Origin of the sequence: Hamadaea sp., from assembly GCF_013362815.1 — a bacterium.
In the GTDB taxonomy this organism is placed as follows: domain Bacteria; phylum Actinomycetota; class Actinomycetes; order Mycobacteriales; family Micromonosporaceae; genus Hamadaea.
On the sequence record NZ_JABFVK010000104.1, the window covers coordinates 1 to 57,309 of the forward strand.

Consider the following 57,309-nt stretch of genomic DNA (forward strand, 5'->3'; position numbering starts at 1 on the left):
TGGCGGGAGCGCCGTGGGTCGAGGCCGAGCCGGCGGTGGTCACTGACTAGGCTTGCTTGTCGTGACGGATCTTTCGGCGATCATCAAGGCCTATGACGTCCGGGGCACCGTCCCCGATCAGCTGAACGAGGATGTGGCGCGCGCTGTCGGCGTCGCGTTCGCCCGGGTGCTGACCGAGCAGGGCACGGGGGCGACTGCCGTCGTGCTCGCCCATGACATGCGCGAATCCGGGCCCGGCCTGGTCTCGGCGTACGCCGAAGGCATCCGGTCGGAGGGCCTCGACGTCGTCAACGTCGGCCTGTGCTCGACCGACGAGCTCTACTACGCCTCGGGCGTGCTCGACCTGCCCGGTGCGATGTTCACGGCGAGCCACAATCCGGCTCAGTACAACGGGATCAAGCACTGCTACGCCGGGGCGAAGCCGGTCGGGCAGGAGTCGGGTCTCGCCCGGATCAGGGAGATCGCGCAGGATCTGCTGGACGACGGCGGGCCGGCGGTGTCCACCCTGATCGGCGGCTACGAGGAGCGGGATCTGCTTTCGGCGTACGCCGAACATCTGCGCGGCCTGGTCGACCTGTCCGGCATCCGCCCGCTGAAGGTCGTCGTCGACGCAGGCAACGGCATGGGCGGGTTCACCGTCCCGGCGGTGCTCGGGGACACGGTGCTGCCGGCGCTGCCGCTCGACATCATCCCGATGTACTTCGAGCTGGACGGCTCCTTCCCGAATCACGAGGCCAACCCGCTGGAGCCGAAGAACATCGTCGACCTGCAGGCGGCGGTCGTGAAGCACGGCGCCGACCTCGGGCTGGCCTTCGACGGCGACGCCGACCGCTGCTTCGTCGTGGACGCCGACGGCGATCCGGTGTCGCCGAGCGCGATCACCGCTCTCGTCGCGACGCGGGAACTCGCCAAGCACCCGGGCGGCACGATCATCCACAACCTCATCACCTCCCGGGCGGTGCCCGAGATCGTGACCGAGAACGGCGGGGTCCCGGTGCGTACGCGGGTGGGGCATTCGTTCATCAAGGCGGAGATGGCCAAGACGAACGCCATCTTCGGTGGCGAGCACTCGGCGCACTACTACTTCCAGGACTTCTGGGGGGCCGACACCGGCATGCTGGCCGCGATGCATGTGCTGGCTGCGCTGGGGGAGCAGGACAAGCCGCTGAAGGAGCTGGCCGCCCGATACGAGCGGTACGCCGCCTCCGGCGAGATCAACTCCACCGTCACCGATCAGCGGGCGAAGCTCGACGAGGTCAGGCAGGCGTACGCCGACCAGGAGCAGGACGAGTTGGACGGGCTGACGGTGAGCTTCGCCGACGGCAGCTGGATCAACCTGCGCCCGTCCAACACCGAGCCGCTGCTCCGGCTGAACGTCGAAGCGCCCACCGCCGAGCGCGTCGCGGAGCTCCGTGACGACGTCCTGACGATCGTGCGCGGGTAGGCTCTGCCCATGTCCAACGACTCGGCACTCGACCCCCAGCTGCTCGAGGTGCTGGCCTGCCCGGCGCCCGATCACGCCCCGCTCGACTACGACGCGGCGGCCCAGACGTTGACCTGCACGTCGTGCGGCCGGGTCTTCCCGGTTCGCGACGGTCTCCCGGTATTGCTGCTCGACGAGGTGATCTGAGGGATGGGCGCTCCGATAGACGGCTCCGCCGGCGTACGCGGGCATCGGCACCTCGACGAGGCGCTGCTGGACGACGTCGCCGCGGTCGAGGCCAACGACCCGGGCGGCATGATGCGGGCGACGGCCGGAGCCGGTGCGCAGGTACGCGAGGCGACCGCGCTGACGGCCGAGGTCAACCTGGCTCAGCTGGCCGACGAGGGTCGCCCGCGCGCGATCGTCATCGCCGGGGCCGGGACCGCCGCCCGCAGTGGTGACGTGCTCGCCACCGTCGCCGGACCCCGGTGTCCGGTGCCGGTGCTGGCGCATCGCAGCTCCGGCGTACCGGGCTGGGTCGGCGCGGCCGACGTCGTGATCGCGGTGTCCGCCAGCGGCCGGTCCCCGGAAGCGCTCGCGGCGGCGGAAGCGGCCACCCGACGGGGCGCGCGTCTCGTCGCGATCGGTGCGCCCGACTCGCCGCTGCAATCGGTCGCCGAACGGGGCCGATCGCCGTTCGTCCCGGTGCCACGGCGCGCGCCCGCGCGGGCCAGCCTCTGGGCGTTGACCGTTCCGGTGCTGCTCGCGGCGCGGGCGCTCGGCCTGGTGAAGATCACCGAAGCGGATCTCGCCGAGACCGCCTCCCGGTTGGACGCCGACGCCGACCGGTGCCGCCCGGCGGCGGAGAGCTTCGTGAACCCGGCCAAGGCGATGGCGTTGTCGCTGGCCGGCTCGGTGCCGATCGTCTGGGGCTCGTCTCCGCTGGCCACGATGGCGGCCCGCCGCTTCGGCGACACCTTGTCGGCGAACGCGCGCTATCCCGTGGTCACCGGCGAACTCGGCGAAGCCGGCCGAGGCCGGGTCGGTCTGCTGGACGGCTACTTCGGCGCGCTCGCGGAATCGCAGCGCGACATCTTCGCCGATCCGGACGACGAAGAGGAGGCGAGCAGCCGCCTCTCGGTCACCCTGTTGCAGGACGGCGGGCTGGCCGACGACGAGATCAGCGCGCCGGCCGGGGTCGAGGAGCGCCGCATCGAGGCGGTCCAGGAGATCTGCGAGCGCCGGGGCATCCGCTGGACGCTGCTCACCGCGGAGGGCGGCTCGGTGCTGGAGCGGTTCGCCTCGCTGGTGGCGGTGCCCGACTTCGCCTCGATCTACCTGAGCCTGGCGCACGGGCTCGACCCGATGGCGGTGCCGGCCGTCACCGAACTGAAGGAAAAGCTGCGCGGCTGAGCACCCCGCCGCGCGGCCCGCACCCACGGCACTGGATCATGGTTCCCGGCCGAATCTTGCATGAAGATTCGACACTGAACCCTGATCTGCCGCGAACGGCGCTGCCGCGAACGGCAGCGCCAAGTGGGGGACGGCGCGCGGGCGAGGCCGAGGCAAGAGAGGGAATGAAGCAAGCGTGAGCGCTGGTGGAGGCACCAAAGCGGTCGTGGCGGCGCTGGCCGCGAATCTGGGCATCGCGACCACGAAGTTCATCGCGGCGGCACTGAGCGGGTCGTCGTCGATGCTGGCGGAGGCGATCCACTCGGTCGCCGACTCAGGCAACCAGGTGCTGCTGTTGTTCGGCGGGAAGCGCGCTCAGCGCGCCGCCACGCCCCAGCACCCGTTCGGCTACGGGCGCGAACGCTACATCTACAGCTTCATCGTCTCGATCGTGCTGTTCAGCGTCGGCGGCCTGTTCGCGCTGTACGAGGCGTACCACAAGTGGCACGATCCGCACCCGATCACGTCGTGGGCGTGGCTGCCGGTCACCGTCCTGATCGTCTCGATCATCCTCGAGAGCATGTCCTTCCGGACGGCGATCAAGGAGTCGAACCTCATCCGGGGCAAGGTCGGCTGGGTCCAGTTCATCCGCCGCGCGAAGGCCCCCGAGCTGCCGGTGATCCTGCTGGAGGACCTGGGCGCGCTGATCGGTCTGATCTTCGCCCTCTTCGGCGTCTCGATGACGCTGCTGACCGACAACGGCAAGTGGGACGCCGTCGGCACCGCGATGATCGGCGTGCTGCTGGTGGCGATCGCGGTGGTGCTCGCGGTGGAGACCAAGAGCCTGCTGCTCGGCGAGTCCGCGACCGACACCGACGTCGCCGCCATCGAGCGCGCCATCCTGGCCGGCGACGAGGCCGAGCGGATCATCCACATGCGTACGCTGCACTTGGGTCCCGAGGAGTTGCTGGTCGCGGCGAAGATCGCGATCCGGCACGAGGACTCGGCGGACCACATCGCGGAGGGCATCGACGCCATCGAGAAGCGCGTCCGCGAGGCGGTCCCGATCGCCCGGGTCATCTACCTCGAGCCCGACATCTACCACGCCGAACGCGCCGAGTAGCCGCATGCGCCCCCTCACCAGCCCCATCCAGCCCTACGCCTGGGGTTCGCGTACCGCCCTCGCCGAGTTGCAGGGCCGGTCCGCACCCAGCGCCGGTCCGGAAGCCGAGCTGTGGGTGGGGGCGCACCCCAGCGCCCCGGCCCGGCTGCCTGACGGTCGCGGTCTCGACGAGGCCATCGCGGCCGAGCCGGACGCCACGCTGGGCCTGGCCCTGGACAAGTTCGGTCCGCGCCTGCCCTACCTGCTCAAGGTGCTCGCCGCGGAACGGCCGCTGTCCCTCCAGGCCCATCCGGATCTCGCCACGGCGCAGGCGGCGTTCGCGGCCGGGCATCCGAGCTATGTGGACGCCAATCACAAACCGGAACTGCTGGTCGCGGCCACGGACTTCGACGCCCTGTGCGGCTTCCAGCCGACTGCCGTCGGCGCCGCCCGGCTCGCTGGGCTTCAGGTCGCCAAGCTGGATCAAGTTGTACGCACACTGGCGGCCGGCGATCTCCGCTCGGCGGTCGAGCAGTTGCTGACGTGGCCGGAGCCGGACCGGGCCGGACTCGTGGCCGACGTCCTCGCCGCCGCCGGCGAGCGCCCTGAGTACGTCGTCGCCCGCCGGTTGGCCGCGTATTACCCCGGTGACGTCGGTGTGGTGGTCGCGTTGCTGCTGAACTTCGTCACGCTCCGGTCCGGTGAAGGCATCTGGATGCCCGCCGGGAATCTCCACGCCTACCTGCGGGGGACCGGCGTCGAGATCATGGCGGCCAGTGACAACGTGCTGCGTGGCGGTCTGACGCCCAAGCACGTCGACGTCCCCGAACTGTTGCGGGTGCTCGTCTTCGAGCCGCTGACCGATCCGGTGCTGCGTCCCGTCCGGCTGGACGAGGGCGAGGGGTGGTCCGTCGACACCTGGCCGGTGCCGATCGAGGACTTCGCGCTGCGCCGGGTCAGCCTGAGCGGGGGAGTGGTGAGACTCGATCCGGTCGGTCCGCGTACCCTCTTGTGCTTGCGCGGAGAGATCGTCGCCGCGGACCGGGACGGCAGCGTGGACCTGAAGCCCGGGTACGCGGCCTTCGGAAACGCCGACGCCGGCCAGCTGGAGCTGACCGGCGTCGGAGAGGTTTATCTGGCTACTGTGGATTAGTACCGGTAGTGGTCGGCCTTGTACGGGCCTTCCACCGGTACGCCCAGGTAGTCGGCCTGGTCCTTGGTGAGCTGGGTGAGCCTGACGCCCAGCGCGTCCAGGTGCAGGCGGGCGACCTTCTCGTCCAGGTGCTTGGGCAGCACGTAGACGCCGATCGGGTACTGGTCGGTCTTGGTGAAGAGCTCGATCTGCGCGATGGTCTGGTTCGTGAAGCTGTTGCTCATCACGAAGCTCGGGTGACCGGTCGCGTTGCCCAGGTTCAGCAGGCGGCCCTCGGACAGCACGATGATCGAGTGCCCGTCGGCGAAGACCCACTCGTCGACCTGCGGCTTGATGTTGATCTTCTTGATGCCCGGGAGCTTCGCGAGGCCGGCCATGTCGATCTCGTTGTCGAAGTGACCGATGTTGCCGACGATCGCGTTGTGCTTCATCTGCGCCATGTGATCGGCGGTGATGACGTCCTTGCACCCGGTCGAGGTGACGAAGATGTCCGCAGTGGACACGACGTCCTCGAGCGTGGCGACCTGGTAGCCGTCCATCGCGGCCTGCAGGGCGCAGATCGGGTCGACCTCGGTGACGATGACCCGGGCGCCCTGGCCGCGCAGCGACTCGGCGCAGCCCTTGCCGACGTCGCCGTAGCCCGCGATGACCGCGACCTTGCCGCCGATCAAGACGTCGGTGGCGCGGTTGATGCCGTCGATCAGCGAGTGGCGGCAGCCGTACTTGTTGTCGAACTTGCTCTTGGTGACCGAGTCGTTGACGTTGATCGCCGGGAAGAGCAGCGTGCCGGCGGCCTGCATCTCGTAGAGGCGGTGCACACCGGTGGTGGTCTCCTCGGTGACGCCCTTGATCTGCCCGGCGACCGTCGTCCAGCGCTTGGCATCCTCGGTGAGCGACCGCTGCAGCACCTTGAGGATGATCGCGTACTCCTCGGAGTCCGCGGTGTCGGGCGACGGGACCGCGCCGGCCGCCTCGAACTGCGCTCCCTTGTGGACGAGCAGGGTGGCGTCGCCACCGTCGTCCAGGATCATGTTCGGGCCCTCACCGCCCGGCCAGAGCAGAATCTGCTCGGTGCACCACCAGTACTCCTCCAGCGTCTCGCCCTTCCAGGCGTAGACCGGCACACCAGAGGGCTGCTCGACGGTGCCCTCCGGGCCGACGACGACCGCGGCCGCCGCGTGGTCCTGTGTGGAGAAGATGTTGCAGCTGGCCCAGCGCACCTCGGCGCCGAGCGCGACGAGCGTCTCGATGAGGACGGCCGTCTGGATCGTCATGTGCAGCGAGCCGGTGATCCGTGCGCCGCGCAGCGGCTTCGTCTCGCCGAACTCACGGCGCATGGCCATCAGGCCGGGCATCTCATGCTCGGCGAGCTGGATTTCCTTGCGCCCGAAGGCGGCCAGGGAGAGGTCGGCGACCTTGTAGTCACCGGTGGTCAGGATGCGGGTCATGTACAGAACTCCTGTCGGTCGGCTGACCAGTTGCCGGGCTTGCCGGCGGTGCTTCGAGACAGAGCGTACCGGCCGGTCTCCGGGCACTTCGCCGCGGCAGGTGCCCTCGTCAGCTGTTCGACAGATCTTCTGCGGACATGCGTACGCCGGTGGCCGAGCCGCTCGTGGACCTTCCACGATCGGACGACCACCGGCGTACATCCCCCCGGTTTGGTTCCCCCGCGCGTGCCCCCGGATATCGCTTCCAAGTTAACGCTGCGTGGTTACAGACTCACACCACGTAAGGGACATGTCAAGCAAAACGGAGAAAACGCCGGGGTGTCCGGTGTGGTGCAGTTCATGTGCCGTTCCTCGATGCCCGCTTGACGCGGCCCTGGTCCTTGGCCTTAAGGTATGGCTGCCCTAAGTTAGGCTCAGCTAACGTCCCTCGATCTTCCGGAGTGCGCCAATGTCCGGCAACGTCTTCCTCCCGGCGTACCTCACGGGTCTGCGTGAGGGGCTGGAGGCCGCGCTGGTCGTCACGATCCTCGTCGGCTTCCTCGTCAAGTCCGACCGCCGCCGCCAGCTGCCGCTGGTCTGGGCCGGTGTCGGCGTGGCCGCTGCGCTCTCCGTCGGCGTCGTGCTCGCCCTCGGGTACGCCTCCGAGGTGCTGACCGGGCCGGGCCGGGAGTTGTTCGAGGCCATCACCTCCGTCGTCGCCGTCGTCTTCGTGACGTGGATGATCTTCTGGATGCGCAAGGCCGCCCGGTCGATCGCCGGTACGCTGCGAGCCCAGCTCACCGACGCGATCAAGCTCGGCCCGATCGCGGTGGTCGTCGTCGCCTTCCTCGCGGTCGCCCGGGAGGGCGTCGAGACGGCCGTCATCTTCATGGGCATCGTTCAGCAGTCGCCGACCGCTTGGCCGGTCGTCGGCATTACGGGCGGACTGCTCACCGCAGCGGCGCTCGGCTTCGGCCTGTACGCCAGCATCCTGCGGATCAACCTCACGAAGTTCTTCACCTGGACCGGTCTGCTGCTGATCCTCGTCGCCGCCGGGATCTTCAAGTACGGCGTACACGACTTCCAGGAGGCCGGCGTCCTGCCGGGGCTGTCGACGAAGGCGTTCGACATCAGCGGCGTGCTCGACCCCACGACCTGGTACGCCTCGTTGCTCTCGGGGATGTTCAACATCACCCCGGAGCCGACCGTGCTGGAGGTCGTGGCCTGGGTCGCCTACGTCGTCCCGGTCCTGATCCTCTTCCTGCTGCCCACCTGGGTGAAGCGGCCCGCCGCCGACCGGCAGCCGACTCAGCCTGCTCCCACGTCCGCCCGTTGATCCTGGAGAGACCGAATCATGCGCAAGCACCTTCTCGTACCGGCCGCCCTGCTGGGACTGACCGCGTTCGGCCTGACCGGGTGCGGCAAGGACGAGCCCGCGTCGACCGGCGCCGACGGCCCGATCGCCGTCACGGCCAGCGACTCCGCCTGTGAGATCGCCCGGGCCGAGAGCGCGGCGGGGACGGTCAGCTTCAAGATCAGCAACACCGGCTCGAAGGTCAACGAGTTCTACATCTACGCCTCCGGCGACCGGGTGATGGGCGAGAAGGAGAACATCCTGCCGGGCGTACCGGTCGAGCTGCACGTGGAGCTGCCGGCCGGCACCTATGAGGCGGCCTGCAAGCCGGGCATGGTCGGCGACGGCATCCGCAGCAAGTTCACCGTGACCGGATCGGCCGCGCCGCTGACCGCGGACCAGAAGCTCGCCGACGCCACCACGAGTTACCAGCGGTACGTGAAGAGCCAGACGGACACGCTGCTGGTCAAGACCGAGGAGTTCGTCAACGCCGTCAAGGCGGGCGACGTGGCCAAGGCCAAGGCGCTGTTCCCCGTGGCGCGCACCTACTGGGAGCGCATCGAACCGGTCGCGGAGATCTTCGGCGACCTCGACCCGAAGATCGACGGCCGGGAGGACGTCGTCGCCGAGGGCATGGCGTTCACCGGTTTCCACCGGATCGAGAAGGACCTGTGGACCACCGGCGACATCAGCAAGGACGGTCCCATCGCCGACCAGCTGCTGACCGACGTCAAGGAGATCGTCGCCAAGGCCAACGCCGAGAAGCTGTCCCCGCTTCAGCTCGCCAACGGCGCGAAGGAGCTGCTGGACGAGGTCGCCACCGGGAAGATCACCGGCGAGGAGGACCGCTACTCGCACACCGATCTGTGGGACTTCGCCGCGAACGTCGAGGGCTCCAAGGCGGCCATCGCCGCCCTGCGCCCGGCGCTGGAGGAGCGCAGCCCCGACCTGGTCACCAAGCTCGACGCCGCGTTCAAGGCAGTGGAGACCACCCTGGGCAAGCACCGCGCGGGCGACGGCTGGAAGCTGCACAACCAGCTCAGCCAGGCCGAGTTGAAGGAACTGTCGGACGTGATCAACGCGCTGGCCGAGCCGATCAGCCAGGTCGCGGGCGCGATCAAGTGACGGGGGCGGGTATGGTTTCGCGACGTAAGGCCCTGACCCTCGCTGGAGTCGGCGTGGCGGGCGCGGCCGGGGTGGCTGCGACGGCGGCCGTGCTCAGCGGCGGCGGCGAATCGGCGACCGCGGCCGACACCGCGGCGGACGGGATCGCGTTCTATGGCGAGCACCAGGCCGGGATCGTCACCCCCGCCCAGGACCGTCTGCATTTCGTGGCGTTCGACGTGATCACCAAGGACCGCGCCGACCTCATCGAACTGCTGCAGAAGTGGACCGCGGCCGCAGCCCGCATGACCGCCGGACACGACGCGGGCGTCATCGGCGCCGTCAGCGGCATCGCCGAGGCGCCACCGGACGACACCGGCGAGGCGCTCGGCCTGCCGCCCAGCGGGCTCACCCTCACCATCGGCTTCGGCCCGAGCCTTTTCCGGACGGCCGACGGGGTCGACCGCTTCGGCCTCGCGGCCCGCCGCCCGGCGGCACTCGACGACCTGCCCGCCTTCCGGGGCGACGCGCTCAAGCCGGAGCTCTCCGGCGGCGACCTGTGCATTCAGGCCTGCGCCAACGATCCCCAGGTCGCCGTGCACGCCATCCGCAACCTGGCCCGGATCGGCTTCGGCAAGGTCACCGTGCGCTACTCGCAACTCGGCTTCGGGCGTACCTCGTCGACGTCGCGTACGCAGGCCACCGCACGCAACCTGATGGGCTTCAAGGACGGCACGAACAACCTCAAGGCCGAAGACGGCGAGCTGCTCACCGAGCACCTGTGGGCGACCGGCCCGGACGGTGCGGAGTGGATGGCCGGCGGCAGTTACCTGGTGACCCGCAAGATCCGGATGGTCATCGAGACCTGGGACCGCACCTCGCTCGGCGAGCAGGAGGCGATCATCGGCCGGAACAAGGGCGAAGGCGCTCCGCTCGGCCACGCCAAGGAGTTCGACAAGATCGACTTCTCCCGTCCGGGCGCGGACGGCCGACCGGCGATTCCGATGGACTCGCACGTCCGGCTCGCGCACCCCGAACAGAACGGCGGCGTACGCCTGCTCCGGCGCGGCTATAACTTCGTGGACGGTTCGGACGGACTGGGACGGCTGGACGCCGGGCTGTTCTTCATGGCGTACCAACGGGACCCGCGTAAGCAGTTCGTCCCGGTGCAGCGGTCGCTGGCCAAGTCGGACACGCTCAACGAGTACATCCGGCACGAGTCAAGCGCCGTGTGGGCGTGCCCGCCCGGCGTCTCCGGACCGCAGGACTTCTGGGGCCGGGCCCTGTTCACCTGACGTTCTTTGGGCTGCAGATCACGGAAATGCAGGCTAAACCGGTCCATGATCACATGCGTAACCGTGATCTGCAGCCGAAGAAGCAGCCGAAGGCCGGGCCAGAAGCGGGCTAGCGGGGAGCGGGCGGCCGCACCGCAGGCGCACCCGTCGGGTACGCCGTAGGCCACGGAGCCGCTGCCGTCCACGGTTGCTGCACAACTGGCGTGAGCTGGGGGAACAGTTCGGGCCAAAGGGTCGCGTGCGCGGCCCGGGCGGCCGACAGCCGCGCAGCGGTCCGGCGATGCCGCTCGCCCAGCACGGCAGCCAGGTACGCCCAACCCGGAGTGTTCGGCGGAGGCGGCGGGTTCGTCTTGGCGAGCACTTCGCCCGCCAGGCGCATGCCGAGCCTGGTACGGAACGGTTCCCGCAGTTCCCGGCTCCGCGCCAGGAAATGACGTACGGACAGGGCCAGCTCGTCGTCCAGGCCGGTCAGGTCCAGCGTCGACGCCCAGGCCATCAGCGGTGGCGGGGTGACGGGAATCCAGCCCCAGGTCGCCGGGGAACGGTCGTGGATGACGAGCGTTCCGGCGGCCAAGTCGCCGAGCCGCTTGCTCTGCGGGTTCGTAGCCATCGTGATGAGGCTCGCGCCCCAGGTGACCAGCGGCATCAGCAGGCCGGGCCATTCGACCGCCGCGCCGATCAGCGCCCGTACGACCGCGTGCCGGAACCGGATCGGGCCGCCGTCGTCGCGGACGACGCGAAGTCCCATGACGAGCTTGCCAGGTGTGCGACCCTGCGTCAGCGTCTCCCAGACCGCTTGATGGCCGACGAAGACGGTCACGATGATGAGCACCCATGCGGTGCCGCCCAGCGCGCCGTCGCCCAGGCCCGAGAAGGACAGCCCGATCAGTGCGACGAAGCCCAGCACGACGAAGGTCGCGAACTGCGACACCATGTCGATGAGCAGGGCCAGCACGCGCGATCCGGCGCGCGCCACCCGGATGTCCAGGTGCACCGCCTCGCCGCTGACCAAGCCGTCCGTGAGCGGCTCGGCGATCGCCGTGGTCATGCTTCTCCCCATCTGGTACGCCCAGCGCAGAACACGTGTCCCGCCAAGTGAGCAGCCGCAGTCTACGCTGTGGACTCCAACGGTGGGAGGAACTAGTGGATCTTGACGCGTTCGTCGCCGAGCACACCGCCGAATGGCGGCGGCTCGAGGTGCTCAGCCGGCGGCGACGGTTGTCCGCCCGCGAAGCCGACGAACTCGTGGTGCTCTACCAGCGCGCGGCCACCCACCTCTCGGTCGTCCGCAGCCGGTTGCCCGATCCCTCGCTGGTGGCCCGGTTGTCCCGGCTGGTGCTCGCCGCCCGGGCGGCGGTGACCGGTGGCTCGGCGTTCTCCTGGCGATCGGTCGGCCGTTTCTTCACCCATGGATTTCCCCTGGTCGTCTACCGGGCCCGGCGCTGGTGGATCAGCGTCGCGCTGATCTTCGTCGCGACGGCGTTCTTCTTCGGCGTATGGTTCGGCACTCATCCCGAGTCGCTCGCGATGCTCATGTCGGACGACACCGCCCAAGCCGTCGTGGACGACGAGTTCGAGCGCTACTACAGCACGTACGCCGCCCCCAACTTCGCGGCGCAGGTCTGGACCAACAACGCCTGGGTCGGGGCGCAGTCGTTCGCCGGAGGCATCCTCTTGCTGCCGGCGGCGTACGTGCTCTTCGAGAACGCGCTCAACCTCGGGTTGATGGGCGGCCTCATGGTCAGCCGGGGCCGGGCCGACCTCTTCTTCGGGCTCATCGCCCCGCACGGCCTGCTGGAGATGACCGCCATCTTCGTGGCGGCCGGGCTCGGCCTGCGCATCGGCTGGTCCGCCATCGCGCCCGGCCCGCACCTCAGCCGGGCGGCCGCGATCGCCCGCGCCGCCCGCACCGGCATGGTCGGCGTACTCGGACTGGTGGCGGTCTTCGCGGTTGCGGCGTCGCTGGAAGCGTTCGTCACCCCGTCACCGCTGCCCATGCCGGTCAAGGATGCGATCGGGGTGTTGGTGCTGATCGGCTTCTTCGCGTACGTCACGATCCGGGGGCGTGCCGCCGAAGCGGAGTCCTTCGACGCCGACGTCCCCGACTGACCCCGTTGATCATGAACCCAGGGTCCGCTTCGACGGCGTGTCGACGCCCCTGGGTTCATGATCAACGCATCAGAGGCGGCCGGTTGCTTTGAGCTCCAGGTAGACGTCGGTGACGCGGGAGGGGAACACATCCGCCGGCGCGTCGAGGACCCGTACGCCGTGCCGGGTGAGCGAGCGGACGACGCGGTCGCGGTCCTCTTTCGCCCGGAGCCCGGCGACCCGGCGGTAGACGGAGGTGGCGTCGGCCGGCGCCGTCGCGACGAGTTCGCCGATGACCGGATCGTGCAGCGCCGCGACCAGGACGGTATGCCGGGCCGCCAACCGGGGCAGCACCGGCAGCAGGCCTTCGCCGAGCGCACCGGGTTCCAGCGCGGTGAACAACACGATGAGACTGCGTTTGCGCTCGGTACGCAGAACCTCGCTGATCACGAGTTCGAAGTCGGTCTCGGCGGTCGCCGGATGCAGGGGAGCGAGTGCGTCGACGAGCCGGGGCAGCAGCGTACGCCCGGTCGACCGGGTCACCTGGGCGCGTACCCGTTCGTCGGCGGCGATGAGATCCACCTGGTCGCCGGCATGCTGGGCGACCGCGGCGAGCAGCAGCGCCGCCTCGATGGCGTGTTCGATGCGGGGTTCGTCGCCGATGCGCACCGCGCTGGTGCGGCCCGTGTCGAGGACGCAGACGACCCGGCGGGAGCGCTCCGGCCGCCAAGTACGCACGACGACGTCATTGCGGCGGGCGGTGGCGCGCCAGTCGATCGATCGGACGTCGTCGCCGACGACGTATTCGCGCAACGCGTCGAACTCCGTGCCTTGGCCGCGCCCGCGAATCGCGGTCGCCCCGTCGAGCGTACGCAGCTTGGAAAGCTTCTCCGGCAAGTGTTTGCGCGATTCGAACCGCGGCAGTACGCGTACCGTCCAAGGTGGAGTCATCGCGTCGGCCTGCGCGTGGCGTACCTGTCGGAAGGCGAAACCCATCGGACCGTAAGACCGGAGTGTGACGCGGACCGCTGGGCGGTCACCGCGGCGAGTGGGCGCGATCGCGGTCGTGACCACCGCGGTGGCCTGCTCCGGCAGCTCGACGCGGTGCGAGTAGGGCGTGGCGCCCGTCGACGGCGCCCACGCGTCGCGGACGTCGAGCCGGTACGCGTCGCCGGTGGGATTGTGCAGCGTGAGCTGGACCTCGCCGGTCTCGCCCAGCCGCAGTACCTTGGTGCCGGACCGGCCGAGCCGGACCGCGCTCGGATCGGGCGTGAGCAGCACATCCAGCACACAGACGGCGGCGACCACTCCGGCGATGCCGAGCAGGGCCAGCCAGGGCCAGGGCCAGATCCACACAGTGGACAGACCCAGCCCGAACAACAGCGCCGGCCGCCAGGTGATCATCGCGGCGTCGGCACTCCGGCGAGGACGGTGTCGAGCACCGCGTCCGGGGTGACGCCTTCCAGCTCGGCCTCCGGCCGCAACCGCAGCCGGTGCCGGAGGGTCGGCCGGGCCATGATCTTGACGTCGTCGGGGGTGACGAAGTCGCGGCCGGACAGCCAGGCCCAGGCCTTGGCCGTGTTCAGCAGGCTGGTCGCACCACGCGGCGACGCGCCCAGCTCGACGCTGGCCGTCACCCGCGTGGCGCGGCACAGGTCCACGAGATACGCGAGTACGCCGTCCGCAACCGTCACCTTGCGCACGGCGTCGCGAGCGCCGGCCAGATCGCCCGCACCTGCCACCGGGCTGAGCCCGGCCGCGCCGAGATCCCGCGGGTCGAAGCCGAGGTGGTGGTTGCGCACGACACCCAGCTCTTCATCGCGGGTGGGCAGCGGGACGGTCAGCTTGAGCAGGAACCGGTCCAGCTGAGCCTCGGGCAGCGGATAGGTGCCCTCGTGCTCGATCGGATTCTGCGTCGCCGCGACGAGGAAGGGATCGGGCAGCTTCCGGGCGAGGCCGTCGACCGAGACTTGCCGTTCCTCCATCACCTCCATCATCGCGGCCTGCGTCTTGGGCGGCGTGCGGTTGATCTCGTCCGCCAGCAGGAGGTTGGTGAAGACCGGCCCCTCGCGGAACTGGAAGTTCGCGCCGCGCGGGTCGTAGATCAGCGAGCCGGTGACGTCGCCGGGCATCAAGTCGGGGGTGAACTGAACCCGCTTGAAGTCCAGCGACAACGCCGCGGCGAACGACCGGACCAGCAGCGTCTTGGCCACGCCGGGCGGACCCTCCAGCAGCACGTGCCCGCCGCAGAGCAGCGCGATCGCGAGCCCGGCGACGGTGCCGTCCTGCCCGACGACGGCCTTGCCGACCTCACCGCGCAACCGCGCGAAGGCGGCGCGGGCGGTGTCGACCGGCGCGGCGGGCTCGGCGGCCGGCGCGGTGCTGTTCAGCTCAACCACGGTTCTCTCCTCGGGGTGGTGCGGTCACCAAGGCCAGCAGGGCGTCGAGCCGGGCGGCCAACGCCACCAGGTCGGCGTCCTTCTTGGGCAAGTCGTCGGCCAGAACGGCCAGGTAGTCGGCCGGATCGCCGCCGTGCTGAGCGGCGATCGCGGCGGCGAGCTCGTCCGCCTCGGCGGTCGGCGGCAATCCGACGGCGACCGCGATCTGCGGGCCGACCGTACGCCGGAGGGTCTGCGCGCCACTCAGCATGGCCCCGGCCCGCTGGTAGAGGCGGGCGCGCCCGAGCACCGTCTCGGCTCCGCGTACGCGGAACGGCAGTGGCTCGGGGACGGGCGGGCCGAGTCGCCGGGCGGCAGCGACCGCGAGCAGCACTACGAGAACGGCCAGGCCGGCCAGGGTCGCCCAGAACCAGGGCGGAAGCGCGTCGAACAGGCTCGGCGGATCAGGCTGGGCCGCGCCGCCCTGGGGCTGGCCGGACGGCTCGCCGGAACCCTGCTGGGTCTGCCCCGAACCTTCACCGCTGCCCTCACCCGTGCCCGAGCCGCTACCCGAGCCGGTGCCATCGCCATAGCCGGAGCCTCCGGGGGCCAGTGAAGGCGGTACGCCGTCCGTGCCGGGCGACGCGTTCGGGTCGACCTTCGGGCCGGGTTCGGTCTCGTGCACGTCCAGCCAGACGAGTTTCGGCTGCTGAGCGAGGAGACCGAGGGCGAAGCCGAAGTTGTCGTACTCGTCGATCCGGTCGTTGCGGAACGGATCGGCCGAGCCGACGGTGAGGAACTCGGTGCTGTTCCAGCGGACTTCGACTACGCCCTGCTCATAACAGAAGCGTCCGGCGTCCACGGGGGCGTACGCCGAATGCAGCGCCGCCGCCAAGCCGCTGTTCGCCAGTCCGGTGATCGCGCAACCGCCGCCGGCCGCCACGACAGCGGTGGCCCAGCGACGGCCGACCTGTTCGACGGGGGCACCGGCCCGGGTGAGCACGCCGGTGTCCGGCTCGATCAGGACCACCCGGGTCGACGACGGCATCGAACGCAGCATTCGCAGGTAGTCGCGGTGCATCAGCTCGGGCAGCGGAATCAGCAAGGTCGCGTTCCCCTGGTACGCCGACAGCAGCGCGTCGGAGGTGCGCGTCTGCCGCTCTATGCGTACGCCCTTGGCGGTGAGCCGGTCGGCGAGGGTGGCCGAGCCGAGCGCGGCCGAGCTGACCGGGGAGAGGAAGGCGGGATCGTCGGTGTCCGGCTCGTTCAGCAGGTGGAAGACCAACGTGGCCACGACGAGCGCCAGCACGACGCCGAACGGAATCGCGATCCGGTGCCACCGGCGCTTCTTCTTCACCGGCGAAGTGACCGCCGGTGCGGGCTCGGTGAGAACGGCCGTCATCGGGGTGCCACCAAGCTCGGCGGGGCGGTCGGCGTCACCTGGGTCGGCGGGGCGGTCAAAGCCTGGTGGACGTCGTCGGCGAGCGTACGCATCTGGTCGTCGTGCGCTGCGGTGGCCGGGCGTTCGGCGTACCAGACCTCGCTGAACAGGGAAGTCGCCGTCCGCAGCGAACCGTCGACCCGGGGCCGGGCCGATCCGGCCGCCCGGGCCAGTTCGGTCACCGTCCACCCGGGACGGTTGTCGATCACGCCGTGCTGGACGAGGTCACGAACGGCCGACCGGTACCGCTCGCGCAGGGCCTCGGCGTACCGGCCTTCGGCGGCGAGCCGGTCGGCCAGCGTCTGATAGACGGCGGGCGGCACTTCAGGCAGCTCCTCCTCGGACGCGATCAGCTCCTCGATCTGCTGCTCGACCGTCTCCGTGACGGTCTTGCGCTTGCGCCGCCAGGGCCAGCGCAGCTTCGGCCGCCGCCAGCCAAGACGCCACTTGGGCCGGCGCAACCGCCACCGCCGCCGTTCGCCTCGGCGACGCCGGGGCAGCCAGGCCGGATAGAAGTACCAGAGCAACGCGACCACGGTGGCCAACGCGAACAGGATCAACAGGATCAGCGGCAACGACAGGATGTCGCCCAGCGCGGCGACGAACTCCGTCCAGCTCCGGCTCATCGCGTCACCACCAGATGCTGCGGCGTCAGCGGCCCCGGCACGCGGGCCAGCGCAATGTCGAGCCCCTCGGTGCGAATCCGCGTCTCCAGCTGCAACACCGCGTCCAGACTCGCGAGGTTCGCGTACGCGACGGTGTTGACCAGGGCGAAACAGGCTGCAGCCGCCCACGGTCCGCCGATGCCGACCAGGTCGAGCGCGCTCACGGCGCCGAACCCGAACCCCAGCCGCAATAACAGCCAGGCGGCGTACCCCAGAAGGCGGATCACGGCCGCGCGGCCGCCCACTCTCAGCACCAGCTTGACGCCGCGACCCAAGGCCCGCAGTGGTCCGACTCCGTCGATCACCAACGTCGCCACGGCCAATCCCATCAACGGGTACGCCGGAAGCCAACCCAGGGGCAGCAGAGTGAGGACGAAGGTCACGACGAAGGTCAGGAGCACGAGGAGCGCCGCCGAGCCGACGCCCCGCCGCCGAAGCAGGTCACGCGCCCGCAGCGGTACGCCGACCGCCGTCGCCGCGACCGCCCGGGCGGCCGGTACGCCCAGCAGGGCGATGATGGCCGACTCCACCCCGGTGCCGAGAGCCACCCCGAGCCAGGCCGGCCCGACGATGTCGCCGATCCAGGGGAAGATCGAACCGCCGAAGAACGTCTCGCGTACCCACACCATCACCAGCTGCTCCACGACGGCCAGCCCGAAGGCGAGCGGCAGCAGCACCCGGCCGGCGCCACGGGTCACCTCCATGGCGGCGTCCAGGAGTTCACCCGTCGTCAACGGGCGAAGCGGGAGGGAGGGGGAGCGCACGGCGGACATCGTGGCACGATGGCGCCAATCGTGGGGACCGGCACAGGTCTTCTGGGCGAAATGCCGGAAAATCCGGGGTATTCCGTTCGGCCGACACGGAAGATCCGCTCGGCGGCTGCGGGATTTCCGGCGCGTGGTGCAATATTGGACGCCATGAGACCCCGGGTCCTGGTAGTCGACGACGATCCCGCACTGGCCGAGATGCTCGGCATCGTGTTGCGCAGTGAGGGATTCCTGCCCGCCTTCGTAGCCGACGGCGAGCGGGCGCTCGCTGCGTTCCGCGAGGCCCGGCCCGACATCGTGCTGCTGGACCTGATGCTGCCCGGGATGAGCGGCATCGACGTCTGCCGGGCGATCCGGGCCGAGTCGGGGATCCCGATCGTGATGCTGACCGCCAAGAGCGACACCGTCGACGTGGTCCTCGGCCTGGAGTCCGGCGCCGACGACTACGTCGTCAAGCCGTTCAAGCCGAAGGAGCTGGTCGCCCGCGTCCGGGCGCGGCTGCGCCGCGGTGAGGACTCCGCCCCCGAGCTGCTCACCATCGGCCCGCCCGGCAACCAGATCACCATCGACGTCCCGGCGCACACGGTCACCCGGGACGGCGAAGAGGTCAAGCTGACCCCGCTGGAGTTCGACCTCCTGGTGGCGCTGGCCCGCAAGCCCCGGCAGGTCTTCACCCGCGAGGTGCTGCTGGAGCAGGTCTGGGGCTATCGGCACGCCGCCGACACCCGCCTGGTCAACGTGCACGTGCAGCGGTTGCGTGCCAAGATCGAGCCGGACCCGGAGCGGCCGGAGATCATCCTCACCGTCCGGGGTGTGGGATACAAGGCCGGAACTAGCTGATCGTCCCTTTCGCGGTCTTCCCCTCGCGCGCTACGCGAAGATTCACCCAAATGTCCAGGTGGCTCGGCGCGTAAACGGAACTAGGCTGGGTGCCCCATGGACAACCCCTCCACTCCACCCGAGTCCAGCCCGGCCCAGCAGGTGCGCCGGGCCGTCGTCGTGGGCGTCAAACGGGCGCTGCGGGCGGCCGGTCCGGCCGGGCGGCGTACGGCGCGGGCGCTGACCGCGGCTCACCGGGCTTGGCGGCGGTCGCTTCAGCTGCGGATGGGGTTGATCACGCTCGTCCTGTCGGGGTCGTTGGTCGCCGGATTCGGGCTGCTCGTGGCGGACCGGAACACCACCGCGCAGATCGACGGCGTACGCCAGGCGACCCGGGAGCAGCTGCGCCTGGGCGCGGAGTACGCCCGCGACCAGCTCGCCAACTACCAGTCCCCGGGCTCGGCGGCGGCGAACCAGCAGATCAAGGAGATCGTCAACCAGCTCAAGATCACCCCGGAGCAGGGCGGTGGCGTGGTCGTCGCGATGCTCGACGAGAGCGGCCAGGCGACCGACGCGGTCTACCCGGACAAAGCCCCGGTCGACAATGCGATCAGCTCGGGTTTGCACCGCGAGGTGGCGGTCAACCACAAGGTGGCCAGCCAGATCGTGTCGGCCGACATCGGCCAGAACGGCACCCGCACCTACCTGGTGTACGGCACTCCGGTGCCGACCCGCTGGGGCTATCTGGAGCTCTACTACTTCCAGCCCATGGACAACGCCGAGAGCATCACCAGCGACTTTCGCACCTCGATGGCCCTGCTCGGCTTCTTCCTGGTGGCGTTGCTGGTCCTCGTCGTGATGCTGGTGACCCGGCTGGTCGTCAACCCGATCCGGATCGCCGCCCGCACCGCGCAACGCCTCTCGGCCGGTCTGCTCGACCAGCGGATGGACGTCCGGGGTGAAGACGATCTGGCGATGCTCGCCTCCTCGTTCAACCAGATGGCGGCCAGCCTTCAGCGTCAGATCGTGCGCCTGGAGGAGATGTCCCGCCTGCAACGCCGCTTCACCTCCGACGTCTCCCACGAGCTGCGTACGCCGCTGACCACCGTCCGGATGGCCGCCGACCTGCTGCACAGCGAACGCGACACGTTCGACCCGGCGGTCGCCCGGAGCGCCGAACTGCTGCAGCACGAGCTGGACCGGTTCGAGAACCTGCTGAGCGACCTGCTGGAGATCAGCCGGTTCGACGCGGGGTTCGCCATGCTCGACGCCGAGCCCACCGACCTCGGCCCGATCGTCTTGCGCGTGGTCGACCGGCTGGAGTCGGTTGCTGAGCGCGCCGGTGTCGAGGTCGAGATCGCCGTACCGGAGACACCGGTCATCGCCGAGGTCGACCCGCGCCGGATCGAGCGCGTCCTGCGTAACCTGATCGGCAACGCCGTCGAGCACGCGGAGGGCCGCCCAGTCGTGGTCACCCTCGGCGTGGACGAGCATGCCGCCGCGGTCACCGTGCGCGACCACGGCATCGGGCTGAAACCCGGTGAGGAGAAGCTGGTCTTCAACCGGTTCTGGCGAGCGGACCCGTCCCGGGCCCGGCAGACCGGCGGCACCGGCCTCGGCTTGTCGATCGCGCTGGAAGACGCGCGCCTGCACGGCGGCTGGCTGGAGGCCTGGGGCGAGCCCGGCCAGGGCGCGCAGTTCCGGATCACCCTCCCCGTGCGCGCCGGCGATCGGCTGACCTCGTCGCCGTTGCCGTTGATGCCGTCCGGCACGGTCACCACCGAACTGCTCGACTCCGTTCCGCCGCAGGTTGCGGGACCGTCCGCCCCCGCACACCCCGCCGGAGTCGCCTGATGGATCGCCGTACGCTTCTGCGCCTGGCCGGGCTGGGCGCAGCCGCCGGTGGGCTGAGCGCCTGTGGCATCGCTTCGCACGACGGGATCGTCGTCGACGGCACCGGCCCGGCTCCGATCGGCGGCGCGAGTGACACCCCGGCTCGCCGTCCCACCTGGGGTCCGGGGCTGGACGTGAAGGCGCTCATCCGGGACTTCTTCCACCAGCCCGCCGGCGACGACGGCCCCGATCAGGCCCGCGCCCGGTGCCGGGCGTATCTGGGCGGGGAGATCGCGCCGACCTGGCGGCCGGGAAACGAGATCACCGTCATCTGGCTCGATCAGGACCAGTTGGACGCCGTGATCCCGACGGTCAACCTCGACTCCCTGGTGGTCCCGATCGAGTTCTACGGGCTCGGCCGGCTGACCGCGAAGGGGCTCACACCGCTGCCGGCCACCCGGCCGATCACGGCGGACGTCTGGGTGACACCGCGTACGCCGAACGGCAACGACTTCGTGATCACGAAGATCCAATACAAGGGCAACAACAACAACGCCGCCGACGTCGAGGGGACGATGCTGCTGTCCTCGTTCGCGTTGTCGCAGCTCTACGACTATCGGGAGCTCTACTTCTTCTCGGCGACGGCTACGAAGGAACTCGTCCCCGACGCCCGCTACGTGTACAAGTCGCCGGACACCTTGTCGCCCCGGAAGGCGATCGAACTCCTCGCGGCCGGCCCGTCGGACTGGCTCGCGAACATCGTCAACCAGCCGATCGACATGAAGCTCAAGGACACGCCGACCACGGACGGCGGCAAGATCGTGGTGAATCTGAACCAGTTCGACGGCAAGGAGCCTGAGGTCTTCGATCCGCTGGTCGCCCAGCTGAGCTGGACGCTCCTGCCCGAGGTCAAGACGATCACGACGCGGGACAGCTCGCCGATCCAGATCAAGGTCGAGAGCGTCGTCAAGGCGGAGGCGGGCAAGCCCTACAAGGCGTACAACGTCGCTGCGGCAAGGCATCCAGCCGAGCGCATGTTCGCCGTCGCCGACGGCAGGGTACGCCGGATCCGGCTAGGCGAACCGGTCGAGCCGGCGGTCACCTTCCTCGACGGGACCACGCCGAATCAGAACCAGGGCATCGAGTGGGCCGCCTGCCTGGCCGACACCAAGGATCCGAAGGAGATCAGCACGATCGCCGTCGTCCGCCGAGAGGGCAGCCGGCCGAAGCTCATCGTCTATCCCCGGACAGATGCGTCGTCCGAGGGCCGGCAGATCAAGTTCGCCACCACGCCCGAGACCGTGCTGCGGCCCATCTTCATCGATCGCGAGACGCTGCTCGCGGTCGCGGACGGCTCGCTCTACCAGGTCCGGACGACGGTCGACGCCGATCCGCGGCGGATCACGATTCCGTCGGTATCCAGTCCGATCACGGCCTTCGCGTTGTCGCCGGAGCGCCGACGGCTGGCCGTGGTCACCGCCAAGGGGTTGTTCATGGTCGCGCTGAGCCGCGAGCTCGAAGGCGACAAGATCACTGCGGCGGGCGTACGCCGAGTGCCCACCGTGCCGAGCAACCTGACCGGCGTCGGGTTCACCGCCGAGTCCTGGCTGGCCGTCTCGGGTTTCTACCGCGGCAACGCCGGGATCATGGAGATCTCGCTGGACGGCGGCATCATCGGCCGGTCCGGCGGACAGCCCTGGCTGAAGTATCAGGGCTTCCCGTCGATCACCTCGCTCATGGCGTACGCGGACAACCCGGACCCCGAGCGCGAGACGAAGCTCGGCCGGGTCGTCTACACCGCGAACAGCAGCGCCTATGAGGTCCCGACGACCTCGTTGTCGGCCGACGTCGTCGGGACGAAGCCCGAGGGCAAAGTGATCAACCCGTTCTTCCTGGAGTGACGCATGCGGGCGTACGAGGCACTGGCGGACCTGATCCTGCCGACCTCGTGCGCCGGTTGCGCCGTTTCCGGGGTCTCCCTGCGAAGCGGGGTATGCGCTGATTGCGTCGCCGCCGTGGCGGCCATGCGACCGCGGGAAACCCGGCCGACCCCCGCACCGGACGGGTTGCCGCTGTGCGTCAGTCTCGGTTCGTACGCCGACCCGTTGCGCTCGATGATCGTGAACTACAAGGACCGGAATCGCCATCGGCTGGCCAAGCCGCTCGGCGCGCTGCTCGGGGCGGTCGTGGCCGAGGTGGCCGCCCGGCGCCCGGTGCTGCTGATCCCGGTGCCCGACACGCCGGGCGCGGCCCGTGAACGGCACGGCGACCACATGGCCCGGCTGACCCGGATCGCCGCCCGGCGGCTGCGCGCTGCGGGAACGGCCGCCCTGATCGCGTACCCCTTGAAGGCGATGCCCCGCGCGGACTCGACGCATCTGTCCGCCGCGGACCGCGCGAGGACGGCGCGGGACGCGTTCGCGGTACGCCCGGCGCGAGTGACCGGTCTGCGCGCGGTGGCCCGCGGCCGATTGATCTTCGTGGTCGACGACGTACTGACCACCGGATCGACGCTCGCCGTGATCTCCGAACGCCTTGCCGAGACAGGTGTCGAGGTGGCGGCGGGGGTGACATTGGCGGCCACCGAACTCCGGCGCGACGTTCCCATTCACGGCGTATGAGAGGTGCCGACCCGAACGGGCGAATCCGAGTAAAACGGTCTTGAGACAAAGGATGACGATCGGGCGACGAACGGCTAGCGTCAGAGTCCAGAGCAGTTCCACCCGAGAGGGTGAGGGACCAGCGGGAGGGGTTTAGAGCACATCGCCCCGAGCGCGTGGACGCCGGGGCGCCACCACAGGTAGACCGTGGGAGGTCAGGCGTGGACATCGTCGTCAAGGGACGCAACGTCGAGGTGCCCGATCACTACCGGGTGCATGTCGCCGACAAGCTGAGCAAGGTCGAGCGGTATGACCAGAAGATCCAGCGAATCGATGTCGAACTATTCCACGAGCGCAATCCCCGTCAGGTGGAGCGCTGCCAGCATGTCGAGATCACGTGTGTGAGCCGGGGGCCGGTCGTGCGGGCCGAGGCGATCTCGGGAGACTTCTACAGCGCGCTGGACCTCGCGAGCACCAAGCTGGAGCAGCGCCTGCGCCGGGCGGCCGACCGCCGCCGCGTGCATCGCGGACGACGCGCGCCGGTCTCGGTCGCCGCCGCGACCGCCGGGCTCGCCTTCGCCGAGCCGCCGCCGATGGAGTCAGCCGTTCTCGAGGAATCCATCGACAAGAACGACGACGAACCGTGGACCATCGTGCGCGAGAAGGAGTTCTCCTCCGAGCCGATGACGATCGACGACGCCCTGTACCAGATGGAGCTGGTCGGGCACGACTTCTTCCTCTTCAACGACAAGGAGACGGGTCGCCCGAGCGTCGTGTACCGCCGTAAGGCCTACGACTACGGCGTGATCACGCTCGCGCCCTGACTTCTTCGCTCCGCCCGCTACGCGTCGCCCCGCGCCATGGCGCGAGGCGACGCTGTTCGCGTTAGCGTTGCCCTTTCGCGTTGCCGAATTGTCCGAATTTCATGATCAGCGGAAAATTCGCGGTGCCATGACCCCACATTTTCTCCGTTGATCTCCGCCAAGGACGGCGGGTTGGCGCGGGCGTCAGGGCAGGCGTACCCACTGAATGTCGTCGATCCGGGTCCCGTCCGGGCCGGGCAGCCGGTGTCGCATGAGCGCTTCCCGTTCGAAGCCGGCCCGTTGCAGCACCTTCTGCGAAGCTTCGTTGCGGGTGTCGGTTCCGGCGATCACCCGGGCGACTCCGGCGTACTCGAAGGCCCAGCGCGCGACCAGATCGGCGGCCCGGGTGGCGAACCCCCGGCCGCGGAACTCCCGGCGCAGGCTGTAACCGATCATGCCCTCCTGGAGTGAACGCATGAAGTAGTAGAAGCCGATGTCTCCGGCGAACTCCCCGGTCTCGGCGTCGAGGATGGTCATGTCGGCACGGTCGCCGGCCAGCCAGAGCGCCCCGACCCGGGCGGCCCGAGCGGTCAGGTTCTCCAAGGTGAGCGTGGTGTCGCCGAAGTTCGTCTCGGCCACCTCCGGCAGCGAGAACAGCTCGAACAGGTCGGCGGCGTCCTGCGTACGCTGCGGGCGGAGGGTCACCACTCCGTCGGAGAGCTGCCCGCCTGGCAACGGTGGCAAGCCGGGCGCGATCGGGTCGCCGCTGTCGGCCGCGAGGCGTACGAACGTGATCAGGTCGTGGCGTCCGCCGTCGCGGCCGGGGGCGGCCGATCGGCGTACGCCTTCGCGGCGGAAACCGGAAGCCAGCGCCACCTTCTGCGAACCGACGTTCTCCCACTCGGTGCACAACTCGATGCGGGCCAGCCCGGCCTCGAACACAGCGGCCGCCAATGCGCGTACGGCGGTGGTTGCAACGCCGCGGCCGCGTGCCTGGGGAGCCACCCAATAGCCGGTCTCGGCCTGCGCCCGGTCGGCCTGGCAGCGCTGCAGACTCACCGCGCCGAGCAGATCCCCGGTACGCCGGTCGGTGACGACGTACCGCACGCCGCCCGCCGCGATCAGCTGGGCGTTGCTCTCCGGCGCGGCCCAGTCCGCGGCGAACTCCGTCGTCATGGGGACGGGCACGTTCGGGAGGAAGCGCACGGCCTCGGGGTTGTCGAGCGCCCGCCCGACCGCCGGGGCGTCGTCGAGCCGGGGGTGACGCAGAACCAGGTCGTCGGCCTCGATGACGTCAGGGTACGCAAAAGTCACGCGATTACCTCCACCGTGGCGTCGACGGGCAGGTCGGCCGGGAGGAGAGAGGCGATCCACTCGTCGACCCGGCGACCGTCCTTGCTCCCGTACGCCCGCAGCGTCCCCTCGAAGGTGAAGCCGGCCTTCTCGGCGACCCGGCGGCTGGCGACGTTGCCGACGTGGGCCTTCCACTCGACCCGTTCCAGTCCCAGGTGCAGCAGTCCGTAGGCGGCGGCCGTCCGCAACGCGGCCGTCATGTAGCCCTTGCCGCGAGCGTCCGGGCCGGTCAGGAAGCCGACGTCGGCGATCTTCGGATCGGCCGCCAGCACCCGAAGGTCGATCTGGGCGGCGTACGCCCCGGCGGCGTCGGTGACGACCCAGGTGGCGCCCTGCTCCCGGGCCCACCAGCCCGGGGCGTAGTCGGTGACGAAGCCGACGGCGCGGTCGCGGTCGTAGGCGGCGGACAAGGTGGTCCAGCGCTGACTCTCGGGGTCGGTGCAGGCGGCGAAGATCGCGTCTACGTCGCGCATCTCGGCCGGCCGCAGCAGGATCTTCTCGCCACGGTCGGTGACCGCGCCGAGAACGGGTTGTGGCTGGTCGTAGGGGCTGCTCATGGGTCGAGTCTGCCAGCTCGGGCAAGCCGATAAGTCTGTGCCCAGACGCGAGGTTTATGCCGCTTTAGGGGCACCCGGCCGGGCGGGGGTGGGTGAACGGCGAAACTCCGCCTAGGATGGGTCGGCAGACCATATAGGGGAGCGCTGACCCGTGTCGATTTTTGAGAAGATCCTCCGCGCCGGCGAGGGTCGCATGGTTCGCCGCCTTCAGGCGATCGCGACGGCCGTCAACTCGATTGAGGAGAACTACACCGACCTCACCGATGACGAGCTGCGCGACCTGACGGTCCAGTACCGAGAGCGGCTGGCGGACGGCGAAACCCTCGACGACCTGCTGCCGGAGGCGTTCGCCACGGTACGGGAGGCCGCTCGCCGGGTTCTGCACAAGCGTCACTACGACGTGCAGATCATGGGTGGGGCGGCCCTGCACTTCGGCAACATCGCCGAGATGAAGACCGGTGAGGGCAAGACGCAGACCGCGCTGCTCCCGGCGTACCTGAACGCTCTGTCGGGCAAGGGCGTGCACATCATCACGGTGAACGACTACCTCGCCCAGCGTGACGCCGAGTGGATGGGCCGCGTGCACCGCTTCCTCGGCCTGACCGTCGGCGTGATCCTGCCGAACCGGCCCGCTGCCGAGCACCGCGCCGCGTACGAGTGCGACATCACCTACGGCACCAACAACGAGTTCGGCTTCGACTACCTGCGCGACAACATGTCGTGGTCGCAGGACGAACTCGTGCAGCGAGGCCACAACTTCGCGATCGTGGACGAGGTCGACTCGATCCTCATCGACGAGGCGCGGACGCCGCTGATCATCTCCGGCCCGGCCGAGCAGTCCGCCCGGTGGTACCAGGAGTTCTCGAAGGTCGTCGCCCGGCTGGAGCGCGGCGTCGACGGCGAGGGCGACTACGAGGTCGACGAGTCCAAGCGGACGGTCGCGATCACCGAGCGCGGCATCGGCCGCGTCGAGGACCGCCTCGGCATCGACAACCTCTACGAGTCGGTGAACACCCCGCTGGTCGGTTACCTCAACAACGCGATCAAGGCCAAGGAGCTCTACAAGCGGGACAAGGACTACATCGTCAACGACGGCGAGGTCCTGATCGTCGACGAGTTCACCGGCCGTATCCTGCACGGCCGCCGGTACAACGAGGGCATGCACCAGGCGATCGAGGCGAAGGAAAACGTCGAGATCAAGCAGGAGAACCAGACCCTCGCGACGATCACCCTCCAGAACTACTTCCGCCTTTACGAGAAGCTCTCCGGCATGACCGGTACGGCGCAGACCGAGGCGGCCGAGTTCAACAAGGTCTACAACGTCGGCGTGGTCTCGATCCCGACCCACCGCCCGATGGTCCGCAAGGACCAGCCCGACGTCATCTACAAGTCGGAGAAGGCGAAGTTCGAGGCGGTCGTCGAGGACATCGCGGAGCGGCACGACAAGGGCCAGCCGGTCCTGGTCGGCACGGTCTCCGTGGAGAACTCCGAGATCCTCTCCCAGATGCTGCGCCGCCGCGGCGTACCGCACTCGGTCCTGAACGCGAAGTACCACGCGAAGGAAGCCGAGATCGTGGCGCAGGCCGGTCGGCGGGGCGCCGTCACCGTCGCGACCAACATGGCGGGTCGAGGCACCGACGTCCTGCTCGGCGGTAACCCCGAGTTCCTCGCCGCAGCCGAACTTCGTCAGCGTGGTCTGACGGAGGAGGAGAGCGGCGACGAGTACTACAAGGCTCTCGAGGAGATCCTCCCGGTGTGGGAGGAGACCTGCGCGCGGGAGGCCGAGGAAGTCGCCGACGCCGGTGGCCTCTACGTCCTGGGCACCGAGCGACACGAGTCCCGCCGTATCGACAACCAGCTGCGCGGCCGGTCCGGCCGGCAGGGCGACCCGGGCGAGTCCCGGTTCTACCTGTCGTTGCAGGACGAGCTGATGCGCCGGTTCCGGTCGGGCGCGGTCGAGGCGGTCATGGACCGGCTGGGCCTGCCGGACGACGTGCCGATCGAGTCCAAGATGGTCAGTCGGCAGATCAAGGGCGCGCAGACGCAGATCGAGGCGCAGAACGCCGAGATCCGGAAGAACGTCCTCAAGTACGACGAGGTCATGAACAAGCAGCGCCAGGTGGTCTACGCCGAGCGCAAGCGGGTCCTCGACGGCGAGGATCTGCACGAGCAGATCCAGAACATGCTCGACGACACCGTCACGGCTTACGTCCAAGGCGCGACCGCCGAGGGATACGCCGACGACTGGGACCTCGAGCAGCTCTGGGCCAGCCTCAAGCAGCTCTACCCGGTCGGGATCACCATCGACGAGCTGGTGGAGGAGTCGGGCGGCGAGCGGTCCAACCTCGACTCGGACTTCATGCTGGAGCAGCTGAAGGAAGACATCCACGAGGCGTACGCCAGCCGCGAGGAGCAGCTCGGCACCGAGGCGCTGCGGGAGCTGGAGCGTCAGGTGCTGCTGGCGGTCATCGACCGTAAGTGGCGCGAGCACCTCTACGAGATGGACTACCTCCAGGAAGGCGTCGGTCTGCGGGCGTACGCCCAGCGCGACCCGCTCGTGGAGTACCAGCGTGAAGGCTTCGACATGTTCGCCCAGATGATGGAGGGCATCAAGGAGGAGGCGGTCGGCTTCCTCTTCAACCTCGAAGTCCAGGTGCAGGAAGAGGAGCCGGCGACTCCGGCCGAGCCGGTGCAGCCCGGTCTCGCGGTGCCGCACTTCGAGTCGAACGTCGAGATCAAGGCCAAGGGCCTCGGTGGCAGCTCGCAGCCGCGCAACCTCAGCTACACCTCCCCGACGGAGGGTGGCGGGACCAAGGTGGAGCAGGCTCCGGCGCTGGGTCTCGGCACCGCCGCCGCCCAGGGGCGCAAGCCGTCGCCGCGCGGCGGGGCGAAGACCAAGGCCGCCGTCTCGAACGAATCCGTCGTCGCCACTTCGCGCAACGCGCCCTGCCCGTGCGGCAGCGGCAAGAAGTACAAGCGCTGCCACGGCGCGGCTTCCTGATCGAACACCGGATCGGCCCCTCTCCACTACGGAGGGGGGCCGATCGGCGTCACAGGTCCAGCACGTCGGCCAGTTCGCTGGGGGCGTACCAGAGGAGCTCGTGATCCTCCGCGCCATCCACAGTGAACTGTGCGTCGGGATCGCCCGCGGCTGCCTGGTCGACGACCTCCGCCGCCGCCGCGACCGCCGTCTCGGCGTCCGCGTCGTCGACGTGGATCGCGGCCACGTCGGCCAGCCGCACCGGGCCGGCGAGGTGGATCTCGCTGGAACCGAGATCGCCGTTGACGGGCTGGATCGACCGGCCCGGCACGTCGGCGGAGAGCACCACCCGGCGGCGCACTGCTCCGGCGTCCGCGTGCAGCAGGCGGAGCGCGTCCTGCGCCGCCCGGGTGAATGCGACGTACTCCAGCTCCTCCTCGTCGCCTTCGACGTACCACTCCCGCAGCGCGGGTGTGACCGCGTGCGCCGTCACCGTCGCGACCTCGCCGGCCGTGCGCGCCTGGGCGAGCATCGGCAGCGTCGCCGCCAGGTAGACCCGGACCTTGTCCTCGGCCACCCCTGCCTCCTCCACGTCGTCGGTTACCCCGCTCTTCATACACCCCGGCGCCGCGAGTCGGTGGTGTGACCGGCTTGCATCCTCGCCGTCACGTGGCAAACTTAGGCAAACGCAGGCTGGTGAGGTCATCCGGATGGAACAACGCCGTTTCCTCGAACTCAACGACGTGGCCGAGGAGCTCAACATCTCCTTCGCCCAGGTCTACGCGCTCGTCCGGCGTGGCGATCTGCCCGCGATCAAGATCGGTGGGCGCGGTCAGTGGCGCGTCGAGCGCGGCAAGCTCGAGGATTTCATCACCCGCATGTACGCCGAGACGGCCGATTTCATCCGCGACAATCCATTTGTGGGCGGCGATCTACCGGAGCTTGACAAACCGCGCTAGTCTGTTCACACCACAGGCAAACAGAGGCAACTGAAGCGAACCGGAGGGTCTGCGATGACTTCCGTGCACCGGCTGCTCCCGGCACCGGCCCACGAGCCGCCTTGCGCAGACGAGGTCGCACCCACGACGGGGGCCGTGGCCGTCGCTGCGCCCGAGGAGGCCTTGCCCCTGGCGGCGCTCGTCGGTGCCTCTGGAGTGTGCCAGACCGCCGCGCGCCGCTTCCTCATGCTCTGCCTCGAGGTGTGCCAAGGCTTCCGGCCGAGTGCCCAGCTGGCCCGGATCTGCCGTCCGGCCGAAGCCGTCCAGATCACCGAGGAGATCTCCCGGCTGGCCAAGCGGGTCGGCGAGCTGCGGCCGCGCAACGCCGCCCGGGGGGCCGCCGTCAAGCCGCGCCGCCTGCGGGTGTGCGAGCCGCGCCCGGGCATCGGGGAGGCGGCGGTCGTGCTGAACGCGCACGGCACGGTGATCGCGTTCGCCTTCCGCATCGAGCGGCAGGACGACGGGGCCTGGCTGGCCACCGCCGCCGTGCTGCTCTGAGCGGTTCCGCTCGCGCGTACCGCCGTCACATCGGTCAGGCGGCGGGCTTCTTGATGGTCCGGCCGTAGAGGATCAGGGACACCAGCGCGCCGATGAAGAAGACGACCAGCGCCTGGTTGGTCCGGTTGCCGTTGCCCCAGCCGAAGAGAATCTTGTCGTAGTCGCTGAACTCGGTCGCCATGTCGATCAGCCAGGCCGCCCCGACTCGGGTGAAGATCTCGCTCAGGCCGATGATCAGTCCGGGCAGCGCTCCGGCGAAGGCGTACGCCGCGAAGACGAGCCGGTTGTCCTTCACCTTGATGGGGCCGCTTCGGCGCAGCAGCACGAACGCGACGATCCCGGCGACCAGCCCTTGGACCAGCGCCTCCGTCATGCCGATGTATCCCGAGGCGCTGTACCGGGAGGCGACCGTTCCGTTGTCGCCGAAGAGCTTCAGCAACGGCTCCGAGAAGTGCCCCACGAGATAGCCGAGGACGATCACGGGCAACGTGGCGGTCAGCCCCGTCTGGAGCATCCGGGCCGGCCGTAGCGTGCCGATCCCGCCGCCGAGCAGGGCCGCGACGCCGATCGACGCGGCGACCGCCGTCTCCAGCCCCTGCTGCAACCCATAGCCGAGGAGAACCGTGCCGAACGCGAGCGCTCCGACGCCCAGCCCGGTCCCGAAGCCCGCGATGATCCGCGTACGCCTCCGGACGATTCCGATCGTCACCGCGAACCCGGCGGCGATCCCGGCGAACAACGCCGCCTGGATCAGGGCCGGGAGCGAGAGGGCGGCCGTGCTCAGGGCCACGTCGCCGGTGCTGCCGTGCAGCGTGCCGCGGGCCACGGCCAGGGTGACCGCGAGCCAGACCAGGCCGACGGCCGCGATCGCCGTGGGTACGCCGGTCTTGATCGCGGACGTGTCCTGGGCGCTCGGCGCGGGGGCGCGATCGGCGATGCCGGTCTTGCTCATGGAATCTCCTTGATGAGGGGCGGCCCAAGCGTATCGAGCCGGGCTGAGGGAGACGGATGGTGGTTGTCACAGGGGCCTGCGGGACCCCGTGTCAGGAACGAACGGGCATGCAAGGATGTATGCGAGACCTTGCCACCGCAGCCAACGTCTGGGAGCACACCATGGATGCCCTGTTCGTCACGCCGGAACCCCGCAACGAACCGGTACGCGATTACGCGCCCGGCAGCCCGGAGCGGGCCGACCTCGAACGGCGGTTGACCGAGCTGGCGGCCGATCAGGTCGAGCTGACGATGACGGTCGACGGGCAGCAGCGGATGGCGGGCGGAGAGGCGATCGACGTCGTCCAGCCGCACAAGCATGCGCACGTGCTGGGAGTCACCCACAATGCGACTAACGCCGATGCGGTGGCGGCGGTGACGGCGGCCAGGAAAGCCGCGCCGATGTGGCGCGAACTTTCCTTCGAAGACCGCGCCGGGATCTTCCTGAAGGCGGCGGAGCTGCTGGCCGGACCCTGGCGCAGCACGCTCAACGCCGCCACGATGCTCGGCCAGTCGAAGACGGCGTACCAGGCCGAGATCGACTCCGCCTGCGAGCTGATCGACTTCCTTCGGTTCAACGTCCACTTCGGTCACAAGCTCCTCGGTGAGCAGCCGAACTCGTCGGCCGGGATCTGGAACCGCTTCGACCACCGCCCGCTCGAGGGCTTCGTATACGCCGTGACGCCCTTCAACTTCACCGCGATCGCGGGCAACCTGCCGATGTCGCCGGCGCTCATGGGCAACACCGTCGTCTGGAAGCCGGCCCACACCCAGCAGTTCGCGGCCCACTTCATCATGCGCCTGTTCGAGGCGGCCGGCCTGCCGCCCGGCGTGATCAACATGGTGACCGGCGACGGCATCGCCGTCTCGGACGTGACGCTGAGCGATCCGGACCTGGCGGGCATCCACTTCACCGGGTCGACGCGGGTGTTTCAGCACCTGTGGCGGACGGTCGGCGAGAACATCGAGCGCTACCGGTCCTACCCGCGGATCGTCGGGGAGACCGGCGGCAAGGACTTCGTCGTCGCCCACCCCAGCGCCGACCCGAAGGCGCTGACGACGGCGCTCGTCCGGGGTGCGTTCGAGTACCAGGGGCAGAAGTGCTCGGCGGCGTCGCGGGCCTACGTGCCGCGCTCGCTCTGGGAGTCCGGCGTACGCGACGAGCTGGCCGCCACGGCCGAGGCGATCACCTATGGCGATGTCAGCGACCTGGGCAACTTCGGTGGCGCGGTGATCGACGCCCGGGCCTTCGCCAAGCACAAGAACGTGCTGGAGATGGTGGCCAAGGACGATTCCTGCACCGTCATCGCCGGCGGCACCTGCGACGACAGCGTCGGTTACTTCGTGCGGCCGACCGTCGTGGAATCCACCGACCCGACGCACGAGATCTTCACGACCGAGTACTTCGGCCCGATCCTGGCGGTCTACGTCTACGACGACGCCGACTTCGAGGCGACCGTCCGCCAGGCCGAGAGCGCCGCTCCGTACGCGCTGACCGGGTCGATCTTCGCGACCGACCGCCGCGTCATCGAATGGGCGTCCACCGAACTGCGCTTCGCGGCGGGCAACTTCTACATCAACGACAAGCCGACCGGCGCGGTCGTCGGCCAGCAGCCGTTCGGCGGAGCCCGCGCGTCGGGCACCAACGACAAGGCGGGGTCGTGGCAGAACCTCGTCCGGTGGATGTCGCCGCGCACGATCAAGGAGACGTTCGTCCCGCCGACGGACTACCGCTATCCCCACATGGGGTGATCTCGAGCGTCACCTCGGTGGGGCTACGCTACGCGATCGCGCAGGTCCGCCGGGGTGACGTCACCCCCGATGTTGTCCACAGCCCTCGCCGGGCGATTGACCGGCGGGGGCTGTGCCGTGAAAGTGGGCGGCGTGACCGATGACGTTCTGCTGCACTGGCTGACGGAGATGGACCGCGACCGGCTGGCCGGACTGCTCCGTGGGCGGCCCGGCCTGCTCGGGCTCGACCCGTCCGGCGCCGTCGCCTCGCTGACGGAGCTGGCCGGCCGGCTGGCCGAACCCGAGTCGGCGAGCGAGGCGTTGGCCGGGATGCCGACGCCGGTGTTGCAGGTGGCTGAGGCGGCCGCAGTGCTGGGACCGGCGCCCGTCGGGCGGGATCGCCTGGCCGCGCTGCTCGGCCTCGCCGAGCACGACGCCGGGCTGGACCTGGCGCTCGGGCGACTCGAGCAGATCGGCGTACTGGTGCCCTGTGGGGGCATGCTGCTGGCCCCGGCTGATCTGCGGCTCGTCTTCCGGGAACCGTTGCGGCTCGGCCCGCCCGCCGCCGAGGTTCTGCATCCGTTGACCGCACCGCAGTTGACCGCCATCGCCCACGCCCTCGGGCTGCCGTCCGCCCGGCGTACGCGGGCCGACACGATGGCGTCGTTGCTGGACTTCTTCGCCGACGCCGACCGTGTCCGGGGCCTCGTCGCGCAGGCTCCCGAGACGACGCGGATGCTGCTGGAGGGCATCGCCGTCCGGGGTGTGCACCCGCCCTTCGGCGTGCTGCTCGACGCGTACGCCACGGCGGCCAACGAGGTGATCTGGGCGGAGGAACGGGGACTGCTGACCCGCCTCCACGGCTGGGGATACGCGATGCAGATGCCGTCCGAGGTGGGGCTGGCCCTGCGCGGGCACGATTATCAGGCGCCGTTCTCGGCCGAGCCGCCGCCGGTGTCGACTGTGGAGATTCCGAGTGGGCTGGCCGAGCGGTCGGCCGCCGCCGCGTTGACCGCCGCGGTCGACCGCGTCGTCGGCATCGTCGCAGCCTGCGATCAGCAGCCGGTGGCACTGCTCAAGGCGGGCGGCGTCGGCGTACGCGAGATCCGGCGGCTCGCCAAGCGGCTGGAGGTCCCGGAGCAGCAGGCCCGGCTGTGGCTGGAGATCGCCGGCGAGTTGGGCCTGGTCCTGGCGATGGACGCCGCCGAAGCCGCCGTGCTGGTGACCGAGGAGTTCGACACGTTCCGGCGGCTGCCCCCGGCCGAGCAGGCCGACCGGATCGTCCATGCCTGGCTGGCCGCGGGCGCCTTGCCGACCTGGGTGCCCCCGGAAGGCCGGCAGGAGCCGCCACTGTCCTATTTCGCCGGTGGTCCGTTGCCCGCGTTGCGGTTGACGGTCCTCGGGGTCGCCGGGCAGACGCTGGTCGGGTCGGCGGGCGAACCCCGTGGACTGTCCGACTTCGCCGATCTGGCCGAGGCCGTGCGGTGGTTCGCCCCGGTGCTCTCGACCGATCTCGCCGACGGCGTACTGGAGTCGCTCTGGTCGGAGGCCGAACTGCTCGGGTTGGTGGCCCACAATGCGCCCACGACGGTGGGGCTGGCCGTGCTGGCCACCGCCGAACCCGACTGTCCCGTCCGGATCGCCGCCGAACATCTGCTGAGCCCGGCCACGGCGGCCGGAATCTTCCAGGCCGACCTGACGGTGGTGGTGCCGGGCAGCCCGTCCGCTGCCTTGGTCGATCTGCTGGACTCCACCGCTGAGCGGGAAGGCCGGGGCGCGGCGTCGGTCTGGCGCTTCAGCGCCGGATCGGTGCGAAGGGCGCTGGACGGTGGGATGAGCCCGGAGGAACTGGAGAAGGCGCTCACGGAAGTCTCCCAGTCCGGCGAGCTGCCACAACCGTTGCGGTATCTGATCAGCGACCTGGCCCGGCAGCACGGCGCAGTCCGCGTACGCGCGGCGGGCTGCGTCATCCGGTCGTCCGACGACGCGCTGCTGGCCGAAGTAGCGGCGACGAGCCGGCTGCGGGACCTGGGTCTGTGGCAACCCGCCGAAGGCGTGCTGATCTCGTCTGCTGCCGCCGAGGAGACCCTGCGGCGGTTGCGTGAGGCCGGGTTCGCCCCGGTGGAGGAGGGCGATCACGGCGAGGTGATGGTGAGCCGCCGACCCGTACGCCGAGCGGCGACCCCCGAACGTCTCGCGGCCTCGGCGTTGGAACTCCCGGAGATGGTGAGCTGGAGTCTGGCCGACCCGGAGGAGCTGGCGGAGCGGCTGTTGACGCAACCGTCCACCGGCTCCGTCGAGGGCCACCGCCATCAGGGTCGCCGCCCGCAGGCGGACGATCTCGCGGAGATCGACTACCTGGAGCGGCTGTTCAGGATGGAGTGACGGGCCGCCGCCTTCGCCGAGTCGGTCGCAGCCAAGGCGTCCAGCCCCAGTAGGACTGCTCCGGTGACCGGGGGAGCGTCCAATACGACCGGGTTGGCTTGGGGCACGTCGCCGGCCAGCCCGGCGAGGATCGCCTCGTGCAACATCGGGTGGCGAGCTCGGAGGACGCCGCCGCCGAGGACGACGTCCACCGGCCGGTTGCGTAGACCGAGCCGGCCCGCCGCGACCGAGGCGAGCGCCACGATCTCGTCGGCCTGTCGCTGCACCACGCCGGTGGCGACCCCGTCACCGGCGGCGGCCACCTCGAAAAGGATCGGGGCCAGCTCGGTCAGCCGATCGCCGGGAATGTCGCCGAAGTGCAGGGCGATCCCGACTTCCTCCACTGTGGGCAGACCGAAGTGCCCGGCGATGGCCTCGACGAGCGAGGTGCCCGGGCCGCGGCCGTCCTCACCGCGTACGGCGTGCCAGAGGGCGAGCTGCGCGAGGTGGTGACCACCGCCCCAGTCACCGGTCACGACGCCCAACGCCGGAAACCGGGCGTACGCCCCGGCCGCCGTCCGCCCCAGGCAGTTGATGCCGGCCCCGCAGACCACCGCGATGGCGTCCGGATTGTCGGTGCCCGCTCGCAGCAGTGCGAACAGGTCGTTGTCGACTCGGTGCTGGGCGGCCCAGCCCGCTTCACCGACTGCCGTCATCAGCGTCGCCACCTCGACGGGCAGGTCGGCCCCGGCGAGGTAGACCTCCGCCCGATCGAGCGGAACCTCAGAGCCGAGCCCGGCCTCTTTGCGTACCTGCTGGATCAGGTCGCCCAGCAGCGCGATCGTCCCCGGTACGCCGATGTTGTGCGGCGATGAGGACGGCCCGCGTACCGCCGCCAGCACGGCGCCGTGGCCGTCGGCGAGGACCACGTCGGTCTTGGAGTTGCCGCCGTCGATCGCGACGATGAGCGGCGCGCTCACCGGTCGATCCACGGCAGGTGCGCGCGATTGGCCGCGAGCAGCCGATCGGTGAGCCCTTCGGCGAGGTCGTGCTGGCCGACGAGCGGATGAGCCAGCAGCGCGTGGTAGACCCGATCCCGTCCACCATGGACGGCTGCTTCGACCGCCAGCTCCTCGTACGCGCTGACGTGCGAGATCAGCCCGCGCTGGGACGGTTCCAGCCAGCCGCGCGGCTCGGGAGCCGGGCCGTCCGCCGTCACCGGCGCGGTCACCTCGACGACGGCGTCGTCCGGCAGGAACGGCAGTGTTCCCCGGTTGCGCACGTTGACCGAGTGGAACCCCGGTACGCCGTGCAGCGACTGCAGCAGCCCGAGCGCCGCCTCGGAGTAGAACGCGCCACCCCGTTTGGCGAGCAGCTCCGGCTTCGTCACGAGGGTGGTGTCGGCGTACATCGCGAGCAGCTCACGTTCGATCTCGGCGACCGCCTGACCTCGGGTCTGCGCACCCCGTTCTTTGGCCACCTCTTCGTCGTGGTGGTAGAAGTACCGCAGGTAGTACGAGGGAATGGCGCGCTGTGCCCTGATCACCTCGGTGGGAAATTCGACGTCCAGCTTTTCGTCCAGCATCCCGGGCAGCACGTCGACCCCGTCGACGTGGACGGCCCGTTCCCAGGTCAGATGATTCAGCCCGACGTGGTCCAGGCGTACGCCGTCGGGGTCCACGGAGTAGTGGGCGGCGATCCGGCGCTGGAGGCCGATGGCGACGTTGCACAGGCCCACCGCGCGGTGGCCGGCGTCCAGCAGCACCCGGGTCATGATGCCCACCGGGTTGGTGAAGTTGACGATCCACGCGCCGGGCTTGGCCAGCCGCCGAGCCTGGTCGGCCACGTCGAGCACGACCGGCACGGTACGCAGTGCCTTGGCGAGCCCGCCCGCGCCCGTGGTCTCCTGCCCGACACAGCCGCACTCCAGCGGAAACGTCTCGTCGCTGGTCCGGGCGGCCTGACCGCCGACGCGGAGCTGGATGAGCACCGCGTCGGCGTCGCTGAGCCCGGCGACCGGGTCGCTCGTCCACGTCACCCGGCCCGGGTGACCCCGGTGGGCGAAGATGCGCGCCGCGAACGCGCCCACCACCCCGAGCCGGTCCGCGGCCGGATCGATCAGCGCCAGCTCGGTGACGGGCAGCCCGATCCGGGCCACCCCGTCCACCAGCTCGGGGGTATAGGTCGATCCTCCGCCGACCACTGCGATCTTCATGTCAACCTTTCACTCCGGTGAGCGTCACGCCTTGCACGAACGCCTTCTGCGCGAAGAAGAACAGCACGATGACCGGAACCATCGTGATGAGAGTGGCGGCGCTGACGAGGTGCCATTCCACGTGGTGCAGCGTCCGGAACGACGCCAGCGCCAGCGAGATGGTCCAGTTCTCCTCGTTCTCGTTGGTGTAGAGCAACGGGCCGTAGTAGTCGTTCCAGGCGTAGAAGAACTGGAACATCGCGGCGGCGGCGATACCCGGCCGGGCCATGGGTAGCACCACCTTCAGCAGGGTTCGCCACTCGCCGCACCCGTCGATCCGGGCGGCGTCCAGGTACTCGTCCGGGATCGTCACGAGGAACTGCCGCAACAGGAAGATGGAGAAGGCGTCGCCCAGCAGCATCGGCAGGATCAGCGGCCACAACGTGCCGGTCAGATGCCCGTTGGCCCAGAGCATGTACACCGGGACCGTGGTCACCTGCGGCGGCAGCATCATCATGCAGATGATCAGGGTCATCATCAGGTTGCGGCCGCGCCAGCGCAGCTTCGCCAACGCGTACGCCGCCGGCACGCTGGACAGCAGCATCGCCCCGGTGGCGAGCCCGGCATACATCGCCGTGTTCCCGAGGTACTTCAGCAGCGGCGTCTTCGAGAACACCTCCGCGTAGTTCTCCGGATGCCAGGTATGCGGCCACAAGTCGGACGTGAAGGTCTGGTTGCTGGTCATCATCGAGGTGAGGGCCAGGAACAGCACCGGCGCGAGGAACATCGCCGACAACGCGATGGCCACGCTGTGCCGGGCGACGAAGATGAGCGCTCGGTTCATCGGTCGCTCCCAGTGAAGGCCTTGAACCGGCGGATGAGGATGACCGTGATGCTCATCGAGACGACGAAGAGCAACAGGGCCAGGACGTTGGCGTACCCGAAGAGGTTGTAACGGAAGCCCTCGGTGTAGAGCCACATCGGATAGGTGAGCATGGAGTTCTGCGGATAGCCGAACGTGCCCGAGACGCCGCCACCGCCCGTCACCTGGTTGGAGGCGACGCTCGCGGCGACCGCGGCCTGCGTGAAGTACTGCGCGCAACCGATGATGCCGGTGATGGTTGCGAAGACCAGGACGGGCTGAATCGTCGGCAGCGTGACGAACCGGAACTTCTGCCAGGCGTTCGCGCCGTCCAGCGAGGCCGCCTCGTAGAGGTCCACCGGCACGTCCAGCAGGGCCGCCACGAAGATGATCATCAGGTCGCCGATCGCCCACAGGCTCAGCAGGACCAGCGCCGGCTTGGCCCACGCCGGATCGTTGAACCACAACGGCCCGTCGATGCCCAGCCACCGCAGCATCGTGTCGACCGGCCCGGTCTGCGGCTTCAAGAGCAGGACGAAGGCGATCGTCGCGGTCACCGGCGGCGCGAGCGCGGGCAGATAGAACAGCGTGCGGTACGCACTCCGCGATCGCTTCATCGCGTTGAGCAGCATCGCCGTGAGCAGGGCACCGATGATGCGCGCCGGGACCATGACGGCGGTGAGCCACAACGTGTTCTTGGCGGCGACGCCGACCAGGGGGTCCTGGGCCAGGTGCCGCCAGTTGTCGAGCCCCACCCACTCCGGCGGGTTGATCAGGGTGAACCGGGTGAACGAGAAGTACACCGCGGCGACCAGCGGATAGCCGAGGAAGACGATGAGTCCCAGCAACGCCGGTCCGATGAAGGTGAGCACGACCAGGCGGGGGCGGCGCGACCCGCGCGCACCCCGCCGGAGGGCCGCGGTGTCGCGGCCCTCCGTCAGAGTGACCGTTGCCATCGTCAACCGGCCAGCTTGATGACGTCGTTGATCTGCTTGTCCACTTCAGACAGACCGGCCGTGAGGTCCTTCTTCTGACCCGACTGGTACGCGTCGACGAAGGTCCCGAAGGTCTCCTGGTACGCCGGCCCGACCGCGCTCGGCGGAGTAGTACTGCTCTGGGGATGGGCGAAGATGCTCAGGAAGACCTTGAAGTTGTCGTCGACCTGAAGGTCGGACGCGGTCAGCGCAGAGGTCAGGGTCGGGACGTTGCGAATGCCGTTGCTGAGCTTGACCTGCGCACTCTGATCGAGAGTGAGGTACTTGACCAGCGCCCAGGCGGCTTCCGGGTTCTTCGCCGTACGCGAGACGCCGATGACGTTGCCGGAGATGTAACCGGAGCCGTAGCGGCTCGCGTCGGCGGTCGGCAGCGGGCTGACGCCGTACTCGACGTTCGGGGCCTGGTCCTTCAGGAAGGCCTGCCGCCATTCACCGTCGACGGCCATCGCGATCTGGCCCTTCTGGAAGGCGTTGTCGGCCGACCACTCGTCGCCGAGGCTCGCCCGGAACTTCTCCAGCTTGTCGTAGCCGTACCAGTCGACGAGATCCTTCTGCCATTTGAGCAGGGCCTGCCATTGTGGGTCGCTGCCGATGGCGGAGGTGCCGTCCGGCTTGAGCCACTGCGCCCCGACCATCGGGCCGAGGTGCGACGGCGAGTTCTCGTAGAACCCGAACAGCGGCAGGAATCCCGCTCGTTCGATGGTGCCGTCCGGCTTGCGTACCGTCAGCTTCTTCGCGGCCTCGGTGAGTTCGTCGAGCGTCTTGGGCGGGTTCGCGATGCCCGCGTCGGCGAGCATCTTCTTGTTGTAGTAGAAGCCGTACGCGTCGGCCAGGAACGGCATCGCGCAACGCTTGCCGCGGAACTCGGTGTAGGACCGCACGACCTCGGGCATCACCTTGAGGTCGACGCCGTCTCGTTGGACGTAGGGGTTCAGATCGACCCAGCCGCCCGTGGCGCAGAACTTGCCGACGATGTCGGTGGAGTAGCTGATCGCCACGTCCGGGCCGGTCCCGGCGCCGATCGCCTGGACCACCTTGCTGTCGTCCTGGCCGCCCTTGACGGTCACCTTGACCTTCGGGTACTTCGCCTGGAAGTCGGCGATGATCCCGTCGATCGCCTTGGCCTCGCGTTCGGTGAAGAAGTGCCAGAGCTCGACCTCGCCGGACGGCTCGACGCCCGGGGTGGCGATCGGCTTCGGTTCGGGCGCCGGCGTGCAGGCCGCGGTGACGGCCAGCAGAACCGCGAGCCCGGCCAGAATCCGGGTACGACGCATCGAAGGTGCTCCTCTCGGAAGAGACCTGAAGAAGGTATGGGGGAACGCGGCGGCGGCCGATGGCCTCGCCGGATGGGTGTGAGGTGCTGGGGCGGTCGGCCGGTCAGCCGACTGGAACGTTGGCGCGCAGTGCGTCGATCAGCGAGTCCCGCACGGTACGCAGCCCGGCGTCGACGGCGCCGAGCAGCACCGCGTCGTCGGCGATGCCGGTGACCGCGATGGTGATGTCGAGGGGGATGGTGCTGGAGATGGCGGCGCGGACCCGACGCGCCAGTTCTTCGCCGCCCGCCTGGGCGACCTCGCCGGCGAGCACGATCAACGGGGGATCGAGTACGCCGGCCACCGCGCCGACGCACTGGCCCATGCGACAGGCCAGCTCGTCGAGGAACTTCTCGGCGTCGGCGGACCGGGCGTCCACAGCGGCCGTGACGGCGGCGGCCGCCCCGGACGCGGTCAGCCCGTACGCCGCCGCCAGCTCGACGACGGCGGGACCGCCGACGAGCTCCTGCATGTCCCGTGGACCCTGGCCGGGCAGGCCGACCGGGACGTAACCGATCTCGCCGGCCCCGCCCCGGGCACCCCGGAGCAGGCTGCCCCCGAGATCGATGGCCAGACCGAGACCTTCGCCGAACCAGAGCAGTGCGAAGCTGCTCGCCGGCTCCGCGTCGGCGCGGTCGCGGGCCAGCCCGGCGGCCACTCCGCGGCCGCGTTCGGCGATGGCGGCCAGGTTGACGTCGTTCTCCACCGCGACCGATGCGCCGAGTCGCTCGCTGAGCTGAGCGATCAGGCCCACTCGGTCGAACCCGGCGATGTCGATGTGCCGGATCACCCCGCCGGAGGCGTCGTAGGAACCGGGCACTCCGAGGTGGACGTGCGAGACGCCGGTCCGGTCCAGCCCGGCGAGGGCGATCAGCCGGCCGACGATCTCCTCGATCGCGACCAGTGGATCCACTTTCACCAGATCCACCCGATCGCGTACGCGGGCGTGCACTGTGCCCACGAGGTCGACCAGAGCTGCGGTGAACTCCGGGCGGGCCAGGTCGGTCGTCTCTTTGACGGAGACGGCCACCGCGTACGCCGCCGCCGGGTTCGCCGCGTAGATCTCGGCGTTGGGGCCTGGACCGCCCCGGGTGTGACCCACCACGATGGCCAGACCGGCGTCGGTGAGCCGGCGGAGGACGTCGGAGGTGGTCGGCTTGGACAGGCCGGTGAGCTCGCGCAGGTCACCTCGGGTCAGAGTGCCCCGATCGAGCAGATGGGCGAGGGTGGCGCTCTCGTTCATGGCGCGCAGGAGCTTCGAGGAACCGGCCAGTCTTCCCGCAGACTCGGTCCGCGGCTGGTGGCGCAGCATCTCCCGCTCCCTCGCTCTCGCCTCGCGCAGCGGCACGCGTGTTCACCGCCTGTCGTGCGCGATCCTAGTAGGTTCGAACTGTTAGGCAAACTGACTAACTATAGCGGCAGAGTAAACGAGCAGGATGACACCGTCAAGAGGATAAATCGGACACCGTGACAAGCGGATCGTCCGGACGTCTGGTCCGTCCTGGACTGTCTCCGCAAGACAGTGCACAGTGGAATGAGCGGAAATAGTGGACAGAGGACCGACAAAGTGGCAGCGTAGAGGCATGGCGGAAGCAGGAATCAACGCAACCGCAGCAGCCGTTCTCGGCCTGCTGCATGAGGGACCCATGACAGGCGGCCAGCTCATGGCCGCCGCGGACCGGCGCCTCGGCGCATACTGGTCGATGACGCGCAGCCAGGTCTATCGCGAGCTGCCCGCGCTGGCCGAGCTGGGCTACGTCAAGCTGGGCAAGCCCGGTCCCCGGGCCAGCCAGCCCTACGCGATCACCGCAGCCGGCAAGCGGGCGTTCACCCGCTGGCTCGCCGAGCCGCCCGGGCGCGATCTGCTGCGCAACCCCACCGCTCTGCGGGTGGCCTTCGGTTCGCAGCACACCGCGGGTCAGCTCAAGGAGCTGGTCGCGGGCGCGAACGAGTACCACAACGAGGCTCTGGCCACGGCCAGGGAACAGGCCAAGGAGGCGAAGAAGGAGGGGGACGAGTACGGCGCCGCTGCGCTGGACTTCGCCGTCGCCTATCACAAGGCCGCTCTCGCCTGGTTGAAGACGGCGCCCTCGAAGTAGGGATTCGACCCGGTAAGACCAGGTAGACATGATTAATTCGGTGTGGGCGGTTGCGGACTGCCCACACCGAGGTATTTCTGATTGCGGGTCCGCGTAGTCTTGTTTGACGTGACAGTCGCCGATTACGCCGATCAGTTCAAGCAGCTCGATGCCACGCTGCGCAATGTCGAGAAGGTCCTGGACCTCGACCGGCTGCGCCGCGACAAGGCCGGGCTGGAGGAGCAGGCGTCCGCCCCGGACCTGTGGGACGACCAGGCCAAGGCGCAGCAGGTGACGTCACAGCTCTCCTATGTCAACAGCGAGATCTCCCGGATCGAAGGCCTGCGCCGCCGGCTCGACGACGCCCAGGTGCTGCTGGAGCTGGCCGAGGCCGAGGCCGACCCGTCGGCGATCGCCGAGGTCGGCACCGAGCTGGCCGGGCTCGGCAAGGCGATCGAGGAGATCGAGGTCCGGACCCTGCTGTCCGGGGAGTACGACTCCCGGGAGGCCCTGGTCAACATCCGGGCCGGCGCGGGCGGCGTCGACGCGGCCGACTTCGCCGAGATGCTTCTGCGGATGTATCTGCGATGGTCCGAGCGCCACGGCTATCCGACCGAGGTCTACGACACCTCGTACGCCGAAGAGGCCGGCCTGAAATCGGCCACCTTCGCCGTCAAGGCGCCGTACGCGTACGGCACGCTCAGTGTCGAATCCGGCACGCACCGGCTGGTCCGAATCAGCCCGTTCGACAACCAGGGCCGTCGGCAGACCAGCTTCGCCGGCGTCGAGGTGCTGCCGGTCGTGGAGCAGACCGACCACATCGACATCCCCGAGAACGAGATGCGGATCGACGTCTACCGGTCCTCCGGCCCGGGTGGCCAGTCGGTCAACACCACCGACTCGGCCGTACGCATCACGCACATCCCGACCGGGATCGTCGTCACCTGTCAGAACGAGAAGTCGCAGCTCCAGAACAAGGCGGCGGCGCTGCGCGTACTCCAGGCCCGGTTGCTCGAACGCAAGCGCCAGGAGGAGCAGGCCAAGCTGCAGGGGCTGAAGACCGATGCGGCCGGCTCCTGGGGCGACCAGATGCGCAACTACGTCCTGCACCCCTACCAGCTGGTCAAGGACCTGCGGACGGAGCAGGAGACGGGCAACCCGACCGCGGTGTTCGACGGTGACCTCGACGAATTCATCGAGGCGGGCATCCGATGGCGCAAACAGCAGCAAATGGAGTCCGCCTCCAGCTGATCGGACAGCTAGTTCTGTTCGAAAGGGTGAAGGTTTGTCCTCGGCTGGGTGGCCGCGGCGGTTCACAGCCGAGCAGGACCGGCTAGACTCTCGTCCCGTGATTCGGCTCGAGCATGTGACCAAGACCTATCCGAAGGCGTCCCGGCCCTCACTGGACGATGTGTCGGTCTCGATCGAGAAGGGCGAGTTCGTCTTCTTCATCGGTCCGTCCGGCTCAGGCAAGTCCTCCATCATCAAGATGTTGCTCCACGAGATCGCCCCGAACCGGGGCAAGGTCTACGTGAACAACAAGGATGTGACCTCCATCCGGGGCTGGGGCATCTCCAAGTTCCGTCGTTCCATCGGCTGTGTGTTCCAGGACTTCCGGCTGCTGCCCAACCGCACGGCGTACGAGAACGTCGCGTTCGCCCTCGAGGTGATCGGCAAGTCGAAGGCCGTCGCCCGGCGCGTAGTGCCCGAGGTGCTGGAGCTCGTCGGCCTGGGCGGCAAGGAGCACCGGTACCCCCATGAGCTGTCCGGTGGTGAGCAGCAGCGCGTCGCGGTGGCGCGGGCGTTCGTCAACCGCCCGCTGATCCTGCTCGCCGACGAGCCGACCGGTAACCTGGACCCGGACACGTCGATCGAGATCATGCGTCTGCTCGATCGCATCAACCGGACCGGGACCACCGTCGTCATGGTGACCCACGACTCCAACATCGTGAACCAGATGCGCCGCCGAGTGATCGAGATCGAGGGCGGCCGGATCGTTCGAGACCAGGCCCGAGGCGTCTACGGCTGAGCCTGACCTCCCAGACCGATCCGAACCCCCTACCTCGCGGAGGAATATCCCCGATGCGCGCGAAATACGTCCTGACCGAGGTCTTCGTCGGTCTGTGGCGCAACGTGACGATGACGATCGCCATGATCATCACGATGGCGGTCTCGCTGACCATGCTCGGTGCCAGCCTGATGCTGTACTGGCAGGTCGGCGAGATGAAGGACTGGTACTACGCCCGTGTCCAGGTCTCGGTCTTCCTCACGCCGGAGATCACCGACCAGCAGCGGTCCGATCTGAAGGCCCGGCTGGAGCAGGACCCGGCCGTCGAGAAGGTCTTCTACGAGGACCAGGAGACGGCGTACAACCGCTTCAAGGAGCAGTTCAAGGATCTGCCCGACCTGGTCAAGTCGGTGGAGCCCACGTCGCTGCCGGCGTCGTTCCGGGTCACTCTCAAGGACCCCGAGAAGTCCGCCCAGTTCGCGACGGCGCTCGAGGCGGCGGCCGGGCTGGACCAGGCCGACGCGGAGACCACCCCGTCGCCGTCCGCCTCGGCGAGCGCTTCGCCGGGGGCATCCACCGGTACTGGGACGGATACGACCACCAACACCACGGCAAGCGGGGCCGACCAGCCGATAGTCGGCATAAAACAGGTGGTCGACCAGAAGAAGCTGCTGGAGAAGATCTTCGGGATCATCGGCTCGATCCAGAACATGTCCCTGATCGTCTCGATCGTCATGGGTATCGCGGCGCTGTTGCTGGTGGCGAACACGATCCAGGTCGCGGCGTACAGCAAACGGCGAGAAGTCGCCGTCATGAAGCTTGTGGGCGCGTCGAACTGGTTCATCCAAGCGCCGTTCGTGCTCGAGGCGGTCTTCGCCGCGGTCCTCGGCTCCGTGATCGCCTTCTTGCTGCTCGTCTGCGGCAAGGTCTTCCTCATGGACGGATCACTCAAGAGCCTCCAAGAGATCATCACTCCGATCAAGTGGGGCACAGTGCTGCTGATGCTCCCGGTCCTGGCCGCCATCGGTGCCGCGATCAGCGCGACTACCGGCTGGGTCACACTTCGGGCGTACATCAAGAAGTAGCTCCCTTTTAGGGGTATTTCGCCGCTGCGGCGTCGTATATCGGTAAGCTGCCGATATGCGACGCCGCAACCGGTTTCAGCGACCGGTCATCGCGTTCGTGGCCCTGGCAGTCACGCTGCTGACGGGCATGCCGTCCGCGTACGCGCGACCGGACGACCCGCGCGGTGACTACAACCGGATCCAGGCCGAGCTGAAGCGGACCGGGGCTGCGTTGGAAGGCGCCACCCAGCGTGCCGCCGACGCGGTCGCCCGGTATCAGGCGGCTGTCGCGGCCCTGCCGGCGGCAGAAGACCGGATCGCCGTGGCCAAGGGAACCGTGACGGCTGCGACGGTGCAGGCCCAGACCGCCGAACGGAAGGCCGCCGAGGCCGCTGCGGCGCATCAGGCGGCCGAATCGGTGGTCCAGACGAAGACGCAGGCCGTCGCGGCCGCGCGGCAGCGGCTGAGCGCGTTCGCGGTGGCGGCGTACACCGGCAGCGCGGTGGCCGAGTTCAACATGCTGCTGGAAGTCCGGTCACCTGAGCAGATGATCGAACGGGTCGGCTACCTCGAACGGATCGCCGATCACGAGCAGGCCGCGATCGTGCAGGCGCGGGCGGCCCGGCTGGCAGCCCGATCCGCCGCCAACGCCGCCGAGCTGTCCCGGCGAGCGGCGGCCGACGCCGAGCAGCTCGCCCACGACCGGCTGACCGAGGCCCAGGCGGCCCAGCAGGAGGCGGCCGCCGCCCAGGCCGACCTGGTGCGGCTGGTCGCCGAGCGGAAGGCCGCCAGCGACGTCGCCGACTCGGAGAAGGACGCGGTCCTGCGGCAGTACCGCGAGCAGCAGGAGGAGTCCGACCGAATCGCTGCCAAGCTGCGCTCGTGGGAGGCGGCTCAGCAGAACAAGGGGCCGGTCCTACGTCCGGGAGCCGGGCTGATCATCCCCGTCCGCAACGCCTGGAAGTCCAGTGACTTCGGTATGCGGTACGACCCGTACTACCACGTCTGGCAGCTGCATGCCGGGGTCGACCTGGCCGCCGACGGCGGTACGCCGATCTACGCGGCCGCCGACGGGGTGGTCTCCTACGCCGGTTGGGCCGGGGGCTACGGCAACTACACGTGCATCCGCCATGGCCAGTCGCGTGGCAAGTCGATGAGCACCTGTTACGGCCACCAGTCCCGGATCCTCGTACGCGACGGGCAGCGCGTACGCCAGGGGCAGCTGATCGGCCGGGTGGGCACCACCGGCGCCTCCACCGGCAACCATCTGCACTTCGAGGTACGCCTCGACGGCCGCCCGGTGAACCCGCTCCCGTATTTGCCTGGGTGTCTCTGCTAGCGCCCGAGTAGACTCGCACGGTTGATGAAGCAGCAGGAGGATGAGCAGCCGTGCCACGGGAGAAGGGCCGCAAGGTCGTAGCGACGAACCGCAAGGCCCGCCACGACTATGCCATCCTCGAAACCTACGAGGCCGGGATCGTGCTGACCGGCACCGAGGTCAAGTCGCTGAGGATGGGCCGGGCGTCGCTGGTCGACGCGTTCGGCCAGGAACGCGACGGGGAGATCTACCTGCATCAGCTGCACATCCCGGAGTACACCCAGGGCACGTGGACCAACCACGACCCTCGGCGTACGCGCAAGCTGCTGATGCACCGCACCGAGATCCAGAAGCTGCTCGGCAAGCTGACCGAGTCGGGCCTGACGCTGATCCCGCTCAGCCTCTACTTCTCCGACGGCTGGGCCAAGGTGGAGCTCGGCCTCGCACGCGGTAAGAAGTCCTACGACAAGCGGCAGGACATCGCCACCCGGGACGCCAACCGGGAGATCCAGCGGTCCCTGGGCCGCCGGAACAAGGGAATCGAATAGCCGACCGGGCAAGGGTTCTCGGCGCGTGCAGACGGTAATCTCCGCTGAGGTTTGATCCCCTCGGCCTTGGGAGGACGTGCGCAGTGGCTAGGCACCGGCGTGACGACGACGAGTTCGCCGCGGCGGACCCGACGGTGGTGCTGCCGGCGGTCGTCCCGGCCGACCAGGACGTCGGTTTGGACATCGGCGTCGACACCGGCGAGGAACTCCGCTCCGACACCGGCCGCGGCGTGCGTAGGGGCGGGCGTACGGTCAGCCCGCTGCTGGTCGGTGCGGGTGGTGTCGCCCTGACGCTGGTGCTGGTCGTCGGGGGCTGGGCGCTGGCCGGGGGCCACAGCGACGGGGGTGACCCGCTCGTCTACCCGTGGAGCTCCGAGTCGCCGGGACCGATCGACCTCTCGGTCAGTTTCGAGCCGACGGTTCTGCCGTCGCCGACCGTCGTCCCGTCGTCCAGTCCGAGTTCGGCCGGCCCCCGCCCGACGCGGAGCCGGTCGGCCAGCCCGAGCCCGTCGGTCTCGCCCAGCCCGTCGACGGAGTCGATCACCAGCGGAATCTCCGCCCGGGTGTTCGACTCGCGGGTGTGGCAGGATGGGTTCGTCGTCCATTTCGCGGTCACCAACAAGACAGCGGTGGCCGCCGGCTGGCAGGTGAAGATCGTCTACTCGGCTGCCGTCGTGATCGACCAGCCTTGGAACGCCAAGGTGGACACGAGGACCGGAACCACGATGACGTTCACCGCCGATCAACCCCTGGCGGCCGGTCAGTCGATAGACTTCGGCTTCGTCGCGTACCGGACACGCGGTGCCGACCTCGGCCTTCCGGTCACCTGCGCCATCGACGGAAAGCAGTTCCCCTGCTCGCTGACGTGACAGCACATCCGGCGAATGCCGGACAGCGACGCCGACCGAAGACGGAATATATTTCACCTCGTGAGCGAGATAAGCGTTGATGTGGATCTCCCGCACCCGCCGCACCGAGTGTGGCGGGCGCTGACCGATCGCCGCGTACTCGCCACCTGGTTCATGCAGACCGATCTCGAGGCGCTGCCCGGCGCGGTCGGCCGCGCCTTCCCAAGCGGCATTCCCGGCTTCACCGGGCCGTTCGACATCGAGGTCGTCTCGGTCGGGCCCGAGCGGCTGCTGGTCATGCGGTGGCGCGGCGACCAACTGCACGTCGAGGTGCGCTGGGAGCTTGAGGAGCTCACCGGCGGAACCCGGTTGCGGGTCAGCCAGACCGGCTTTCTCGGGGTGAACGGAACGCTCCGGCGGCGGGAACTGCGTCGTGCGTACCAGCAGCTCTTCGGGGAAGAACTGCCCGCGGTCCTGGACCGCGCCGTGACGGGCGAGCCCCGCGTGATCCCGCGCCAGCGCGTGCAGCAACCGGTGGTCGCGGCGGTGGGGGTCGAGAACGAGCTGCCCTCCGCCGCGCCGCGCGACGACCTGAGCGACCCGTCCGATCCGTGGGCGCTCAGCGACCCTTCGGTCATGGCCGGGGTTGGTCACGCGCCCACGCCCGTCGACGAGGACAGTCTCGCCACGACCGCGCCGCCGCACGGTTTCGCGGGGCGGCTCGCGACCGCGTTTCCGCTTCAGGAACGGGTACGCGCAGCGGCGATCACGGTGACCGTGGCGTTGATCGTGGTGACCGTGGGCTGGCTGTGGCTCACCCGTCCGGTGCATGTGGACGCACCGTCCGACGCTTATCCGGTGGCCACTCACGAGCCCGGAATCAACCTGCCCGCGCAGTCGCCGTTCGTGCTGCCCAGCGGTGCTCCCACCGGGGCGGGCACGGTCGCGCCGAGCACCACCGGCACGCCGGGCGTCTCGGCGAGCCCGTCTGGATCGCCGACCGTCGAGACGTCGACCAGCGGCACCCCGCCGGTGCAGCCCGCTCTCACCGCCGAGTACGCCACGCAGAGCTCCACCGGACTCCTCGGCTACAAGGTCGCGGTGACGGTGACCGTGCATAATCCGGGCACGTCACCCCACAGTGGCTGGACCGTCGTCCTGACCGTGCCGTCCGGTGCGACCGTGGACTCGAACTCGGGCTCGGTGCAGGTCTCGAAGTCGGGCGGGCAGGTCACGATCACGCCGAAGGACGGAAGCAAGGTCGTGAACTCCGGCAGTGACGTCGCCTTCATCGTGACGTTCAGCGGCGGTGCGCTGCTCGGCATCGGCAGCGGGGGAGTCACCGGCTGCACCGTCGACGGCGTCACCTGCACCAAGGCCTGAACCCCGCTGCCTTTTCGCTCCTGCGCGCTGGCCGCCCCTTCGGCCGCTGGATCAGGGTTCTCGGTCGAATCTTGGCAGGAATACGACCCAGATCCCTGATTCGGTGCCCAATCGGGAGTGCGGGCACGAGAAAGGCCCCGGACCGGGTGGTCCGGGGCCTTCGCCAAGTGGAGGTGCGGGGAATCGAACCCCGGTCCCTCGCCGCCTTGGCAGGGCTTCTCCGAGCGCAGCTCGCTGTGTCTCTCTCGGCCCCACCGATCACGCGAGCGAGTCGGTGTGACGGGCCCAGTCGCGATTGATCTCGCCGCCCCAGCCCCGCGACAGGACCGGATTGGCCAGCCTACTAACTGATGCCGGTGAACTAGGGCGTAGGCGTCCCTAGACCGACAGACCTGCTACTCGCCTCAGGCGGCGAGAGCGAGGTCAGCGCGATTAACCTTGGCGCTTATAGGTTTTCGACGTCGATTAACGAGACGGCGTCGACTTCCTCGGCTCGCTTCTCCTGCCGCAACGTACGCGGTCGAAACCTGTCACCCCCAGTGAGGGCGCCGCCCGGGTGGGCGACTTCGTCAAGGTTAACGTCTGCGCGCTCGGAAGTCATCCCGTTATCCCCGTCACACCGCCCAAATCGGTAATAATACTCTGATTGCGTCAACTGGTAGGTAACGCTCAGGAAACAGCGAGGCGGCTAACTTACCGTGACGTCGGGTTCCCGATTACCGCTAGACGGAGTTTCTCAGACGTGACGCTCAGTGACCCTGCTCAGGCAGGCGCGAGTACCGCTGCCCAGTCGGATCGGCCCGCGAACCGGGTAGTGGCACGCTGGCTGCCCGCCGCGGTGCTCTTCCCGGTCCTGCTGATGACCCTGTGGCTGCCGCTCAACGGTGACGTCCAGTACGCCTTGGGCGGGATCGAAGCGGCGGGCCGGGGCGGCGTGAGCGTCTGGGACGTCTTCGTCGCGCGGCCGATCGCGTACCGGCTGTTCGTGGGCGGCCTCGACGGTCTCCGGGAACTCTTCCCCGGCACCGGCTCTTGGGCGGCGAAGAACGCGATCGTCCGGTTGGAGACCGATCTCGTCATCGTGCTGATCGGGGTCGCGCTCTTCCTCGGCCTGCGCCGGTTCTGTCGGCCGTCGATCGCGTCGGTCGGCGCTCTCGCGACTACGGCGGCGCTGATCGTCTCGCCGCCTTGGCATTTCCTGCAGCCTGACTGGGTCGCCGCGCTGGCCGGCGTACTGGCGGTCGGGGCGGCTCTCGCGCCGAAGCGGCTGTGGCTCGGCGCAGTGCTCGGCGGGTTCGCCACGTTCCTGACTCTCGCCGTGAAGCTGGCGACCGCCCCGATCGCAGCGATCGCGGTGCTTTTGATCGCGGTGCTGTGCCTGCGCCGGGCGGTCTGGACCGCGGTGGCCGCGGTCGGCTTCACCGGCCTCTGGTACGTACTGACGAAGCAGTTCCTGCCCTGGGAGTGGACCTGGTTCGCCGATCAGGCGGCGTTGGTGCACAACTCGCCGATCCACCACGCGCCCAACCTGGCCGACTTCCGGAAGTTCCGGATGGCGATGTACGACGTCATGATCTTGAGCCCGATCGTCGTCCTCGCCCCGGCCGCGGTCGTGGTGCTGGCTCGCCGCAAACTCCGGTGGTACGCGTTGGCGATCGTGATCGCCGGGCTGTCCGTCTCGTCGGCGTACGCCCAGGGCGAGTGGTTCATGTACCACTTCGCAGTGCTTCCCGTGCTCGCGGCCGGAGTCTGGGGGGCTGCGTTCGGAGCCGACCGGCGTGCCCGGTTGCCGCTCGGCATCGGCCTGGTGGCGGTGGCCGTCGCGAGCCAGATCCTGCTGCGCCAGCCGTACGCCTGGCGGGCGAGCCACCTCGGGTTGGTCAGCAAGGCGTACCTGGCGGTGGCGGTCGTCTTGGCGGTGGTGCTCTGGTTCGTCACCCGACGCTCCGGCCAGAACACGGATCGAACTCGCTGGTGGACGACAGCGGCGGGCACCGCCGGGGTGGTCATCGCGATGCTTCCGGCTGCCCTCCCGGCCAGCGGGTACGCGTTCACCGGCTACAACGCGACTGTCCGGATCTTCTACGGGTATCCGAAGACCACCGTGGAGGATCTCCGTTCCCAGATCGGTGCGGACACTCCGGTGCTGTATCTGACCTTCGGCAATCTCGCGTACCGGCTCGAGAATCCGACGGCCTGCCGTTACCCCTCGCCGCAGTGGCTGCAACGCGGCGCCTACCTGCCCGCGGTTCGCGACTATCCCAGCTACGCCGACAACCTGCGCTGCTTGACCGAGGACACGACTGCGCGCTACGTGCTGATCAATCCCGTGTGGTTCCGCGTCGCGGGATCGTCCCCGCAGGTCCGGGCGCTGCTGGCGGCCAAGTTCGACTGTTCGGACGAGGCTCGCGTGCCGGCGCCGCCCGGTCTCCTGGTCTGCCCGGCCCGAGCTTGACGTCACCCGCCGACGGCCGGTAGGAACGGCGAGTGCGCCCGGCTGACGTCCCCATGCCCGCCGCCGTCGCGGCTCGGCCCCGCGACGATCGCGGCTATCCGGTTCTCGCGATCACGCCCTGGTCCGAGGGCCGTCCACGCTTCGCGGCCACCGGCACCGCGCGCAGCTATCTCTGCGCGGTCGAACGGCGTTGTTCCATCTGTGGTACGCCGATGGCGGCCGGACCGGTCTGGCGAGTCGTCGGCGGGGCGGAGGCGGAGGCCATCGCGACCGCGATGGCGGCCGGTCAGGCGTACCGGAACGAGGCGGCCACTGTGGAGGCTCCCGGACACCGGGACTGCATGCTGTACGCCGCCGTGGTCTGCCCCTATCTCGCCGAGCCGACCGCACGCCGGCAGCAGACGGGTTCCCAGGCGGGCATGGCGCGCGGCGAACGTCGTGGCGCCGGTGGGGCGGTCGTCGGCTTCGCCGCCATGGAGTTCCGGTACGCCGAGGTGATGATGTTCCGGTTCGCCGACGTCGTCGAGTTCCTCCCGCACGACACCGGCGAGGAACAGTTGCCGCGGCTGGTGTCGGCAATATCGCAGTCGACCCCGGCAACGGCCGAATGCCCTGAGTACCTCCTGTGTGACGAGGAATCGGCGACCCGCCGCTTCACCACCTATCTGGACGGTCGCTGATACCGTTCCGCTCGGCATCTGCCGACTCGAAATCCGGATGCGGTGCCCCCTCAGCCAGGAGACTCCATGCGTACTCTGCTCACTCGTCAACGTGCCGCCACCGCTGCGGTCCTCATCGCCTCGGTGGCCGTGCTGGCCGCCTGTGGCGAGAAGAAGGACCCGTCGGCCGACCCCAGCGCCTCGGCGGCCCCGGCCATCGCCGCCGGCGCGGTGCTCATCTCCGACGGCACCGCTGTCGTCCGGATCGGCGACCGCAAGGTCACCTTCCCGACGACGGTCAAGGACGCCGCCTGGTCGCCCGACGGCAGCCGGATCGCCTACGTCGACGGTGACGGCAACATCTCCACCAGCCGCCCCGACGGTTCGGCCCGGGCCGTGCTCACCAGCGCGAAGGCGGGCACCACGCGATCGGAGCCGACGTGGTTCGGCTACCGGGTCGTGTTCACCGAGACCGACGGCAAGGGCGTGTCCCGGCTGATGCAGGCCGGCGCGAACGGGGCGGTCGTGGCGTACTCGAAGGAGACGGTGACCCAGGCCTACCTCGGCCCGGATCTGCCCGAGACGGGTGCCTCCCAGGCCAACGCCGTGATCAGCGCCGACCTCGTCGGCGAGACCGCCGAAGTGGCGTTCGTGGCGAAGACCTCGAAGGGCAGCGACGTCTGGGTCATCGACGTCAACCAGCGTGAGCCGTACGGGGTGAAGATCGCCGCCGGGACGGATCCGGCACTTTCGCCCGACGGCAAGCAGGTCGCGTACGTCGGCAAGGACGGCCAGGTCGCCGTGGCCACAGTGGAGTTCGGCTACAAGAAGACGATCAAGTCCCACCCGGTCACCACCGGAGCTATGTCGCCGAGCCATCTCGTCTGGTCCGCGGACGGCCAGCGCGTGGCGTACTCGACCTCGACTGGAATCGAGAGCGTGGCCGCGGCCGGTGGTGACAAGCAAGAGGTGTCCTCGACCCCGGGCGCGGCCGCGTACCTGCCGGTAGCCCGCGACAAGGTGACGCGAGTGACCGGCGCGGACCCGGTGGCCACCGCGATCGCGGCCTCGAAGCTGCGGTATCCGGCCGTCAAGAAGTACATGCCGTCCGAGGCCCAGGAACCGGCGAACGGCGTCGTCCTGACCTCCGCCGCGAAACCGGAGTACGCCCTCGTCGCCGCTCAGCTGGCCTGGGCCGCGCACGGTCCGATGCTGATGACCTCGGGTCCGAGTCTGGACGCCCCGGTGGAGGCGGAGCTGAAGCGGCTCTTCGGCACGATCGACAAGTCCTACGGGAACGGCCCGACGGTGTACCTGGTCGGCGGGGAGGACGCCTTGTCGGCGGCGACCCAGCAGGCCCTCAAGAAGGCGGGCTACCAGGTCGAGCGGGTCACCGGTGCCGACCAGTACGCGGTCGCCGCCTCCGCCGCCAAGGTGACCCGATACATCGACGACGTGTTCGTCGTGGACGGCAAGGACGCGAAGCTGGCCGCCACGGTCGCCGGCGCGGGTCGCGCGGGTGGCCTCATCCTCACCGATGGTGAGACGCTGACCGACGCCGGCAAGGCGGCCCTGCAGTCGATCTACGAAGGCGCGCACGTATACGTCGTCGGAGCGGCGGCGCAGAAGGCACTGGCCGGTGGCTGGCCGGGCAAGTCGGCCAAGATCGAGGTCACTCCGGTCGCACCCGACGGCGACCTCAGCAGCGTGCTCGCCGCGCTGGCGGCCAGCCCGCGCCTCGCGGTGTTGGCCGACCCCGCCTCGCCGGTCGAGGTGGCGATCGCGGTCGCGCTCGCCCACTCGTTCGACGGTCAGCTGGTGCTGGCCACGGCGTCCGGTGTGGACGATGCGACTTCGCAGTGGCTGGTGAAGACGTCCGGGTCGATCGACACGGTGTACGTGGTCGGCGCCGGGGTGCCAGCGGCCGCCGAGACCGCCGTCGGCCAAGCGATCAGCGGCCCCCTGGGCTACACCTCCTAACCCCCTCTGTGCGTTGATCATGAACCTAGGGTCCCGACCGTCCGGCGTGTCGTGCCCGAAAGTTCATGATCAACTCTGTTATGGCCTGCTCGAACCCTGGACAGCGCGGCTGGAGCGCGGGACCATCGAAGTTCCAGCCCCGCTGTTTCCGGGGAGGTGCTTGCGAATGTCATACGAACTTCCACTCGCCGTTCGAGGCCTGGCCAAGTCGGTGGCGATGCCACCCGCCGGGGACGGCTGGACCCATCGGGTCGCGGCCGGAGTACAGGCCCTTCGCGAAGAACTGCTCGCCCACGTACGCGACACCGAAGGTCCCGGCGGTGCGTACGCGAAAGTGCTGCGGGACGCGCCACGGCTGGCGCCAGGCGTACAGGCGCTGGTCGAAGACCATCGAGCGATCCTCGCCGCGCTGGACGCGTCGCCTTCGGCCGAGCCGACGGACGTCGACCGCGTTCGTGAGTGGGCCCGCGACATCGTCGAAGACGTCAGCTCGCATCGCCAACGCGGCGCCAACCTGCTCTACGAGGCCTACTGCACCGACCTGGGAGAACCCGGCTAGGGCAGCTCGAACGGCAGTGCCAACCCGTCCAAGGTGGACGGGCACGGGCACGTGCGCTCCGCCGGCAGCTGCGCGAGCGTCGCGAGCAGCAGGTCTCGCAACCGCTCGGTGTTCTCCCGGAAGACCCGGAAGACTTCCTCCTGCGTGACGCCGTGATCGCCCTCGACGCCGGCATCCAGATCGGTCACGAGCGCGATCGAGGTGTAGCAGAGGCCCAGTTCCCGGGCCAGCGTCGCCTCCGGCTCGCCGGTCATGTTGATCACACTGCCACCGGCAGCGGTGTAGGTACGCGACTCGGCCCGGCTGGAGAACCGCGGTCCCTCGATCACGAACATCGTCCCGCCGTCGACGATCGCGTGCTCCCGTTCCGCCGCCGTACGCAGAACCGCCGCCCGCCCGGCCGGGCAGTAGGGATCGGCATAGTTCACGTGCACCGCGCCGACGTCATAGAAGGTGCGTACGCGCGACGCCGTGCGGTCGACCACCTGGTCCGGCAGGACGAACGTGCCCGGACCCAACTCCGGCCGGAGCCCGCCGACCGCACAGGGAGCCAGGATCTGGCGTACGCCGAGCGACCGCAGCGCCCACAGGTTGGCCCGGTAGTTGATCCGATGCGGCGGCAGGCGGTGATCGCGGCCATGACGCGGCAGGAAAGCGACGCTCCGGCCACCTACGTCTGCGATCGTGATCACATCGGACGGGTCGCCGTAAGGAGTGTCGACTTTCTGCTCGACGGCGTCGGCGAGCAGTGCATATAGTCCTGATCCGCCGATCACTGCGAGGTCTGCGCTCCGGCTCATGGAGCAGACCTTATCCGCAACCGGGGCGGACGGATATGGTGCAAGCCATGACATCGGGCGTGGAGCGCATGGAGCTGACGGGTCACTTGCTGGTCGCTACGCCCAGCTTGCGCGACCCCAACTTCGAGCGCAGTGTCGTCCTCGTCCTCGGCCACGAACAGTCCGGGGCGCTCGGCGTCGTCCTCAACCGCGCGACCGGCACCTCGGTCCGCGAAGTCCTCCCTGGCTGGGAGAGCCTCACCCCGGACCCGGCGGTCCTCTTCGAAGGCGGCCCGGTCCAGCCCGACTCGGCGATCTGCGTGGCCCGCGCCCGCTCCGGGGTCGCCGGGTTTCTCGGCTTCAGCCGCGTGGTCGGTCAGATCGGCACCGTCGACCTCTCCCGCGACCCGGCCGGCATGCGCGAGCGGCTCGAGACCGTCCGCGTCTTCGCCGGGTACGCCGGCTGGGAGCCCGGCCAGCTGGAGGGGGAGATAGCGACCGGATCCTGGCACGTATGCCAGTCGCTGCCCTCGGACGCCTTCTCCGCCCGCCCGGATGATCTCTGGGGCATGGTCTGGCGACGCCAAGGCGGCCTGCTCGCGGCGGTCGCCCACTACCCGTCCGACCCGTCGTTGAACTAGCCATACCCGATTTCGCCGTTGACCGGCGGCCGTGTAATATCGTGCGAGTGCTCGGGCCACCGAGCGCGACCTGCGGGGACGTGGCGCAGCTGGTAGCGCACCACACTGGCAGTGTGGGGGTCAGGGGTTCGAGTCCCCTCGTCTCCACCCGTAGCAAACGCCCTGATCAGAGGACAGCCCTCCGATCAGGGCGTTTTTCGCATCCCGAAGCCGCTCAAGAACGCCCAGTCGGGCCGGCACGGCGAACCGGTCTGGCCGCCGTCGAAACGGACGGCCGACGAGCGGGCGTGATCGAGCCGACAGCCGGCGCAGCGCGTACTGCCGGTTGACGGGAGCGGCGTGCGATGCTGGACGGGTGAACCGGGAGGACCTCGTCCGGCTGCGGCAGGCACGTGATCGGATGGATCGCGACTTCGCCGAGCCGCTTGACGTGCCTGCGCTCGCCCGGCAGGCGCTGATGTCGCCGGGGCATTTCGCGCGCAGTTTCCGGGCCGCGTACGGGGAGACGCC

51 protein-coding genes, 1 tRNA gene and 1 other RNA gene (1 of these 53 only partly in view) are annotated in these 57,309 nt (G+C 69.3%); 34 read left to right on the plus strand and 19 right to left on the minus strand.

All coding sequences use genetic code 11. The features are described from left to right. Positions 1–61: 61 nt before the first annotated feature. The 5 genes from HOV77_RS32595 to manA all read left to right on the plus strand — a co-directional run bounded on the left by HOV77_RS32595 (position 62) and on the right by manA (position 5,070). The gene (locus tag HOV77_RS32595) at positions 62–1,444 is read left to right on the plus strand and encodes a phosphomannomutase/phosphoglucomutase (RefSeq protein WP_290869550.1); all 1,383 of its coding nucleotides are present in this window, start codon (positions 62–64) and stop codon (positions 1,442–1,444) included. Between the two features lie 9 nt (positions 1,445–1,453). Next, complete coding sequence (locus HOV77_RS32600; RefSeq protein ID WP_290869553.1) at positions 1,454–1,630, plus strand: Trm112 family protein; 177 nt, start codon at positions 1,454–1,456, stop codon at positions 1,628–1,630. 3 nt (positions 1,631–1,633) lie between these two features. After that, complete coding sequence (locus HOV77_RS32605; RefSeq protein ID WP_290869556.1) at positions 1,634–2,836, plus strand: SIS domain-containing protein; 1,203 nt, start codon at positions 1,634–1,636, stop codon at positions 2,834–2,836. 175 nt (positions 2,837–3,011) lie between these two features. Beyond that, the gene (locus tag HOV77_RS32610; RefSeq protein WP_290869559.1) at positions 3,012–3,938 is read left to right on the plus strand and encodes a cation diffusion facilitator family transporter; all 927 of its coding nucleotides are present in this window, start codon (positions 3,012–3,014) and stop codon (positions 3,936–3,938) included. 4 nt (positions 3,939–3,942) lie between these two features. Continuing rightward, positions 3,943–5,070, plus strand: coding sequence for a mannose-6-phosphate isomerase, class I (manA, locus tag HOV77_RS32615; RefSeq protein ID WP_290869561.1), 1,128 nt, complete (start codon positions 3,943–3,945; stop codon positions 5,068–5,070). Here manA and ahcY read toward each other — a convergent pair. Next, complete coding sequence (gene ahcY, locus HOV77_RS32620) at positions 5,067–6,518, minus strand: adenosylhomocysteinase (RefSeq protein ID WP_290869563.1); 1,452 nt, start codon at positions 6,516–6,518, stop codon at positions 5,067–5,069. The genes manA and ahcY overlap by 4 nt on opposite strands. Positions 6,519–6,966: 448 nt before the next feature. On the opposite strand from ahcY, the gene efeU reads away from it, so the two are divergent. The 3 genes from efeU to efeB are packed head-to-tail and all read left to right on the plus strand — an operon-like array spanning position 6,967 to position 10,250. Continuing rightward, a complete protein-coding gene (efeU, locus tag HOV77_RS32625) occupies positions 6,967–7,833 on the plus strand; it encodes an iron uptake transporter permease EfeU (RefSeq protein ID WP_290869565.1) in 867 nt (288 codons plus the stop codon). Between the two features lie 18 nt (positions 7,834–7,851). Then, positions 7,852–8,976 (plus strand): iron uptake system protein EfeO, encoded by a 1,125-nt coding sequence (efeO, locus tag HOV77_RS32630; RefSeq protein WP_290869567.1) that lies wholly within the window; start codon positions 7,852–7,854, stop codon positions 8,974–8,976. 11 nt (positions 8,977–8,987) lie between these two features. Beyond that, complete coding sequence (gene efeB, locus HOV77_RS32635; RefSeq protein ID WP_290869570.1) at positions 8,988–10,250, plus strand: iron uptake transporter deferrochelatase/peroxidase subunit; 1,263 nt, start codon at positions 8,988–8,990, stop codon at positions 10,248–10,250. A gap of 109 nt (positions 10,251–10,359) precedes the next feature. Here the strand turns inward: efeB and HOV77_RS32640 are convergent, their stop codons facing one another. Then, entirely contained in the window at positions 10,360–11,298 is a 939-nt protein-coding gene (locus HOV77_RS32640; RefSeq protein ID WP_290869573.1) for an RDD family protein, read from the minus strand. Positions 11,299–11,393: 95 nt separating this feature from the next. Here HOV77_RS32640 and HOV77_RS32645 point away from each other — a divergent pair, with 95 nt between their 5' ends. Further along, positions 11,394–12,359 carry a stage II sporulation protein M gene (locus tag HOV77_RS32645; RefSeq protein ID WP_290869576.1) on the plus strand — a complete coding sequence of 322 codons (966 nt, stop codon included), beginning with the start codon at positions 11,394–11,396 and terminating at the stop codon, positions 12,357–12,359. A 69-nt stretch (positions 12,360–12,428) separates the two neighbouring features. Here HOV77_RS32645 and HOV77_RS32650 read toward each other — a convergent pair whose 3' ends face one another. Genes HOV77_RS32650 through HOV77_RS32670 form a run of 5 tightly spaced genes read right to left on the minus strand, consistent with a single transcriptional unit; the run spans position 12,429 to position 17,586 of the window. Beyond that, positions 12,429–13,742 carry a DUF58 domain-containing protein gene (locus HOV77_RS32650; RefSeq protein ID WP_290869579.1) on the minus strand — a complete coding sequence of 438 codons (1,314 nt, stop codon included), beginning with the start codon at positions 13,740–13,742 and terminating at the stop codon, positions 12,429–12,431. Next, the gene (locus tag HOV77_RS32655; protein ID WP_290869581.1) at positions 13,739–14,737 is read right to left on the minus strand and encodes a MoxR family ATPase; all 999 of its coding nucleotides are present in this window, start codon (positions 14,735–14,737) and stop codon (positions 13,739–13,741) included. The genes HOV77_RS32650 and HOV77_RS32655 overlap by 4 nt, the downstream gene beginning before the upstream one ends. After that, the gene (locus HOV77_RS32660; protein ID WP_290869584.1) at positions 14,730–16,118 is read right to left on the minus strand and encodes a DUF4350 domain-containing protein; all 1,389 of its coding nucleotides are present in this window, start codon (positions 16,116–16,118) and stop codon (positions 14,730–14,732) included. The genes HOV77_RS32655 and HOV77_RS32660 overlap by 8 nt, the downstream gene beginning before the upstream one ends. After that, positions 16,115–16,783: a DUF4129 domain-containing protein gene (locus HOV77_RS32665; RefSeq protein ID WP_290869587.1), complete on the minus strand. Its 669-nt coding sequence runs from the start codon at positions 16,781–16,783 to the stop codon at positions 16,115–16,117. Before HOV77_RS32665 ends, HOV77_RS32660 begins: the two co-directional genes overlap by 4 nt. Then, positions 16,780–17,586, minus strand: a complete 807-nt coding sequence (locus HOV77_RS32670; RefSeq protein ID WP_290869589.1) for a hypothetical protein — start codon at positions 17,584–17,586, stop codon at positions 16,780–16,782. Before HOV77_RS32670 ends, HOV77_RS32665 begins: the two co-directional genes overlap by 4 nt. A gap of 153 nt (positions 17,587–17,739) precedes the next feature. Between HOV77_RS32670 and mtrA the strand changes: the two genes are divergently transcribed. The 5 genes from mtrA (at position 17,740) to raiA (ending at position 23,665) form a co-directional block, all read left to right on the plus strand. After that, positions 17,740–18,429, plus strand: a complete 690-nt coding sequence (mtrA, locus tag HOV77_RS32675) for an MtrAB system response regulator MtrA (RefSeq protein ID WP_253760207.1) — start codon at positions 17,740–17,742, stop codon at positions 18,427–18,429. Between the two features lie 96 nt (positions 18,430–18,525). Further along, positions 18,526–20,262 carry an MtrAB system histidine kinase MtrB gene (gene mtrB / locus HOV77_RS32680; protein WP_290869594.1) on the plus strand — a complete coding sequence of 579 codons (1,737 nt, stop codon included), beginning with the start codon at positions 18,526–18,528 and terminating at the stop codon, positions 20,260–20,262. Continuing rightward, entirely contained in the window at positions 20,262–22,142 is a 1,881-nt protein-coding gene (locus HOV77_RS32685; protein ID WP_290869597.1) for a GerMN domain-containing protein, read from the plus strand. The genes mtrB and HOV77_RS32685 overlap by 1 nt, the downstream gene beginning before the upstream one ends. 3 nt (positions 22,143–22,145) lie before the next feature. Then, positions 22,146–22,862 carry a ComF family protein gene (locus HOV77_RS32690; RefSeq protein ID WP_290869599.1) on the plus strand — a complete coding sequence of 239 codons (717 nt, stop codon included), beginning with the start codon at positions 22,146–22,148 and terminating at the stop codon, positions 22,860–22,862. Positions 22,863–23,062: 200 nt separating this feature from the next. Further along, positions 23,063–23,665, plus strand: coding sequence for a ribosome-associated translation inhibitor RaiA (gene raiA / locus HOV77_RS32695; protein ID WP_290869602.1), 603 nt, complete (start codon positions 23,063–23,065; stop codon positions 23,663–23,665). Positions 23,666–23,848: 183 nt separating this feature from the next. Here raiA and HOV77_RS32700 read toward each other — a convergent pair whose 3' ends face one another. Together HOV77_RS32700 and HOV77_RS32705 are read right to left on the minus strand one after the other, a co-directional pair. Further along, positions 23,849–24,958: a GNAT family N-acetyltransferase gene (locus HOV77_RS32700; protein ID WP_290869605.1), complete on the minus strand. Its 1,110-nt coding sequence runs from the start codon at positions 24,956–24,958 to the stop codon at positions 23,849–23,851. Beyond that, positions 24,955–25,554: a GNAT family protein gene (locus tag HOV77_RS32705; RefSeq protein WP_290869608.1), complete on the minus strand. Its 600-nt coding sequence runs from the start codon at positions 25,552–25,554 to the stop codon at positions 24,955–24,957. Before HOV77_RS32705 ends, HOV77_RS32700 begins: the two co-directional genes overlap by 4 nt. 151 nt (positions 25,555–25,705) lie before the next feature. On the opposite strand from HOV77_RS32705, the gene secA reads away from it, so the two are divergent. Continuing rightward, positions 25,706–28,555: a preprotein translocase subunit SecA gene (secA, locus tag HOV77_RS32710; RefSeq protein WP_290869611.1), complete on the plus strand. Its 2,850-nt coding sequence runs from the start codon at positions 25,706–25,708 to the stop codon at positions 28,553–28,555. A 49-nt stretch (positions 28,556–28,604) separates the two neighbouring features. Here the strand turns inward: secA and HOV77_RS32715 are convergent, their stop codons facing one another. Continuing rightward, positions 28,605–29,111 carry a hypothetical protein gene (locus tag HOV77_RS32715; protein WP_290869708.1) on the minus strand — a complete coding sequence of 169 codons (507 nt, stop codon included), beginning with the start codon at positions 29,109–29,111 and terminating at the stop codon, positions 28,605–28,607. 133 nt (positions 29,112–29,244) lie between these two features. Here HOV77_RS32715 and HOV77_RS32720 point away from each other — a divergent pair, with 133 nt between their 5' ends. Next, complete coding sequence (locus HOV77_RS32720) at positions 29,245–29,493, plus strand: helix-turn-helix domain-containing protein (RefSeq protein ID WP_290869614.1); 249 nt, start codon at positions 29,245–29,247, stop codon at positions 29,491–29,493. Positions 29,494–29,547: 54 nt separating this feature from the next. Continuing rightward, entirely contained in the window at positions 29,548–30,030 is a 483-nt protein-coding gene (locus HOV77_RS32725) for an Rv3235 family protein (protein WP_290869617.1), read from the plus strand. A 34-nt stretch (positions 30,031–30,064) separates the two neighbouring features. On the opposite strand, the gene HOV77_RS32730 is transcribed toward HOV77_RS32725, so the two are convergent. Continuing rightward, positions 30,065–30,982, minus strand: coding sequence for a hypothetical protein (locus tag HOV77_RS32730; protein ID WP_290869620.1), 918 nt, complete (start codon positions 30,980–30,982; stop codon positions 30,065–30,067). Positions 30,983–31,143: 161 nt separating this feature from the next. On the opposite strand from HOV77_RS32730, the gene pruA reads away from it, so the two are divergent. Further along, positions 31,144–32,772: an L-glutamate gamma-semialdehyde dehydrogenase gene (gene pruA, locus HOV77_RS32735; RefSeq protein ID WP_290869709.1), complete on the plus strand. Its 1,629-nt coding sequence runs from the start codon at positions 31,144–31,146 to the stop codon at positions 32,770–32,772. 132 nt (positions 32,773–32,904) lie between these two features. Further along, entirely contained in the window at positions 32,905–35,136 is a 2,232-nt protein-coding gene (locus HOV77_RS32740) for a helicase-associated domain-containing protein (protein WP_290869623.1), read from the plus strand. Here HOV77_RS32740 and HOV77_RS32745 read toward each other — a convergent pair. The 6 genes from HOV77_RS32745 to HOV77_RS32770 form a co-directional block, all read right to left on the minus strand. Further along, entirely contained in the window at positions 35,106–36,095 is a 990-nt protein-coding gene (locus HOV77_RS32745) for a BadF/BadG/BcrA/BcrD ATPase family protein (RefSeq protein WP_290869626.1), read from the minus strand. The genes HOV77_RS32740 and HOV77_RS32745 overlap by 31 nt on opposite strands. Further along, the gene (locus HOV77_RS32750; protein ID WP_290869629.1) at positions 36,092–37,330 is read right to left on the minus strand and encodes a 6-phospho-beta-glucosidase; all 1,239 of its coding nucleotides are present in this window, start codon (positions 37,328–37,330) and stop codon (positions 36,092–36,094) included. The genes HOV77_RS32745 and HOV77_RS32750 overlap by 4 nt, the downstream gene beginning before the upstream one ends. A 1-nt stretch (position 37,331) precedes the next feature. Continuing rightward, positions 37,332–38,153: a carbohydrate ABC transporter permease gene (locus HOV77_RS32755; protein WP_290869632.1), complete on the minus strand. Its 822-nt coding sequence runs from the start codon at positions 38,151–38,153 to the stop codon at positions 37,332–37,334. After that, positions 38,150–39,127 (minus strand): sugar ABC transporter permease, encoded by a 978-nt coding sequence (locus tag HOV77_RS32760; RefSeq protein ID WP_290869635.1) that lies wholly within the window; start codon positions 39,125–39,127, stop codon positions 38,150–38,152. The genes HOV77_RS32755 and HOV77_RS32760 overlap by 4 nt, the downstream gene beginning before the upstream one ends. A 2-nt stretch (positions 39,128–39,129) precedes the next feature. Further along, positions 39,130–40,440, minus strand: coding sequence for an ABC transporter substrate-binding protein (locus tag HOV77_RS32765; RefSeq protein ID WP_290869638.1), 1,311 nt, complete (start codon positions 40,438–40,440; stop codon positions 39,130–39,132). A 103-nt stretch (positions 40,441–40,543) separates the two neighbouring features. Then, complete coding sequence (locus HOV77_RS32770; protein ID WP_290869641.1) at positions 40,544–41,791, minus strand: ROK family transcriptional regulator; 1,248 nt, start codon at positions 41,789–41,791, stop codon at positions 40,544–40,546. A gap of 271 nt (positions 41,792–42,062) precedes the next feature. Between HOV77_RS32770 and HOV77_RS32775 the strand changes: the two genes are divergently transcribed. The 8 genes from HOV77_RS32775 to HOV77_RS32810 all read left to right on the plus strand — a co-directional run bounded on the left by HOV77_RS32775 (position 42,063) and on the right by HOV77_RS32810 (position 49,726). Further along, complete coding sequence (locus HOV77_RS32775; protein WP_290869644.1) at positions 42,063–42,578, plus strand: PadR family transcriptional regulator; 516 nt, start codon at positions 42,063–42,065, stop codon at positions 42,576–42,578. Between the two features lie 108 nt (positions 42,579–42,686). Beyond that, complete coding sequence (prfB, locus tag HOV77_RS32780; RefSeq protein WP_290869647.1) at positions 42,687–43,808, plus strand: peptide chain release factor 2; 1,122 nt, start codon at positions 42,687–42,689, stop codon at positions 43,806–43,808. Between the two features lie 97 nt (positions 43,809–43,905). Then, positions 43,906–44,586, plus strand: coding sequence for a cell division ATP-binding protein FtsE (gene ftsE, locus HOV77_RS32785; RefSeq protein ID WP_290869650.1), 681 nt, complete (start codon positions 43,906–43,908; stop codon positions 44,584–44,586). Positions 44,587–44,639: 53 nt separating this feature from the next. Then, positions 44,640–45,650 (plus strand): permease-like cell division protein FtsX, encoded by a 1,011-nt coding sequence (locus tag HOV77_RS32790; RefSeq protein ID WP_290869653.1) that lies wholly within the window; start codon positions 44,640–44,642, stop codon positions 45,648–45,650. 55 nt (positions 45,651–45,705) lie between these two features. After that, a complete protein-coding gene (locus HOV77_RS32795; protein WP_290869656.1) occupies positions 45,706–46,968 on the plus strand; it encodes a M23 family metallopeptidase in 1,263 nt (420 codons plus the stop codon). A gap of 50 nt (positions 46,969–47,018) precedes the next feature. Further along, entirely contained in the window at positions 47,019–47,495 is a 477-nt protein-coding gene (gene smpB, locus HOV77_RS32800; RefSeq protein ID WP_290869659.1) for an SsrA-binding protein SmpB, read from the plus strand. An 83-nt stretch (positions 47,496–47,578) separates the two neighbouring features. Continuing rightward, positions 47,579–48,364, plus strand: coding sequence for a cellulose binding domain-containing protein (locus tag HOV77_RS32805; RefSeq protein ID WP_290869662.1), 786 nt, complete (start codon positions 47,579–47,581; stop codon positions 48,362–48,364). Positions 48,365–48,424: 60 nt separating this feature from the next. Next, a complete protein-coding gene (locus tag HOV77_RS32810; protein WP_290869665.1) occupies positions 48,425–49,726 on the plus strand; it encodes an SRPBCC domain-containing protein in 1,302 nt (433 codons plus the stop codon). Positions 49,727–49,891: 165 nt separating this feature from the next. On the opposite strand, the gene ssrA is transcribed toward HOV77_RS32810, so the two are convergent. After that, positions 49,892–50,264, minus strand: a transfer-messenger RNA (tmRNA) gene (gene ssrA, locus HOV77_RS32815). 276 nt (positions 50,265–50,540) lie between these two features. On the opposite strand from ssrA, the gene HOV77_RS32820 reads away from it, so the two are divergent. The 4 genes from HOV77_RS32820 (at position 50,541) to HOV77_RS32835 (ending at position 55,379) form a co-directional block, all read left to right on the plus strand. Further along, on the plus strand, positions 50,541–52,181 hold the full coding sequence (locus HOV77_RS32820; protein ID WP_290869668.1) for a hypothetical protein: 1,641 nt from the start codon (positions 50,541–50,543) through the stop codon (positions 52,179–52,181). Between the two features lie 32 nt (positions 52,182–52,213). Then, positions 52,214–52,861 (plus strand): hypothetical protein, encoded by a 648-nt coding sequence (locus HOV77_RS32825; RefSeq protein WP_290869670.1) that lies wholly within the window; start codon positions 52,214–52,216, stop codon positions 52,859–52,861. A 66-nt stretch (positions 52,862–52,927) separates the two neighbouring features. Continuing rightward, the gene (locus HOV77_RS32830; protein WP_290869672.1) at positions 52,928–54,820 is read left to right on the plus strand and encodes a cell wall-binding repeat-containing protein; all 1,893 of its coding nucleotides are present in this window, start codon (positions 52,928–52,930) and stop codon (positions 54,818–54,820) included. A gap of 166 nt (positions 54,821–54,986) precedes the next feature. After that, entirely contained in the window at positions 54,987–55,379 is a 393-nt protein-coding gene (locus HOV77_RS32835; RefSeq protein ID WP_290869674.1) for a hypothetical protein, read from the plus strand. Here the strand turns inward: HOV77_RS32835 and HOV77_RS32840 are convergent. Next, positions 55,376–56,179 (minus strand): S-methyl-5'-thioadenosine phosphorylase, encoded by an 804-nt coding sequence (locus HOV77_RS32840; protein ID WP_290869676.1) that lies wholly within the window; start codon positions 56,177–56,179, stop codon positions 55,376–55,378. The two genes, HOV77_RS32835 and HOV77_RS32840, sit on opposite strands and share 4 nt — an antisense overlap. A gap of 47 nt (positions 56,180–56,226) precedes the next feature. Here HOV77_RS32840 and HOV77_RS32845 point away from each other — a divergent pair, with 47 nt between their 5' ends. The 3 genes from HOV77_RS32845 to HOV77_RS32855 form a co-directional block, all read left to right on the plus strand. After that, positions 56,227–56,799 carry a YqgE/AlgH family protein gene (locus tag HOV77_RS32845; protein WP_290869678.1) on the plus strand — a complete coding sequence of 191 codons (573 nt, stop codon included), beginning with the start codon at positions 56,227–56,229 and terminating at the stop codon, positions 56,797–56,799. Positions 56,800–56,873: 74 nt separating this feature from the next. After that, positions 56,874–56,946: transfer RNA gene (locus HOV77_RS32850), tRNA-Ala, on the plus strand. A gap of 208 nt (positions 56,947–57,154) precedes the next feature. After that, positions 57,155–57,309, plus strand: the start of a protein-coding gene (locus HOV77_RS32855) for a helix-turn-helix transcriptional regulator (protein ID WP_290869680.1). The gene runs 259 nt beyond the window's last position; only the first 155 of its 414 coding nucleotides appear in the window; it begins with the start codon at positions 57,155–57,157; its stop codon lies beyond the right edge, outside the window.

What these genes read in the sequence shown, in the direction of transcription:
- HOV77_RS32600 (WP_290869553.1), top strand. Translation starts at nt 1,454, where the DNA reads ATGTCCAACGACTCGGCACTCGACCCCCAGCTGCTCGAGGTGCTGGCC.
- HOV77_RS32605 (WP_290869556.1), top strand. Translation starts at nt 1,634, where the DNA reads ATGGGCGCTCCGATAGACGGCTCCGCCGGCGTACGCGGGCATCGGCAC.
- manA (WP_290869561.1), top strand. Translation starts at nt 3,943, where the DNA reads ATGCGCCCCCTCACCAGCCCCATCCAGCCCTACGCCTGGGGTTCGCGT.
- ahcY (WP_290869563.1), bottom strand. Translation starts at nt 6,518, where the DNA reads ATGACCCGCATCCTGACCACCGGTGACTACAAGGTCGCCGACCTCTCC.
- efeU (WP_290869565.1), top strand. Translation starts at nt 6,967, where the DNA reads ATGTCCGGCAACGTCTTCCTCCCGGCGTACCTCACGGGTCTGCGTGAG.
- efeO (WP_290869567.1), top strand. Translation starts at nt 7,852, where the DNA reads ATGCGCAAGCACCTTCTCGTACCGGCCGCCCTGCTGGGACTGACCGCG.
- efeB (WP_290869570.1), top strand. Translation starts at nt 8,988, where the DNA reads ATGGTTTCGCGACGTAAGGCCCTGACCCTCGCTGGAGTCGGCGTGGCG.
- HOV77_RS32640 (WP_290869573.1), bottom strand. Translation starts at nt 11,298, where the DNA reads ATGACCACGGCGATCGCCGAGCCGCTCACGGACGGCTTGGTCAGCGGC.
- HOV77_RS32650 (WP_290869579.1), bottom strand. Translation starts at nt 13,742, where the DNA reads ATGATCACCTGGCGGCCGGCGCTGTTGTTCGGGCTGGGTCTGTCCACT.
- HOV77_RS32660 (WP_290869584.1), bottom strand. Translation starts at nt 16,118, where the DNA reads ATGACGGCCGTTCTCACCGAGCCCGCACCGGCGGTCACTTCGCCGGTG.
- HOV77_RS32665 (WP_290869587.1), bottom strand. Translation starts at nt 16,783, where the DNA reads ATGAGCCGGAGCTGGACGGAGTTCGTCGCCGCGCTGGGCGACATCCTG.
- mtrA (WP_253760207.1), top strand. Translation starts at nt 17,740, where the DNA reads ATGAGACCCCGGGTCCTGGTAGTCGACGACGATCCCGCACTGGCCGAG.
- mtrB (WP_290869594.1), top strand. Translation starts at nt 18,526, where the DNA reads ATGGACAACCCCTCCACTCCACCCGAGTCCAGCCCGGCCCAGCAGGTG.
- HOV77_RS32685 (WP_290869597.1), top strand. Translation starts at nt 20,262, where the DNA reads ATGGATCGCCGTACGCTTCTGCGCCTGGCCGGGCTGGGCGCAGCCGCC.
- HOV77_RS32690 (WP_290869599.1), top strand. Translation starts at nt 22,146, where the DNA reads ATGCGGGCGTACGAGGCACTGGCGGACCTGATCCTGCCGACCTCGTGC.
- HOV77_RS32705 (WP_290869608.1), bottom strand. Translation starts at nt 25,554, where the DNA reads ATGAGCAGCCCCTACGACCAGCCACAACCCGTTCTCGGCGCGGTCACC.
- HOV77_RS32720 (WP_290869614.1), top strand. Translation starts at nt 29,245, where the DNA reads ATGGAACAACGCCGTTTCCTCGAACTCAACGACGTGGCCGAGGAGCTC.
- HOV77_RS32725 (WP_290869617.1), top strand. Translation starts at nt 29,548, where the DNA reads ATGACTTCCGTGCACCGGCTGCTCCCGGCACCGGCCCACGAGCCGCCT.
- HOV77_RS32730 (WP_290869620.1), bottom strand. Translation starts at nt 30,982, where the DNA reads ATGAGCAAGACCGGCATCGCCGATCGCGCCCCCGCGCCGAGCGCCCAG.
- pruA (WP_290869709.1), top strand. Translation starts at nt 31,144, where the DNA reads ATGGATGCCCTGTTCGTCACGCCGGAACCCCGCAACGAACCGGTACGC.
- HOV77_RS32750 (WP_290869629.1), bottom strand. Translation starts at nt 37,330, where the DNA reads ATGAAGATCGCAGTGGTCGGCGGAGGATCGACCTATACCCCCGAGCTG.
- HOV77_RS32755 (WP_290869632.1), bottom strand. Translation starts at nt 38,153, where the DNA reads ATGAACCGAGCGCTCATCTTCGTCGCCCGGCACAGCGTGGCCATCGCG.
- HOV77_RS32760 (WP_290869635.1), bottom strand. Translation starts at nt 39,127, where the DNA reads ATGGCAACGGTCACTCTGACGGAGGGCCGCGACACCGCGGCCCTCCGG.
- HOV77_RS32765 (WP_290869638.1), bottom strand. Translation starts at nt 40,440, where the DNA reads ATGCGTCGTACCCGGATTCTGGCCGGGCTCGCGGTTCTGCTGGCCGTC.
- HOV77_RS32770 (WP_290869641.1), bottom strand. Translation starts at nt 41,791, where the DNA reads ATGCTGCGCCACCAGCCGCGGACCGAGTCTGCGGGAAGACTGGCCGGT.
- HOV77_RS32775 (WP_290869644.1), top strand. Translation starts at nt 42,063, where the DNA reads ATGGCGGAAGCAGGAATCAACGCAACCGCAGCAGCCGTTCTCGGCCTG.
- HOV77_RS32790 (WP_290869653.1), top strand. Translation starts at nt 44,640, where the DNA reads ATGCGCGCGAAATACGTCCTGACCGAGGTCTTCGTCGGTCTGTGGCGC.
- HOV77_RS32795 (WP_290869656.1), top strand. Translation starts at nt 45,706, where the DNA reads ATGCGACGCCGCAACCGGTTTCAGCGACCGGTCATCGCGTTCGTGGCC.
- HOV77_RS32830 (WP_290869672.1), top strand. Translation starts at nt 52,928, where the DNA reads ATGCGTACTCTGCTCACTCGTCAACGTGCCGCCACCGCTGCGGTCCTC.
- HOV77_RS32835 (WP_290869674.1), top strand. Translation starts at nt 54,987, where the DNA reads ATGTCATACGAACTTCCACTCGCCGTTCGAGGCCTGGCCAAGTCGGTG.
- HOV77_RS32840 (WP_290869676.1), bottom strand. Translation starts at nt 56,179, where the DNA reads ATGAGCCGGAGCGCAGACCTCGCAGTGATCGGCGGATCAGGACTATAT.
- HOV77_RS32845 (WP_290869678.1), top strand. Translation starts at nt 56,227, where the DNA reads ATGACATCGGGCGTGGAGCGCATGGAGCTGACGGGTCACTTGCTGGTC.